Source organism: Streptomyces viridochromogenes, assembly GCF_001270495.1.
GTDB classification, from domain to species: Bacteria; Actinomycetota; Actinomycetes; order Streptomycetales; family Streptomycetaceae; genus Streptomyces; species Streptomyces viridochromogenes_A.
Genome location: NZ_LGUR01000247.1, coordinates 1 through 40,735 on the forward strand (window position 1 = coordinate 1; position 40,735 = coordinate 40,735).

General features: G+C 69.0%; 30 protein-coding genes, 1 tRNA gene, 1 rRNA gene and 1 pseudogene. 15 read left to right on the forward strand and 18 right to left on the reverse strand.

Features of this window, described 5'->3' with window-relative positions; genetic code table 11:
• The first annotated feature begins 500 nt into the window (after window positions 1–500).
• Entirely contained in the window at window positions 501–1,625 is a 1,125-nt protein-coding gene (locus tag ADK36_RS39325; RefSeq protein ID WP_053201030.1) for an amidinotransferase, read from the forward strand.
• A 341-nt stretch (window positions 1,626–1,966) separates the two neighbouring features.
• Here ADK36_RS39325 and ADK36_RS39330 read toward each other — a convergent pair whose 3' ends face one another.
• Window positions 1,967–2,197, reverse strand: coding sequence for a hypothetical protein (locus tag ADK36_RS39330; protein WP_234330047.1), 231 nt, complete (start codon window positions 2,195–2,197; stop codon window positions 1,967–1,969).
• Window positions 2,198–2,446: 249 nt separating this feature from the next.
• On the opposite strand from ADK36_RS39330, the gene ADK36_RS39335 reads away from it, so the two are divergent.
• The 9 genes and pseudogenes from ADK36_RS39335 to ADK36_RS39375 all read left to right on the forward strand — a co-directional run bounded on the left by ADK36_RS39335 (window position 2,447) and on the right by ADK36_RS39375 (window position 8,283).
• Window positions 2,447–3,514, forward strand: a complete 1,068-nt coding sequence (locus ADK36_RS39335; protein ID WP_053201034.1) for a TerC family protein — start codon at window positions 2,447–2,449, stop codon at window positions 3,512–3,514.
• 67 nt (window positions 3,515–3,581) lie between these two features.
• Window positions 3,582–3,782 carry a hypothetical protein gene (locus ADK36_RS39340; protein ID WP_053201036.1) on the forward strand — a complete coding sequence of 67 codons (201 nt, stop codon included), beginning with the start codon at window positions 3,582–3,584 and terminating at the stop codon, window positions 3,780–3,782.
• Window positions 3,783–3,958: 176 nt separating this feature from the next.
• Window positions 3,959–5,020 carry a YihY/virulence factor BrkB family protein gene (locus tag ADK36_RS39345; protein WP_053201038.1) on the forward strand — a complete coding sequence of 354 codons (1,062 nt, stop codon included), beginning with the start codon at window positions 3,959–3,961 and terminating at the stop codon, window positions 5,018–5,020.
• 111 nt (window positions 5,021–5,131) lie between these two features.
• Window positions 5,132–5,671: a phosphatase PAP2 family protein gene (locus ADK36_RS39350; protein WP_107086955.1), complete on the forward strand. Its 540-nt coding sequence runs from the start codon at window positions 5,132–5,134 to the stop codon at window positions 5,669–5,671.
• A 156-nt stretch (window positions 5,672–5,827) separates the two neighbouring features.
• Window positions 5,828–6,247 carry a phage holin family protein gene (locus tag ADK36_RS39355; protein WP_053201042.1) on the forward strand — a complete coding sequence of 140 codons (420 nt, stop codon included), beginning with the start codon at window positions 5,828–5,830 and terminating at the stop codon, window positions 6,245–6,247.
• The gene (locus ADK36_RS39360; RefSeq protein WP_053201043.1) at window positions 6,244–6,714 is read left to right on the forward strand and encodes a DUF3618 domain-containing protein; all 471 of its coding nucleotides are present in this window, start codon (window positions 6,244–6,246) and stop codon (window positions 6,712–6,714) included. The genes ADK36_RS39355 and ADK36_RS39360 overlap by 4 nt, the downstream gene beginning before the upstream one ends.
• A complete protein-coding gene (locus tag ADK36_RS39365; RefSeq protein ID WP_053201045.1) occupies window positions 6,711–6,977 on the forward strand; it encodes a DUF4235 domain-containing protein in 267 nt (88 codons plus the stop codon). Before ADK36_RS39360 ends, ADK36_RS39365 begins: the two co-directional genes overlap by 4 nt.
• Window positions 6,978–7,152: 175 nt before the next feature.
• Window positions 7,153–7,457 (forward strand): annotated as a pseudogene (locus tag ADK36_RS39370) (TerD family protein); the annotation flags it as partial.
• A gap of 463 nt (window positions 7,458–7,920) precedes the next feature.
• The gene (locus ADK36_RS39375; protein WP_053201048.1) at window positions 7,921–8,283 is read left to right on the forward strand and encodes a hypothetical protein; all 363 of its coding nucleotides are present in this window, start codon (window positions 7,921–7,923) and stop codon (window positions 8,281–8,283) included.
• Between the two features lie 929 nt (window positions 8,284–9,212).
• On the opposite strand, the gene ADK36_RS39380 is transcribed toward ADK36_RS39375, so the two are convergent.
• Window positions 9,213–9,701: a hypothetical protein gene (locus ADK36_RS39380; protein WP_053201050.1), complete on the reverse strand. Its 489-nt coding sequence runs from the start codon at window positions 9,699–9,701 to the stop codon at window positions 9,213–9,215.
• 2 nt (window positions 9,702–9,703) lie between these two features.
• Window positions 9,704–10,639 (reverse strand): DUF6192 family protein, encoded by a 936-nt coding sequence (locus ADK36_RS39385; protein WP_053201053.1) that lies wholly within the window; start codon window positions 10,637–10,639, stop codon window positions 9,704–9,706.
• Between the two features lie 1,850 nt (window positions 10,640–12,489).
• On the opposite strand from ADK36_RS39385, the gene ADK36_RS39395 reads away from it, so the two are divergent.
• On the forward strand, window positions 12,490–13,434 hold the full coding sequence (locus ADK36_RS39395; protein WP_053201057.1) for a hypothetical protein: 945 nt from the start codon (window positions 12,490–12,492) through the stop codon (window positions 13,432–13,434).
• A 6-nt stretch (window positions 13,435–13,440) separates the two neighbouring features.
• On the opposite strand, the gene ADK36_RS39400 is transcribed toward ADK36_RS39395, so the two are convergent.
• From ADK36_RS39400 to ADK36_RS39410, 3 genes are read right to left on the reverse strand one after another with little or no spacing between them, the layout of a single operon-like run.
• Window positions 13,441–13,749 carry an AzlD domain-containing protein gene (locus tag ADK36_RS39400; protein WP_048580326.1) on the reverse strand — a complete coding sequence of 103 codons (309 nt, stop codon included), beginning with the start codon at window positions 13,747–13,749 and terminating at the stop codon, window positions 13,441–13,443.
• Window positions 13,746–14,477: an AzlC family ABC transporter permease gene (locus ADK36_RS39405; RefSeq protein WP_048580327.1), complete on the reverse strand. Its 732-nt coding sequence runs from the start codon at window positions 14,475–14,477 to the stop codon at window positions 13,746–13,748. The genes ADK36_RS39400 and ADK36_RS39405 overlap by 4 nt, the downstream gene beginning before the upstream one ends.
• A 10-nt stretch (window positions 14,478–14,487) precedes the next feature.
• A complete protein-coding gene (locus ADK36_RS39410; RefSeq protein ID WP_053201059.1) occupies window positions 14,488–15,339 on the reverse strand; it encodes an AraC family transcriptional regulator in 852 nt (283 codons plus the stop codon).
• Window positions 15,340–15,500: 161 nt separating this feature from the next.
• On the opposite strand from ADK36_RS39410, the gene ADK36_RS39415 reads away from it, so the two are divergent.
• Genes ADK36_RS39415 through ADK36_RS39425 form a run of 3 tightly spaced genes read left to right on the forward strand, consistent with a single transcriptional unit; the run spans window position 15,501 to window position 22,218 of the window.
• Window positions 15,501–20,492 carry an ATP-dependent helicase gene (locus ADK36_RS39415; protein ID WP_053201061.1) on the forward strand — a complete coding sequence of 1,664 codons (4,992 nt, stop codon included), beginning with the start codon at window positions 15,501–15,503 and terminating at the stop codon, window positions 20,490–20,492.
• Between the two features lie 47 nt (window positions 20,493–20,539).
• Entirely contained in the window at window positions 20,540–21,421 is an 882-nt protein-coding gene (locus ADK36_RS39420; protein WP_048580330.1) for an Fpg/Nei family DNA glycosylase, read from the forward strand.
• Between the two features lie 32 nt (window positions 21,422–21,453).
• The gene (locus ADK36_RS39425; protein WP_048580331.1) at window positions 21,454–22,218 is read left to right on the forward strand and encodes an SDR family NAD(P)-dependent oxidoreductase; all 765 of its coding nucleotides are present in this window, start codon (window positions 21,454–21,456) and stop codon (window positions 22,216–22,218) included.
• Here ADK36_RS39425 and ADK36_RS50785 read toward each other — a convergent pair.
• From ADK36_RS50785 to ADK36_RS39465, 9 genes are all read right to left on the reverse strand, one after another.
• Window positions 22,166–22,444: a hypothetical protein gene (locus ADK36_RS50785; RefSeq protein ID WP_078916097.1), complete on the reverse strand. Its 279-nt coding sequence runs from the start codon at window positions 22,442–22,444 to the stop codon at window positions 22,166–22,168. The two genes, ADK36_RS39425 and ADK36_RS50785, sit on opposite strands and share 53 nt — an antisense overlap.
• 314 nt (window positions 22,445–22,758) lie before the next feature.
• Window positions 22,759–23,139, reverse strand: coding sequence for a helix-turn-helix domain-containing protein (locus tag ADK36_RS39430; protein ID WP_030046881.1), 381 nt, complete (start codon window positions 23,137–23,139; stop codon window positions 22,759–22,761).
• Between the two features lie 109 nt (window positions 23,140–23,248).
• Window positions 23,249–23,794, reverse strand: coding sequence for a CinA family protein (locus ADK36_RS39435; RefSeq protein WP_048580332.1), 546 nt, complete (start codon window positions 23,792–23,794; stop codon window positions 23,249–23,251).
• A complete protein-coding gene (gene pgsA, locus ADK36_RS39440; protein WP_053201062.1) occupies window positions 23,791–24,555 on the reverse strand; it encodes a CDP-diacylglycerol--glycerol-3-phosphate 3-phosphatidyltransferase in 765 nt (254 codons plus the stop codon). The genes ADK36_RS39435 and pgsA overlap by 4 nt, the downstream gene beginning before the upstream one ends.
• Window positions 24,552–26,033 carry a 30S ribosomal protein S12 methylthiotransferase RimO gene (rimO, locus tag ADK36_RS39445; protein WP_048580334.1) on the reverse strand — a complete coding sequence of 494 codons (1,482 nt, stop codon included), beginning with the start codon at window positions 26,031–26,033 and terminating at the stop codon, window positions 24,552–24,554. The genes pgsA and rimO overlap by 4 nt, the downstream gene beginning before the upstream one ends.
• 85 nt (window positions 26,034–26,118) lie before the next feature.
• Window positions 26,119–26,949 carry a helix-turn-helix domain-containing protein gene (locus ADK36_RS39450; RefSeq protein WP_030046876.1) on the reverse strand — a complete coding sequence of 277 codons (831 nt, stop codon included), beginning with the start codon at window positions 26,947–26,949 and terminating at the stop codon, window positions 26,119–26,121.
• A 280-nt stretch (window positions 26,950–27,229) separates the two neighbouring features.
• A complete protein-coding gene (locus ADK36_RS39455; protein WP_053201066.1) occupies window positions 27,230–29,974 on the reverse strand; it encodes a DNA translocase FtsK in 2,745 nt (914 codons plus the stop codon).
• Between the two features lie 161 nt (window positions 29,975–30,135).
• Window positions 30,136–30,816 (reverse strand): response regulator, encoded by a 681-nt coding sequence (locus tag ADK36_RS39460; protein WP_048580335.1) that lies wholly within the window; start codon window positions 30,814–30,816, stop codon window positions 30,136–30,138.
• 247 nt (window positions 30,817–31,063) lie between these two features.
• Window positions 31,064–36,535 carry a HAMP domain-containing protein gene (locus ADK36_RS39465; protein WP_107086954.1) on the reverse strand — a complete coding sequence of 1,824 codons (5,472 nt, stop codon included), beginning with the start codon at window positions 36,533–36,535 and terminating at the stop codon, window positions 31,064–31,066.
• Between the two features lie 378 nt (window positions 36,536–36,913).
• On the opposite strand from ADK36_RS39465, the gene ADK36_RS39470 reads away from it, so the two are divergent.
• A complete protein-coding gene (locus ADK36_RS39470; RefSeq protein ID WP_048580337.1) occupies window positions 36,914–39,658 on the forward strand; it encodes a SpoIIE family protein phosphatase in 2,745 nt (914 codons plus the stop codon).
• Window positions 39,659–39,715: 57 nt separating this feature from the next.
• Here ADK36_RS39470 and ADK36_RS39475 read toward each other — a convergent pair.
• The 3 genes from ADK36_RS39475 to rrf all read right to left on the reverse strand — a co-directional run.
• A tRNA-Thr gene (locus ADK36_RS39475) sits at window positions 39,716–39,791 on the reverse strand.
• Window positions 39,792–39,868: 77 nt separating this feature from the next.
• A complete protein-coding gene (locus tag ADK36_RS39480) occupies window positions 39,869–40,531 on the reverse strand; it encodes a DegT/DnrJ/EryC1/StrS family aminotransferase (protein WP_048580338.1) in 663 nt (220 codons plus the stop codon).
• 113 nt (window positions 40,532–40,644) lie between these two features.
• Window positions 40,645–40,735 (reverse strand): 5S ribosomal RNA (gene rrf / locus ADK36_RS39485); the annotation flags it as partial.

The following is a 40,735-nucleotide window of genomic DNA, read 5'->3' on the forward strand; positions in this document are numbered from 1 at the left end:
ACAACGGGCCTGGGCGGGGTTCCCTCCTCGGTCGGACAGCTCCGCCGTACCAGGGTTCCGGGCGCGGTGTCCTGGCTCGCGCAGCGACCGCGCAGCGGCCCGGCCTGGACGCCGTGCCCGGGTTCCTGGTACGCCCCCTGGGGTGTCCGGCCGAGGAGGGAACCCCGCCTTCACCCGCACCACAACGCTCCCGCACCCAACCAACAAGCCCCCACCCCTCCGAGAGAGGACCCGCCGGAGGCACGAGAGTTGTAAGGCCAGCCCGGAGATAAAGACACGGTGGCTTTGATCGGTGCGGGCACGGCCACGGTCAGCCGGTGCAGCAGATCACCGGGGGCTCCGACCCTAGCCGTAGACCAGCGACCACGGCCGCGGGGAATCGTTCGGGGAATTACTTGTTTTGCGATCGGAAGCGGTTGAGTATGGCGGTTGCACAGAGGCCCGGCATTCCGACGGCGGCGGTCGACAGGAAATGCCCCTAGGTGGGATGTGAATTAGGCATGATGTCGGCGCCATCGGCTGCGAGTGTCAACGCTGCGGAGCCTCTCGTTTCGCCGGTCAATTCACACAACGAATGGGACCCGCTGGAGGAGATCATCGTCGGGCGTCTCGATGCCGCGACGATCCCGTGCAAGCATCCGGTCGTGGCGTGCAACTTGCCACCGTGGGCGGCGCGGTTGCAGGGGCTGGCCGCCGGCTTCAGGTATCCGCGCGTGCTGATCGAGCGGGCGCAGCATGAGCTCGATGGGTTCATTGCTCTTCTGCAGTCTCTCGGCATCACGGTCAGGCGCCCGGAGGCGGTCAACCACAGGCGACGCTTCGGCACCCCCGGCTGGTCGTCGCGCGGTTTTTGCAACACCTGTCCGCGGGACAGCCTGCTCGTGATCGGCGACGAGATCATCGAGACCCCGATGGCATGGCCGTGCCGGTATTTCGAGACTCACTCCTATCGCCCGATCCTCAAGGACTACTTCCGGCGCGGCGCGCGCTGGACAGCGGCTCCCAAGCCGCAACTCACCGACGAACTGTTCGAGGCGGACTTCCGCATCCCCGAGCCCGACGAGCCTGTGCGTCACATCCTCACCGAGTTCGAGCCGGTCTTCGACGCGGCGGATTTCGTGCGCGCGGGACGCGACCTCTTCGTGACGCGGAGCAATGTCACCAACCGAATGGGCATCGACTGGTTGCGCCGCCATCTCGGACCCGGCTATCGCATCCACGAGATCGAGAGCCGCTGCCGCACGCCCATGCACATCGACACGACGTTCGTGCCGCTCGCGCCCGGCAAGGTCCTGGTCAATCCCGAATACGTCAACGTCGACCGGCTGCCCGACATCCTCGACTCGTGGGACGTCCTGGTCGCTCCCGAGCCCGACCCGATCGACGATCGCCTGCTCAGGATCACCTCGATGTGCGGCAAATGGCTCAGCATGAATGTGCTCATGATCGACGAGAAACGGGTGATCGCTGAGCGGCACCACACCGGCATGCTGCGCGCGCTTGAGAAATGGGGGTTCGAGCCGATCCCGTGCAACCTGTTGCACTACGCGCCGTTCGGCGGCTCATTCCACTGCGCGACCCTCGACATCCGCCGGCGCGGCACGCTCGAATCGTACTTCCGCTGATCGGCCCACCGATCGTACGCACCAAAGAGCGGGCGAGGTCAACGGTTCAGCAGCGGGAGGCATCGTGCAGGTCCGGGCGTCGCTCCCAGAAGACAGCCGGGCGTCTGAAGTGAGCACGAGCCAGAAGGTCTGCTCGACGACGTAGCAGAGCCTGCCCAGCCTCTTGACGATGGGGGCGCTTGCGGGAGATCACCAACATGATGCGGCGCCTGCGCATTTCGCGGCCGCGAAAGCACCTTCCGTAGGCAGCGCGCAGCTGGCAGGGCCGGAATCTGGCGTGCCACCGTCCCGCCGACACGCCACGACCTCCCAGACCCCCGGCGGGCGGTCGCCCCCCTGACTCAGAACGCCCGTGGGGACATCACCGTCTCCGCTCCGGCGATCACGGCGGTACAGCGGGGCGCGCCGGGCCCGGGCGTGATGCGTACGGTCACCGGCAGTGGAGGATCGGCGGGGAGTTCGCCGGTGAGGATCAGGGGCCGGCTCCCATGGACCTCTGCACGACCGGTTTCCTTGCCGTCGACCAGCAGCTCGACCGCTCCACGGTGGCCGCCATGGATGTTCACAGTCACCGAGTGCCCCCTGGCGTCAAGGTGGAAATGGTGAGTCGGCGCCATCACAAGTCTCCCTGGGGCATCTGCAGCCTCTACCCGAAGCATGCCCCCGCTCGCTCGCCGCCGCCCGTGCTGAGGGGTGCGGCTGGTGGAGCCCAGCCTGCTCCGCAGGCGTCTTCTGCCCCTGATGTCGCCCAGTGCAGTGAAATGCCGCAGACTCGCGTATAGGGCCCGTATAGGTGTGGGCTGCGGAGTGGGTGACCGGTTGTGCTTGAGGTCCCGTTGTGGCTGTGGGGAGCGTTCGCCGCGACTGTGGTGGTGTCGCTGGCCGTGGACCTCCTCGCCCACCGCACCGCGCATGTCATCGGGTTCAAGGAAGCCGCCGCCTGGAGTGCCCTGTGGGTGGGCCTCGCCTTGATCTTCGCCGCCGTGGTCTTCCTCGTTCTCGGCGCGACAGCTGGCACCGAGTACACCACGGCATGGCTGCTGGAGAAGAGTCTGTCGGTGGACAACCTCTTTGTCTTCGCCGTGATCTTCGCCTACTTCAAGGTGCCCCGTGCCTATCAGCACAGGGTCCTGTTCTTCGGCGTGATGGGCGCTCTGGTCTTCCGCGGGATCTTCCTCTCCCTCGGTGTCGCCGTCGTCAGCCGTTTCACCGCGGTGCTGTTCGCCTTCGCCGCCGTTCTCTTCTACAGCACCTACAAGCTCCTCAAGGACGAGGAGGAGAGCTTCGACCCCGGCAAGAGCTTCGCCCTGCGGATGCTCCGCAAGATCATTCCGGTTCGGGACGAGTACGCGGGCATGAAGTTCTTCGTCAAAGAGGCCGGCAAGCGCGTGGCCACCCCACTCCTCGCGGTGGTCGCCGCGATCGAGGCAGCAGACCTGATCTTCGCCGTCGACAGTGTCCCCGCCGTCCTCGCCGTCAGCGACGACGCCTTCATCGTCTACACCAGCAACGCGTTCGCCATCCTCGGCCTGCGCGCCCTGTACTTCATGCTCGCGGGCCTGCTGGACCGCTTCCACTACCTGAACAAGGGCCTCGCGATCATCCTGGCCTTCATCGGCGTCAAGCTCATCCTCCAGGCATCCCACAAGCTGATCAGCCCCAGCATCCCGGAAATCCCCTCACCGATCAGCCTCGCGGTCATCGTCGTCGTACTTGCCGCATCCGTCGTACTCAGCCTGCGGCGACCCGCCCCGCTCCACCTGCCCCCCGCCGCTCAGGAGGAGAAGCCGCCCGCCCCATCAGGCACAGCCACCACGAACCCCGGGCCCACCGGCGCACATGCTGAGCAGGACCAGCAGCCTGATGATCCACCCCGACCGGCGCACTGACCAGCGCCGCACCATGGGCGGCAGTCGGCCCGACCCCTTCTCCGACCACAGAGCCTATTGTTAAAGAATGAGCAAAGCCGAGCATGAAACCGGCCCCCAGGGGACGCCTGTGTGCCCGGTCTGCAAGCAGCCCCTGGAGATGACCATCAAGAGACGGCACAAGACGCTCGGAATCTTCGTGCCCGTCTGGGGCCCGCGCCCCTGCCACAACCCCGAGTGCCCCGAATACCTGGAAAAGCCGGAACTCAACAGCCCCCAGGACCTCTGAAGACACGCACACAACCGTTGCGCAACAGGGCGACCCAGACGTGATCCTGGCTGCCACCGGGGCGGGCGGCGTCATGGCCATGACGTTACTAGCCGCCCTAAATGTAGAAAACGCACTTAGATCCCATTCATGGTGAATGTGGGTGTGATTGGTGTATACCCGGATACTCGTGCGGAATGGTACGGACGTTGAAACGGCATGGAAGGCACCGCGGGCATGTCGCGGCGGACCGGGAGGCTGAGACCGCGCGGGCACCACAGGCCGGGCCGGACGAGCAGGTGGAGCAGCGGGCGCCGGACACTCCGACGGATCTGCCCAAGCGCTCCTGGGGGGCGGTGCTGAAAGGCACGTTGAAGGAGTTCAAGAAGGACGAGCTGACCGACCGGGCCGCGGCATTGACCTACTACAGCATCCTGGCGCTTTTCCCGGCACTGCTGGCGCTGATCTCGCTGCTCGGGGTCGTCGGGCAGTCGGCGACGCAGCAGGTGCTGGACAACATCCAGAGGCTCGCCCCGGGAGCAGCTCAGGACGTTCTGCGCAACGCGGTGCAGCAGATGCAGGGCCAGGCCGGGCTCGGCTCGGTCATGGCGATCGTGGGTCTGGTGCTGGCGGTGTGGTCGGCTTCGGGCTATGTCGCCGCGTTCATCAGGAGTGCGAACGCGGTCTACGACGTCCCCGAGGGCCGTCCGGTGTGGAAGGTGCTGCCGGTCCGCGTCGGTGTGACCGTGGTCCTGATGGTCCTGGCCGTGGTCAGTGCGGTGATCGTCGTGTTCACCGGAGGTCTGGCCAAACAGGTGGGCACCGCACTGGGCGTCGGCGATACGGCGCTGACGGTGTGGTCGATCGCGAAGTGGCCGGTGCTGGTCCTCCTGGTCACGTTCATGATCGCGATTCTGTACTGGGCGACGCCGAACGCGAGGGTGCGCGGCTTTCGCTGGATCACGCCGGGCAGTTTCCTGGCGCTGGTGATCTGGATGATCGCCTCGGCGGGGTTCGCGCTGTACGTGGCGAACTTCGCCTCGTACAACAAGACCTACGGCACGTTCGCCGGCGTGATCATTTTCCTGGTGTGGCTGTGGATCACGAATCTGGCGATCCTGCTCGGCTTGGAGTTCGACGCGGAGCTGGCCCGCCAGCGTGCCGTCGCAGGCGGTCACCCGGCCGGCGAGGAGCCGTACGTCGAGCCGCGCGACACCCGCAAGTGGGACGAAGAGGACCAGCGCCGTCTTGAATCCTGAGGTCTCGGATCACCGCTGTCGTTGCGAAGGCTCAGCGGCGCGCGGAGCCGACGCGATCCCGGTTGCGGTGTGAGAGGGCTTCGGACGGGAAGTCGGCTGGTCATGGGAACGATGGCGGATCTACGCGACGGGGATCGCCAACTGGCCAGGAGAGTGATCGCGCGAGGGCCGTCGTGGGTGCGGCGGGTCGCGCCCGCGGTGGAGGAAGCGGCCGAGCACACCAAGGTCTGGTGGGCTGCGGCCTTGGGGATGGCCGCCTACGGCGGATGGCGCGGGCGGACAGCCGCCGCCGCTGGGGTTGCGGCCATGACAACGGCTGAGTTGTTCTCCAACGGGGTCGCCAAGCAGCTGTACCAGCGTCGCCGCCCGCCGCCGGAATGGGTCCCGCCGGAAGATCTTCAAGACCGCCCGGACAGCTCCTCCTTCCCCTCCGGGCACACAGCCGCCGCCGTCGCCTTCACGGGCGCCGTCGCACCTGTGTGGCCAGCTGCCGGTGTCATTTGCGGGCTGTCGGCGGTGATGGTGGCGGCGCAGCGGCTGCACAGCGGCGCGCACTACCCCTTGGACGTGGCCGCCGGCGGCGCGATCGGGCTGGCAGCGGCCACCTTGATACGGGCCGCACCCCATCTACTGCGGCGACGTCTGCTCTGACAGGCGGTGATGCGTCGTTGCGGGGTACTCGGGGACCCGGTCAAAGCGGGGAAGGAGACATCGCTGCTTGGTCGTCATCGACAGGCGGGGCACTGGCGAGAGCCATGAACGCCACCGCGCATCCCGGCAACGCCGACGAAGGACAGGTGAGCACTCATGACAGCAGACGGCTCCCCCCGCACAAGCGGCGGAGCGCAGGAACCGGTAGGTGAGCTCGTCCAGCGCGCGTCGCAGCAGCTGACGCAGCTGGTCCGCGACGAAATGCGCCTGGCGCAGGCGGAGATGACCGAGAAGGGCAAGAGGTTCGGCAAGGGCGGCGGCCTGTTCGGCGGCGCGGGCCTGATGGGCGTCCTCACCCTGCAGGCACTCGTGGCGACCGTGATCGCCGCGCTGTCCCTGGCGATGGACGTGTGGGTGGCGGCGCTGATCGTCACCGGCGTCCTGGCCGCCGTCACCGCCCTGATGGCCGCTCTCGGCAAGCAGCAGATCAGCCAGGCATCCCCGCCGACGCCCGAGCAGACCATGGACAGCGTCAAGGCCGATGTGGCAGAGATCAAGGAGAAGGCACAGCGATGACCCAGGACAAGCCGCACACCGGCGACGAGGCCACACCCTCTCCGGAGGAACTGCGCGAGCAGGTCGAGGCGACCCGCGAGGAACTCGGCGAGACCGTCGAGGCGCTCGCGGCCAAGACCGATGTGAAGACCCGCGCCCACGAGAAGACGACCGCCGTCAAACAGCAGGTTGCCGAGAAGACCACCCAGGTCAGCGCCCAGGTGCGGGACAAGGCAACGCACGCCGCCCATGTGGTGCAGGACAAAACACCGGAGCCGGTGCGCACCAAGACCGCCGCGGCCACCGGACAGATCCGCGACAAGGCCGTGCACGTCGGAGAACTGGCCCGCGAGAAGGCTCCGGAGCCGGTACGCGAGAAGGCCGACCAGGGCATGCGCATGGCACGGGCCAACCGCACACCGCTGCTCGCCGCTGCAGGCGCGCTCATCGCGCTGCTGCTCGTACGTCGTGCCAGGAGGCGGCGATGAAAGGCTCGAAGATCGCCTACAAGCCGGTCGGTCTGGCCCTCGGAGCGGTCAGCGGCGTGGTGGCTGGCGGGGTCTTCAAGCAGGTCTGGAAGAAGCTCGGGCACGAAGAGGACGCCCCCGACGCCACCGACGAGGAGCGCACCTGGCGCGAGGTCCTGTCGGCAGCGGTCCTCCAGGGCGCGATCTTCGCCGGTGTCAAAGCCGCCGTCGACCGCGGCGGCGCCGCCGCAACCCGCCGCCTGACCGGCACCTGGCCCGGCTGACCGCTCCGGTCGGTGTCCGTCACCTGGACGGACGTCGGCGGGTCGTCGTGAGCGGTGACTGTGTCACCTTCCGTGGATGGCGTTTCGACTGAGCTCGGTCGGGTGGCTCATGCTGAGTGCGGTCGCCCGAGCCGCCCCGTGGCTGATCACGCGGCGTGCAGGGCCTCCGCCGGTCGACGACGAAGCCATCCTCGTCGATCTGGCCCGTGTCCCCGCGCAAGTCGACCAGATCGTCTTCACGGTCAACTCCTTCACCGGCCAGACCTTCGCCGAAGTGCAGAACGCCTTCTGCCGCCTGGTCGACGAGGCCACGGCAGCCGAACTGGCCGCTGCACCCTCACCGGAGGCGGCAAGCACACCGCTCAGATCATGGCCATGGTCCACCGCACCAGCGGGGCATGGCAGATGAAGGGCATCGGCGAACCCGCCACCGGCCGCACCTTCAAGGACCTGCTGCCGTCCATCGCAGCGCACCTGTAGACCAGGGCACGCCGCACGTTCAACAGCCACGATCCGTTCCGCGGAGAACCGAGATCACCGACCCGGCACAGCGATACCGGGACGTCCCCGCCTCTCCCCATGCGCTCGGCCGTACCCGGCCCGCATGGCGGCTACCGGGAGCCTGGCGTACAGCGAGGGCGACAAGGTCCGCGTCGTCTCCCCAGAGTCCGAACTGTCTCAGTCCGTCTCTTCGATCGGCGAATACAACCGTGGCGAAGGAACGGTAGCTGCCTCGAAACAGGTGATCCCCTGGACGCTGAACTATCGCCTCCTCATCGGTTCGAGATGTCCGCGGACCTGTGCCTACGGTGCGCGCGATGAGCAGAGATTTCGAACAAAATTGGGGGCTCGGGTGAGTACGACTCCGGCAGCATCGGTGAGCGCGGCAGAGCTTCGGCGGCGGGTTCGCGCTGTCGAAGCCCTCCAAGCGAAGACCCGGGAGATGGCCGCGGCGAACGTGCTGACCACGCGCGAGGCCGCGGTGAAGGCGGCACGGGCGAAGGACGAGGCCGATGTTGCGGCGCGGGAGGCCGCCGCGGTCGTCCTGCGGTTGTTCGACAACGACGCGGAGCTGGTCGCGGACCTGCTGGGTGTTCCGGCGGAGGAATTGGAACGTGAGGCGAAGCCTGTTACCGCCGCTCGTGCCAAGGAGGTCATCGAGGCGCTGCGCGCCCGCGCCGAACGCCCGTCGCGCTCCCGCCGGGCCCCTAGGTCTGGGGCAGAGGCGTCGCCCCCGTCGCCTCCGGCCTCCGACGTTCCGGTCCGGGTCTCCGCCCCGGACGACGGCCGGGCTGATGCCGCCTGAGAACGACTTCGGGCCCGGACTCTTCCCGCTCTCAGCGGTGAACGGGTGCGGGCCCGCTCCCGTTGACGAACAACTTGCTCTTATCGGCGAACCAACTCCCGTACGCATACCGGCGGTTGAATGGACCAACTGGCTGGCAGACGAGTCCGTTCGAGCGCGCTACTGGGCCAAGGTCTACCGCACCGAATCCGCTGACGACTGCTGGTTCTTCTTCGGCGGGATCTCCAGCACAGGCCATGCCAGTTTCAGGGCGGCCTCGCGGCCGGGCAGGACGCGACGCGGCACAGTACCGGGCCACCTGTACGGGTATCAGCTCGCCCACGGCGTCATCCCTCGCCTCGGGTGGGGGACCGACAGCCCGACCGTCTGCCACACCTGCGACAACCACTCCTGCCAGCAGCCCACGCACCTCCGACTGGGCACAGCGGCGGAGAACCGGGCCGAATGGCTGGCCCGCCGCAGAGATCCGGGCAGCCCCCTCGCCGACCTTCGCGGCCCCGCCGGACGCTCCCGTGCGATCGGCGGCGCCATCCGGGCCGGCCTTATCCTCGGCGAGTCCGTTACTGAGATCGCCCGCCGCATCCGCATTGCAGCGGAAGTTGGCAGACCACTGAGCCTTTGGTGATCGACGGTGGGTTGACGGGCCCGTAGGCGCCTCCGCGCATGGCGTCCAATGCCGCGCTCACCCCGCCGGGCGCAGCGAAGCCGACGTATGGCAGGACCGCATGCCAGCGGCGATCGATTCACTCATTGCCGCGATGAGTGAAGTCGTTGATCATGCGTCGGTTTCCGTGGTAATGCTGAAGACAAGCCGGTACTCACGCGGACTGGTGTGGCTTGCTGACGGCTCTGAACGCGGCGATCCTCGAACTGGCGGGGTGGGTCCACCCTGGATGTGGGCCCACCTCGTCCCCGGTTGAATTGGTCGGTCAAAACTTCCGGCCCCTGGACGATGCCGGTGACCTCTTCGCGGGAGTTGTTGCCTTCGCCTTTGCCGCCGCAGTCTCTGGGGAGAAGCCAGCGGCCTTGAGGATGTCCATCGCATCGAAGATGGACTGCAACTGCTTGGTCAGCAGTGTCACTGTGAGGAGTTCCTGAGCCTCGGGCGGCAGTTCCTTCAGCGAGCACTTGTAGATGCGCACGGCCTGCCGATACAAGGACTGCATGCGCTCGGCCGCGTAGGCGGTGCACTTGTCGGCGTCAAGGGTGACCGTGTAGTGGCTGCGGTACCGGACGAAGCTCTTCTTCTCGGCTTCGCACTTGACGTCTCGGATCCAGCTCTTGCCGCGCTCGAACTGGCTCCTGGTGTTCCGGCCGATGGCCCGCTCAGGGGGGAGGCCGTCCTCGCCGGCCTTGGCCACCCGGCCCCAGATGTCCTCACCGCTGTCGTGCGCCGCCTGGCGGCGCGTGGTCGTCATGATTACTCGCCTTCTTCGCCCTCCATCAGGCGCGCGAGCGCCTTGTCCGGGTCGGTCTTTCCGGTCTTGATGGCGGTCTCGCACCAGTCGAGCAGCATGCGCGCCTTGTGCACGTTGTCGAGGACCGCCTGCTTGGTCTCCTCGGTGTAGTCCTGAGTGTGGACCTCGGGGATGATCCGCTGGAGCGAGACGGAGAACGAGGCGAACGCCCCGATCAGCCGCAGGATCTCCATCGGGGCCTCGGTGTATTGGACGCCGAGAGGAGTGGCTTCCTCCTCGAACTCCTCTTCCACCTCCACGGCGTCGCCGGCTGAGGCCAGCTCGGCTTCGGTTTCCGCGGCCTCTTCGACCTGGCGCCAGTGCTCGTACTGAGCCTCGCGCATCAGGTTTCGGGCACGTTGGTCGGATGCGAGACGGGCCCGGACGTCCGGACGTCCGAGCATCTCGGTGACTGCCTTGGCCGCGTCTTCATCTGTGTGAAGCAGGCGCCGGGTGTGGGCAAGACGCTCTTCCTGGTTGGTCGGCGTCCCGACGGCGCGGTGCGCGACCTTCTGGGCCTCGTTCACCGTCCAGCGGTGCTCCTTGGTGAACGGGTCATAGGGGTCCTTACGGATCAAGATGTACCGGCTCCGGACGTAGGCCAAGGTTGCGTGTACCCCGAAGCTGACATCCCCCCGGCGTTTCGCCTTCGGCCACTGCCGTGCGACGTCGTAGTAGCCGCGCAGGGTCTCCGGATTGGCACCAATCTGATGCGCCAGGACCTTGATCACCTGGTTCACCTCGCCGTGTCCGCGGCTGTGCCCTTCAAGAGCGTCGATGACGAGATCGCCGAGAGCCCACTGGATTCCGGACTTCTGCTTCATCAGCTTCTGCCCGCGGCGGACAATCTTCGTCCACTCGGCCTTGGTATAGCCGGTAGGAACAGTCAGGGTCGTCACGAGGAGCCTCCTCGCTTGTCGAGCATCAGGCCGTGCATACCCATACACGGTGCTACTGCATCTCCACGACCAACTTACGCCGTTTCATGGGATAATGTCTGGTGCTGTAGATCGATGCAGCGCTCGCCCGCACGGCAAGTTCTGCGGCGGGCTCGCAGGGAGTGCGAGATGTCCCACCGGAGCTACCCCTCCGACTACTCCAACGAAGAACGTGCCTCGCTGGTCGCTCGGGGTCGCCTATTGGTAGCGCTGCGCAATCACGCCCAGCGTCAACTCGGCTGGCGCGTACTGGACCTGATCACCTTCCACGGACGCGACAGCCTCCAGCGCTTCGCTGAGGATCTCGGCGTGACGCCCAGTACCCTGATCAAGTACGCGGACTCAGCCGCACAGTCATCACTCCGCCGAGGCGATCTCTCCGGACCGGGAGAGATCGGGCAGCCATGACGAAGCGCAAACTCGTCCCCTCGGTCTGGCACGACCAGTACTTATCGGGGGACTGCGCCTATCTGCTCGGACTCCGCCGAACTGCATCTGACCTGTATAGATGAGTCATGGTTGGTTCTGGTCGTTCCTCGTCCTCGCTCGGTGTCTGGTGTCCTGAGCGTGTCCAGAGCCCCGGCAGCAGGCCCTGGTCGTCCGCCAGAGAGGCGAAGGACCAGGGCCCCGTCTCTGCCGTGATCTAACACTGCGGCTTCCATACCGGGCACTCATGGGTGATCAGTCCCAGACGATTGAGCAGTGCCTGAAGGATGGAGCCGATGCCGAGAAGGTCCCTACCACCATGGGTGGGCGGCGGCGGGCAATTCTCCGGAGTGCAGGGCGGCTCAGGCGGGCAGATGTCCGGCGGGCAGGGCGGGCAGGTCTCCGGGGTCGGGCAGGGCTCGCCGGCGGCGGCAGCGGGCGCGCTGGCCAGGAGGGCACCGGACGCCAGAAGCAGGGCAGCCGCCGAACGAGCGGCGCGGGAGGACAAGGTCATGTGTCACCTCGTTGATCGCGTGCGTCTGTATCGCAACGCTTGCATGGAGTGACGAATAGCGCGCTTGGGGTGAGTCCAACCGAGCCATGAGGCCCCCAGAGGGAAGGCGTAGCGTTGGATATGTCAGGGGCACCTGCGCGGGGCCTGCCGCCTTCGAGCACGCTTCCTCGAAGGCTCTGTTTCACGGCGCCCTTGTTGATTCCGCGGACCTGCACTTCAGTGGTGCCACCAGGACGGCGTTCCGTCCGATACTCAGCAGCCTTCGCAGTAATGCGGTCAGACTCGAATTCCCATGTCCATCGTCCAGTCACGGGGCGTGCCCCCATGGCCAGCGTTTCCGTAGGTCATGGGGGCTCCCGACAAGTGGAGCCTAGGGGAGTCGAACCCCGCGCCTCACTTGACAGAAGACATATAGAGGCCCCGTACGCCCGGCGAGCAGTGTCGCGTCGCACGTGGCCGCCCCGAGAAGCTCGTCGGGTCGTCGCCGCACCCCGTCATCCAGGCAGCTGGAGGTAGGCCGGTGCCAGAAGGTGAAACGCACAGACAGTCACAGAGAGTTATCACCATCAGGCCAAGCCGACAGCACAAAACTCCCCGGCCGCACCCTCACCACAGGGGGTTTCCAGGGAGTTCGAGTACGAATCCAGGGAGTTTTCAGGGAGTTTCAGCGCGGGACGGGCCGGGACGCGGAGGGCTTTCGATTCCGCACAACAGTGCAGGTCATCGCACTAACTCGCGAAGATCTCCGCAAGTCGGCGACTCTTCGGCTGCCAGAAGACCGTCAACCGCATGCGTCCAGTATCCCGCCCCTGAGAGTGGGCCTGCGCCGGGACCGCTTGCCGAGACCGCTTTCCGCCCTACGGTCTGTCGCATGCCCGAAACCGGAGCTTCCCCACTCCCCCCGACGCCCCCGGCACACTCCCCGCTCTTCCGCGCCGAGCAGTTCGTCTGGCTCACCGCGCGCGTGCTCGAACAGCGCCTCTTCGCGTACCACTTCCTGGACGGCGCCGCCGACGCGGTGGAGACCGCGCTGGACGCTTACCGCAACGAGGACGGCGGGTACGGCCACGCTCTGGAACCGGACCTGCGCGGTCCGGTCAGCCGGCCGGGGCACGCCTGTCGCGCACTCCACGTCCTGGACGCCGTCGAACGCTGCGGCGGACAGCGCGTGGACCGCGTGTGCCGCTACCTCACCTCGGTCTCCACCCCGGACGGCGCCCTTCCAGCGATCGACCCCGGCCGGCGCGGCTATCCGGCGGCCCCCTCCATCCCGATCGTGGAAGGCGCTACCAGCTCGCTCCTGGCCACCGGGCCGGTGGTCGGTCTGCTGCACCGCAACGAGGTGTGGCACGCGTGGCTGTTCCGGGCCACGGACTTCTGCTGGCAGGCGGTCGAGTCCCTGGAGAAGTCCCATCCGTACGAGATCGAGGCCGCCGTGGCCTTCCTGGACTCCGCTCCGGACCGCCCGCGCGCGGAGGCAGCAGCCGACCGTCTCGGCCGCCTGGTACGCGAACAGGGCCTTGCGGCGCTGGACCCGGACAACCTCGACGCGTATCCGGTCTCCCCCGGCTACGGCCCCGACGAGCACCACTTCCCGCACGACTACGCGAGGACGCCGCGCTCCCTCGCACGCACGTGGTTCACGGACGAAGAGATGAGCCGCTCCCTCGACCACCTCGTCGGCGAGCAGCAGGAGGACGGCGGCTGGCCGATCCGGGGGCGTCAGTGGGCGCCGGGCACCGCCCTGGAGGCGCGCCCCATGGCGACGATCGAGGCCTTGCGCACGCTCCGCGCGTACGGCCGCCGGATCGGCTGACGAGCCTCACCCACCCAGGGCGCGCACCCCTGCCGTCACCACCACGGCGGCCGCGACGACAACCAGGAACGGGGCCCGCAGGACGAGCGCCACAGCAGCCGCGGCAACCCCTGCCACCCTCGCGTCCAGCACCAGCTCGTGCCCGTTCCCGAACGTCTGCTGAGCCGTGAGGGCGGCGAGGAGGGCAACGGGCAGCAGGGCGGCAAGACGCCGTACGAGAGGCCTCTCCAGGACGCCCGCGGGCACGAGCAGCCCGATGAGTTTGACGCCGTAGCAGCCGAGAGCGGTGACGCCGATCGCGATCCAGGTACTCACCGCTCCCCCTCTCGTACGGCTCCCTCGCGACGCCCCCGCGCCCACAGCACGACCGGCGCCGCGAGGGCGGCCACCAGAACGGGCACACCAGCAGGCAGCACGGGCAACAACCCGAGCCCCAGCACCACGGCAAGGCCGGCGACAGCACGCTCGGTAGCGGACTTCAGCATCGGCGCGAGCAACGCCAGGAAGACAGCGGGCCCGGCCGCATCGAGCCCCCAGGCATTGGTGTCGCCCATGGCCTCCGCCCCGAGGGCGCCGAGCAATGTGGTGAGGTTCCACAACACGTACAGACTGAGCCCGGTCACCGCGAACCCGATCCGCGCGCCGCGCCGCGTGGGCTGCGCCAGCGCGACGGCCGCGGTCTCGTCGATCACCCATTGCGCGGCGAACGGCCGCACCGCGCGCGTGAGGCGCAGCAACTGTGACAGCCGCAGCCCGTAGAAGGCGTTGCGCACCCCCAGGAAGAAAGCACCAGCGGCCGCGGTCAACGGACTGCCGCCCGCCGCGAGCGCCCCCACAAGCGCGAACTGCGACGCTCCCGTGAACACCAGCAAGCTGAGCGCACAGGTCTGCAGAAGCGTGAGCCCGCTGCCCGCCGACGTCACCCCGAAGGCGAACCCGGACAGTCCGACGGCGACGCCGACGCCGAGAGCGTCCCGTACGACAAGGGCATCGGGCTTGCCTCTGTCCACATGGAGGTCTTCGAGAGCTTTCTGTTCTGCCACGCCTGCGACGCTAGGCCGACCCCTGGCGCGCGTCTTGTACGTTCTTGCGCTCGCGCTGGTAGGCCCCCGGAGGAACGCCCACGATCCGCGTGAAGTGCCGATTCAGATGCGGCTGATCGGTGAACCCCACGGCAACGGCTGCCTCCGCCGGCGAAACCCCCGCGTCCAACAGCCGTCGCGCCTCCCGCACCCGCGCATCGGTCAACCAGGTGTGTGGCGGCATTCCATACAGATCCCGAAACGCCCGCAGCAAGGCGAACGGACTGCTGTCGAGACCAAGAGCCAGCGTCTCCAGACTCGGCGGCTCGGCCATCCGCCCTTCCAGCACCTCACGCGCGCGTGCGGCAACCTGAGCCCCCGCCGTCCGCACCTCCCGCTGCGGCAGCGTCCCACCGTTCAACCGCAGCAGCCGGGTCACAGCAACCCGAAGCAGCGTGTCGGCGGCCAACGCGTTGCCCTCATCAGCGGCACGGAGCACTTGATGCACCAGGCCCACGGTGTACGGGTCGTCCACCACCGGCCTGACAAACCCCGGTGTCCCTCGGATCACGGTGGTCTCGGCCGCGATCTCGGCCACCACCGCCGACGACGGGTACACGGCCCCGTACCGCCACCCTTCAGGAACTCCCGCCCGCCCGGTATGCGGCGTATCCGGATTGACCAACGCGAGAGCACCGGCCCCCGCGTACTGATCGGCCCCCCGATGGTGAAAGACCTCCACACCATCCGCGATGGCAGCGATCACAAAGCTCTCATGCGTATGCCGCACAAAGGTCTTGCGTATGTACCGCGCCCGCAGCAGATCAACACCGGGCAACTCGGCATACCGCCAATGCCGCGCCCGCTCGCCTGAACCTGCCATACCCCCATTTTCACTACGCCGGTGACAGCTGCTGGGCGGCGCACCCCCGCCGAAGCCGCACAGGCCGCCGCAGGCAGCCACGCTCACCCCACCCAACCCCTTGAGCCGAAGAAAATCCCCAGCTCAGCGGCATTGTCAGTGCCCGGGTGCAGGATGGACGCATGGTCAGCAACCCGCACCGAGCCCTGGACGGCTTCTCCCCCGCGACCCGCGGCTGGTTCACGGGCGCGTTCTCCGCGCCCACCGCAGCCCAGGCAGGCGCGTGGCAGGCCATCCACGAGGGCTCGGACGTGCTGGTCGTAGCCCCCACCGGCTCCGGCAAGACCCTGGCCGCCTTCCTCGCAGCCCTCGACCAACTCGCCGCCACACCCCCGCCGGCCGACCCCAAGAAGCGCTGCCGAGTCCTCTACGTCTCCCCTCTCAAGGCCCTGGCCGTCGACGTGGAGCGCAACCTCCGCAGCCCTTTGACCGGCATTCGCCAGGAATCCGTACGCCTGGGCCTGCCCGAACCCGAGGTGAAGGTCGGCATCCGCTCGGGCGACACCCCGGCGGCAGAGCGCCGAGCCCTCTCGACCCGCCCTCCGGACATCCTGATCACCACCCCGGAGTCCCTGTTCCTGATGCTGACGTCGGCCACGCGCGACGCCCTGACCGGCATCGAGACGGTGATCCTGGACGAGGTCCACGCGGTGGCGGGCACCAAGCGCGGCGCCCACCTCTCACTCACCCTGGAACGCCTGGACGAGCTCCTGCCGAAGCCGGCCCGCCGCATCGGCCTCTCCGCGACCGTCCGCCCGGTCGACGAGATCGCCCGCTACCTCTCCCCCCGCCGCAAGGTGGAGATCGTCCAGCCGAAGTCGGGCAAGGAGTTCGACCTCTCGGTCGTGGTCCCCGTCGAAGACCTCGGCGAGCTGGGCGGCTCCCCGGTCGCCGAGAGCACCGAAGGCGCGGAACGTCCCTCGATCTGGCCCCACGTCGAAGAGCGCATCACGGACCTGGTCCAGGCCCACCGCTCCACCATCGTCTTCGCCAATTCCCGCCGCCTCGCGGAGCGCCTCTGCAACCGTCTCAACGAGATCGCCTACGAGCGTGCCACCGGCGAGCCCCTGGACGAGCACCACGCCCCGGCCGAGCTCATGGGCGGCTCCGGCGCGGCCCAGGGCGCACCCCCGGTCATCGCCCGCGCCCACCACGGCTCGGTCTCCAAGGAACAGCGCGCCCTGGTCGAGGAGGACCTCAAGGCGGGCCGCCTCCCCGCAGTCGTGGCCACGTCCAGTCTCGAACTGGGCATCGACATGGGCGCCGTCGACCTGGTCGTCCAGGTCGAATCACCCCCGTCCGTCGCCTCCGGCCTCCAGCGCGTCGGCCGCGCCGGCCATCAGGTGGGCGCGGTCTCCACCGGCGTCGTCTTCCCGAAGTACCGCGGCGACCTGGTCCAGGCAGCCGTGGTCACCGAGCGGATGCGCACCGGCTCCATCGAGTCCCTCAAGGTCCCGGCCAACCCGCTGGACGTCCTCGCCCAGCAGGTCGTCGCCATGACGGCGATGGACACCTGGCAGTTCGACGACCTCCTCGCCACCGTCCGCCGAGCCGCCCCCTTCGCCTCGCTCCCCGAATCCGCCTTCACCGCGGTCCTCGACATGCTCGCCGGACGCTACCCGTCCGACGCCTTCGCCGAGCTTCGCCCGCGCGTGGTCTGGGACCGGGTCGCGGGCACGATCACCGGCCGCCCCGGTGCACAGCGCCTGGCCGTCACCTCCGGGGGCACGATCCCCGACCGCGGCCTCTTCGGTGTCTTCCTCGCCGGGGCGGACCCCAAGAAGGGCGGCGGCAGGGTCGGCGAGCTCGACGAGGAGATGGTCTACGAGTCCCGCGTCGGCGACGTCTTCACGCTGGGCACCAGTTCCTGGCGCATCGAGGACATCACACGCGACCGTGTCCTGGTCTCCCCCGCCCCGGGCGTACCGGGCCGCCTCCCCTTCTGGAAGGGCGACCAGCTGGGCCGCCCGCTCGAACTGGGCCGCGCGGTGGGCGCGTTCCTGCGCGAGGTCGGCTCGCTGCCCAAGGACGACGCCCGCCTCCGACTCCTCACGGCCGGCCTGGACGCCTGGGCCGCCGACAACGTGCTGTCGTACCTCGACGAGCAGCGCGAGGCCTGCGGCCATGTCCCGGACGACCGCACGATCGTCGTCGAACGTTTCCGCGACGAACTCGGCGACTGGCGCGTCGTCGTGCACTCCCCCTTCGGCGCCCAGGTCCACGCCCCCTGGGCCCTCGCCCTCGGCGCGAAGCTCTCCGAGCGGTACGGCATGGACGCGCAGGTCATGCACGCCGACGACGGCATCGTGCTGCGCCTGCCCGACGCCGACCTCATGGGCCTGGACCTCCTGGACCAGGAACCGATGAAAGCCGGCACGGAGTACGACGCCGACAAGGCCCCCGTGGGCGCGGCGGACGTCGTCTTCGACAAGGGCGACGTCGACCAGGTCGTCACGGACCAGGTCGGCGGCTCCGCCCTCTTCGCGTCCCGTTTCCGCGAGTGCGCCGCCCGCGCGCTACTGCTGCCGCGCCGCAGCCCCGGCAAGCGCACCCCGCTGTGGCAGCAGCGCCAGCGTGCCGCCCAACTGCTCCAGGTGGCCAGCGAGTTCGGCTCGTTCCCGATCGTGCTGGAGGCGGTCCGCGAGTGCCTCCAGGACGTCTTCGACGTCCCCGGACTCGTCGAGCTGATGGGCGACCTCGAGTCCCGCAAGGTACGCCTCGTCGAGGTGACCACCCCCGAGCCGTCCCCCTTCGCCCGCTCCCTCCTCTTCGGGTACGTCGCCCAGTTCCTGTACGAGGGAGACTCCCCGCTCGCCGAGCGCCGCGCCGCCGCCCTGTCGCTGGACTCGCGGCTGCTGGCCGAGTTGCTCGGCCAGGCGGAGCTGCGTGAGCTGCTCGACGCCGAGGTGCTGACCGAGCTGGAGCGAGAACTCCAGTGGCTGACCGAGGACCGCCGCGTCAAGGACGCCGAAAGCGTCGCGGACGTCCTGCGCCTCCTCGGCCCGCTCACCGACGCCGAACTGGCCGAACGGGGCGCAGAACCGCACTGGGCCCAGGAGCTGGCCGGCGCCCGCCGCGCCATCAAGGTCCGCATCGCCGGCACCGACCACTGGGCGGCGATCGAGGACGCGGGCCGCCTCCGCGACGCCCTCGGCACAGCCCTGCCGGTCGGCGTCCCCGAGGCCTTCACCGAGCCGGTCAAGGACCCGCTCGGCGACCTCCTCGCCCGCTACGCCCGCACCCACGGCCCGTTCACCTCGGCCACAGCGGCGGCCCGCTTCGGCCTGGGCGCGGCGATCACTGACGGTGCCCTCCAGCGGCTGGCGGCGAGCGGCCGCGTCGTCCAGGGCGAGTTCCATCCGGCGGGCATCGGCCAGGAGTGGTGCGACGCCACAGTCCTGCGCCGCCTCCGCCGCCGCTCCCTCGCCGCCCTGCGTCATGAACTGGAGCCGGTGCCGCCCGCCGCGCTCGCGCAGTTCCTGCCGCAGTGGCAGCACATCGGCAAGGGTCATGGACTGCGCGGTATCGACGGACTGGTCCGCGCCATCGAACAGTTGCAGGGCGCGTCCGTGCCCGCGTCCGCCCTGGAAAAGCTCGTCCTGCCGTCCCGCGTGGCGAACTACACCCCCGCGATGCTCGACGAACTCACCGCCGCCGGCGAGGTCGTCTGGGCCGGAGCGGGCTCGCTCCCCGGCAAGGACGGCTGGGTCTCCCTCTACATGGCGGACGCGGCCCCCCTGCTCCTGCCACAGCCCCACCCCCTGGAGCTGACGGCACTGCACCAGTCCGTCCTGGACGCCCTCTCCGGCGGCTACGGCCTGTTCTTCCGCCAGATCGCCGACCAGGTCCGCGCCACCACCCACCCGGACGCCACCGACCCCCAACTCGCCGACGCCCTCTGGGACCTGGCCTGGTCGGGCCGCCTGACCAACGACACGCTCGCCCCCATGCGCTCCCTGCTGGGCTCCGGCCGCACCGCGGGCTCCACCGCCCACCGCGCCAAGCGCACGGTCCCGCGCGGACGCTACGGCTCCCTCACGGCCGCCGCCCGCCCGGCCTCCCGCACCGGCCCGCCGACCGTCGCCGGCCGCTGGTCCCTGCTCCCCGCCCACGAGTCGGACCCCACCGTGCGGGCTCACGCCCTGGCCCGCACCCTCCTCGACCGACACGGCGTGGTGACCCGGGGAGCGGTCGCCGCGGAGGGTGTAGAGGGCGGCTTCTCGGCGACGTACCGCATCCTGTCCGCCTTCGAGGAGAGCGGCCAGGCGCGGCGCGGTTACGTGGTCGAGGGTCTCGGCGCCGCGCAGTTCGCCATGGACGGCGCGGTGGACCGCCTGCGCGCGGTGGCCAACGCCCGCGAACGGGGCGACAGCATGCCCGGCCCAGGCGCCCGCGACACCGACGGCTTCGGCGCACCTGACGCCTACGGCACCCTCGACGGCTTCGGCAGCACCGTCGACTTCGGCTCCTCCGAAGGCTTCAGCACCCCCGCCGCCGGTGAGAACGGCAATCCCGCATACGACAACCCCGACGGCACCCCCGGCTACGACATCCCCGATCTCGACCACGACTTCCTGGACACCCATCTCGGACCGGGCGACTACGGCTCGCCCCGCGACCTCTCCCCTCGGGGCGGCCCCCGCACCCCACAAGGCCCCGCGTGGCACAAGGGCGTCACCCCATACGGCTCCGGCGGCCACGGCCGCACCCGCCCCGCCGCCGACACCCGAGCCGTCGTCCTCGCCGCCGCCGACCCTGCGAACGCGTACGGCGCCGCCCTGGCCTGGCCCGAGCCCCCCACCGGCGCCGGACACAAGCCGGGCCGCAAGGCGGGCTCCCTCGTGGTGCTCGTCGACGGCGAGCTGACCCTCTACATGGAGCGCGGCGGCAAGACCCTGCTGGCCTGGCCCTCCGCCCCGGACACCGAGCCCACCGACGACCCCCGCCTGCACACGGCAGCGGAGGCCCTCGCCGCGGCCGCCCGCGCGGGATCCCTCGGCACAGTCACGGTGGAGCGCGTGAACGGCGCCTCGGCGCTGACGTCTCCCATAGGCACCCTCCTGGAGGGAGCCGGCTTCATCGCGACGCCACGTGGCCTGCGCCTACGCGCCTGACCCGAGCCGCAGCTACACCCGCGCCCACTGCGTGCCACCCTTGACACATGCCCGAAGGAGACACGGTCTGGCAAACCGCGAAACGGCTGCACACCGCCCTCGCGGGCAGGGTGCTGACCCTCAGCGACTTCCGGGTGCCGAAGTACGCCACCGTCGACCTCACCGGCCGTACCGTCCTGGATGTCACCCCGCGGGGCAAGCACCTCCTCACACGCGTCGAAGGCGGCCTGACGGTCCACACGCACCTGGGGATGGAAGGCTCCTGGAAGGTGTACGCCGACGAGCAGCGCTGGACGGGCGGCCCCGCCCACCAGATCCGCCTGATCCTCGCCGCCGCCGACGCCCGTCCCGCCCGCACGGCCGTCGGCTACCGCCTCCCCGTCCTCGACCTGCTGCGCACCACTGAGGAAGACCGCGCCGTCGGCCACCTCGGCCCCGACCTGCTGGGCCCGGACTGGTCCCCCGACCGCGCCCTCGCCAACCTCCTGGCGGACCCCGCCCGCCCCCTCGGGGAGGCCCTGCTGGACCAGCGCAACCTCGCCGGCATCGGCAATGTCTACAAGAGCGAGCTCTGTTTCCTGCTCCGGGTCACCCCCTGGCTCCCCGTCGGCGCGCTCCCCGCCGAGCACACCGCCCAACTGCCCGTACTCGCCAAGAAGCTCCTGGAAGCCAACCGCGACCGTCCGATCCGCAGTACGACGGGCCGCCGCGGCCAGGACCTCTTCGTGTACGGCCGCGCAAACCGCCCCTGCCTGCGCTGCACCGCCCCGATCCGCGCGGCGGACCAGGGCGACGGCTCCCGCGAGCGCCCCACCTACTGGTGCCCGAACTGCCAGGCGGGCCCGGCCCCGAGCGCCGCCGCCGCGCGCACGGCACCCCGCAGCGCCTGGGCCTCCCGACCCGGCACTCCACGCCGCACAACTAATTGACGCCCCGTCAGAAACCCTCGTACCGTCCCCTCATGGCCGCAAAGGCGTACGACCTCACCGGACGCACCGCATTCGTCACCGGCGCCGCCAGCGGCATCGGCCGCGCCTCGGCCCACCTGCTCGCCGAGGCCGGCGCCGCCGTGCACTGCGCCGACCGGGACGCACAGGGCCTGCACGACACGGCGACCCTGATCAAGGCGAGCGGCGGCACCGCCCGCACCCACCACCTCGACGTCACCGACCGCGAACAGCTCCGCCAGGCCGTCGCCTCCTGCGAGCGACTCGACGTGATGGCCGCCGTCGCCGGGATCATGCACAGCAGTCCGGTCCTGGAGACCCGCGACGAGGACCTCGACCGAGTACTCAACGTCAACTTCAAGGGAGTGCTGTACGCCTGTCAGGAGGCAGCCCGCGCGATGCTCACCCAGGGCATCAGGGGCAGCATCATCACCATGGCTTCGGGCGCCGTGGACACCGGCGGCCCCGGTCTGCTCTGCTACGGCGCGGCCAAGGCGGCCGTCGTGCAGCTGACGAAGACGCTGGCGACGGAGATGGGCCCGCACGGCATACGCGTCAACGCGGTCGCGCCGGGCTGGATACGCACCCCCATGACCGACCGCCACGACACCGCGGCACAGACACAGACCGAGGCGTTCATGGCCCGGATGTCACCGCTGGGCCGGGTCGGCGAACCGGAGGACATCGCCCACGCGGTGCTTCACCTGGCGTCCGACGCCTCGTCCTTCACCACGGGCCAGATCCTGCGTCCGAACGGCGGTGTGGCGATGCCGTGGTGACTCGCCCCGACTGCCAGGCCTGAGCCCAGCGTCGCGAGTCGACGGCTCCCGCGGCCCGCGCCTTCGGCACACAGTGCACCGGCAACAGGCTCAACCCCCACCCTCCCGCGGCGACGGCCGCCTCCAGCGCCCCAGCGCCGGGCGCCAGCACGAGCCGTAGCACGGCCCACCACCACAGCGCCCCCAGCGCGAGGGCCACCCCCCAGCGCGCTATCGGCCGTGCCATCCGCTCACCTCCAGCCCGAGGCTAGGCCGCCCGTTCACCCGCCGGGAGGGCACACCAGCGGCACACGGATGCAGCGCGCGCCAACGTCGTCACAGCGCGTCAGACGCCGTCACCCCCTCCACCATGACCGTCGGGCCACGCACCGGCAAACGGACGAAGCAGGCCATGGGGACGGAAGCCGTGGAGACGGACCCGAAAGGCCCCGAACAGCACGAAACCCCGACCGCACTCCCCCAGGTCTCCCTGGAGAAGCCCCAGCCGGGGCCTCACACAACTCCTGGCGCATGGTCAGCCCACACGCACCGTGGTCACCGTCAGGCGGCGACCACGTCCACCGCCTCGGAAGGCGCCTTGATGGTCACCCGTTCCGGTGGCACACCGGTCACCGACACGGAACCCAGCATCGGACGGACCGACGCCGGTACGGGCTCGCTGGGGGTGGCAGCAGCGGACTGGGCCAGCTCCGCGAGGGCGAGCTCGTCGCTCACTTCCCGCATGAGCTCGGACATCCGTACGTCCAGCGCGTCGCAGATCGCGGCGAGCAGCTCGGAGGAAGCCTCCTTCTGCCCCCGCTCCACCTCGGAGAGATAGCCGAGTGAGACTCGGGCGGACGAGGAGACTTCGCGCAGAGTACGGCCCTGGCGCTGGCGCTGCCGACGCAGCACGTCACCCAGTAGGCGACGGAGCAGAATCATCGGTGGCTCCCTCCTCGGACCGCGTAGCCGCATCCTTCACGCCCCACCGTACCGCCTTGCGCCGCGGCCGTGCGGGGAGCGATGTCGTGTTCACTCAGGGCTGCAAACATCAAAACCCCCCGTTCCGTTCCGTATCCTGTGCCCGCTCATTCCCACTGTGTTCGCTCGCAAGCTCCGTCAGAAGCAGTGCGAGTACGCTCCGTACACTCTCCATACGAATTTCCGCGCGGTCGCCGTTCAACCGCAGGGCCTCTACTTTTCCGCCACCGGCAGAACCGGAACCGGGACCGGCGGGTCCGTCCACGGCCACGAAGACGGTCCCCACGGGCTGTCCATCCTGCTCCTCGGGCCCCGCGACGCCGGTCGTGGCGATGCCCCAGTCGGCTCCCAGCGCCTTCCGTACGCCGGCCGCCATCTGGCCCGCTACCTGCGGATTCACCGCTCCGTGCTGGGCCAGCAAGGTGGCGTCCACGCCGAGCAGCTCATGCTTCAGCTCGGTGGCGTAGGCGGTCACCGAACCCCGGAAGGCCTTGGAGGCCCCGGGGGCGGCTGTGATTTCCGCCGCAACCAGTCCACCGGTCAGTGACTCGGCGACAGCGACCGTCTCGCCCTTCACTGCGAGTAGTCGTACCACCTCGGCGGCCGGGGAACTCACGCTTCCGTCTCCTCCAACGCGGCCTCACGCTCGGCGATTCCCTGCCTGCGCAGCACAATGGCCTGTCTCACATAGTCGAGCCCGGTCGCCACGGTCAGGACGACCGCCGCGGCCATCACCCACCACCGCAGAGTGGCCAGCCACCCCGTCAGCGCCAGGATGTACATCCCGACGGCCACGCCCTGCGTGAGGGTCTTGAGCTTGCCGCCCCGGCTCGCCGGAATCACGCCGTACCGGATGACGATGAAACGCAGCAGCGTGACGCCGAGTTCCCGGCCGAGGATGACACCCGTCACCCACCACGGCAGATCACCGAGGGCCGACAGACAGATCAGCGCCGCCCCCATGATCGCCTTGTCGGCGATGGGGTCGGCGATCTTCCCGAAGTCGGTGACGAGGTCGTACGTCCGTGCCAGGTGGCCGTCGAACAGGTCGGTGATCATGGCGATGGCGAAGGCCGCCCAGGCCAGGGAGCGCCAGGCCGGGTCGTAACCGCCGTCGGCCAGCATCAGCGCGACGAACGCGGGCACCAGGACCAGGCGGAGCATGGTCAGGAGGTTGGCGATGTTCCAGACGCTGGCCTGGTTGACGGCCGCGGCCGCGATCTTCCCGCCGCGCGCGGACTTGGCACCGCCCGCGACACCCGGTTCGGCGCCGCCCGCCTTCGATCCGGCGGCCTTGGACGAACCCACGGCGCTCGCCTTGCCCGCCGCACCCGCCGGGGAGGAGCCACCCGCGGCGGACGCCGGAACTCCGGTCATCTGCCCGCCTCCTCACTACACGCGAGCATGCCCTGAAGCGGCTCGGCCACCAGGTCGACACCTTCCGTGCCGACCACCTTTGCCTCGACCATACGACCGATGCTCAGCCCTTCGCCGCTTGTGAGCAGCACCTGGCCGTCCGTCTCCGGCGCCTGGTGCGCCCCACGGCCGTACGCGCCCTCCGTCGAGTCCTCGGCGTCCACCGCCTCGACGAGCACGTGCACGGTCTCCCCGAGGCGCTCCTCGGCCCGCTGCGAGACGAGTTCCTCGGCCAGCCGGGAGACACGGGCCAGCCGTTCGGCGACGACGTCCTCGTCGAGCTTGTTGTCGTACGTCGCGGCCTCCGTACCGTCCTCGTCTGAGTACCCGAAGACGCCGATGGCATCCAGGCGCGCGCCGTTCAGGAACCGCTCCAGCTCGGCCAGGTCGGCCTCGGTCTCGCCGGGGAAGCCCACGATGAAGTTGGACCGCACACCGGCCTCGGGGGCCTTGCTGCGGATCGTGTCGAGCAGTTCCAGGAAGCGGTCGGTGTCGCCGAAGCGGCGCATGGCGCGCAGCACGTCGGGCGCGGAGTGCTGGAAGGACAGGTCGAAGTAGGGGGCGATCTTCGGCGTGGAGGTCAGCACGTCGATGAGGCCGGGCCGCATCTCGGCCGGCTGCAGATAGCTGACGCGGACCCGCTCGAGGCCGTCGACCTCGGCGAGCTCGGGCAGCAGGGACTCCAGCAGGCGGATGTCGCCCAGGTCCTTGCCGTACGACGTGTTGTTCTCGGAGACCAGCATGATCTCCTTGACGCCCTGCTCGGCGAGCCACCGCGTCTCGTTCAGCACGTCGCTCGGGCGGCGCGAGATGAAGGAGCCGCGGAAGGACGGGATGGCGCAGAAGGAGCAGCGCCGGTCGCAGCCGGAGGCGAGCTTCACCGAGGCGACCGGGGCGCCGTCCAGGCGGCGACGCAGGGGCGCGCGGGGGCCGGAAGCCGGAGCGAGCCCTTCCGGAAGATCCACGGGCGCGTGCCCGGGCAGCGCGACACCGGCCGCCGACTCCTGGCGCTCGGCCGGGCTGATCGGCAGCAGCTTGCGCCGGTCGCGCGGGGTGTGGGCGGCGTGGATGCCGCCGTTCAGGATGGTCTGGAGTCGGTCCGAGATGTTCGCGTAGTCGTCGAAGCCGAGCACGCCGTCGGCCTCGGGGAGGGCCTCGGCGAGTTCCTTGCCGTACCGCTCGGCCATGCAGCCCACCGCCACGACGGCCTGGGTTCTTCCATGCCCCTTGAGGTCGTTGGCCTCCAGGAGGGCGTCGACGGAGTCCTTCTTGGCGGCGTCGACGAAGCCACATGTGTTGACGACGGCGACGTCCGCGTCCCCGGCGTCCTCCACGAGATCCCAGCCGTCCGCCTCCAAACGGCCTGCGAGCTCCTCCGAGTCCACCTCGTTACGGGCGCAGCCGAGAGTGACAAGTGCGACGGTACGGCGTTCAGGCATGGGCTCAAGACTACTTCGTCTCACTGACAGCCCACGTCGACGGGGTCAGGGCCGACCCCGCCCGTGCTCGACCCTTCAGCCGGGCTTATCCGGCCTGCGGGTCGCCCTTCGTGTACGTGAGGCGCTCCACCGCGCCCGGCTGCCAGTCGTCCTCGATCTTCTTGCCGTTGACGTACAGGTCGATCGCACCCGCGTCACCGAGGACGAGGTTGATCTTCTCGCTGTCCTGGAAGGTCTTGGAGTCGCCCTGCTTGAGCAGGTCGTCGAAGAGCAGCCGACCGTTGTGGTCCTTGACCCCGACCCAGCTCCTGCCGTCGACGGCGGTCACCTGGACGGTCACCTTGTCCTGCGGGACGGCGGCGATGGCGCTGTCCGACGGCTTCGGGTCCTTGGGCTTGTCGGTCTTCGGGGTGGGCGTGGTCTTGTCAGCTGTCGGCGTCGAGCCACCTTCGGCGACCGACGACTTCCCACCCTCGTCCTCGCCCTTGAACGCGGTGAACCCGACGAACCCGACCACGGCGACGATCGCGGCGACCATGGCCGCGGTCCAGTTGGGCCCGCGCCGCTCGGGGCGGATGCGCTCCGCCTCGAACAGGGGGGCCGCCGGGGTCGGCGCCGGTCGTCCGCCGTGCGAGTCGTCGTACTGGGCGAGCAGCGGGGCGGGATCGAGGTGGACGGCTTTGGCCAGGGTCCGAATGTGGCCACGGGCGTACACGTCGCCGCCGCAGGCGGCGAAGTTGTCGTCCTCGATGGCATGCACGATGGCGATGCGGACCCGGGTGGCGTTACTGACGTCGTCGACGGTCAGCCCTGCGTCGATGCGCGCCTGCTGGAGGGCACGGCCGATCGAGGGGCGGGCTTCCTCGGACACGTCTTCGAACGGACGCTCGTCTTCAGGGGAGTTGCCGATGGACACGGGGGCGCCTTTCGAGCGTTTAAGCCACCTGTGCTGGAGGTTCAGTCTAGGGGGGGTACGAAAGGGTGGGGCAACCGGGCGGTAGGACTTTGTACGCCATCGGAATGGCCGGACACGCCGATGACGGACTACGAGATTCTCGCGCTTCCCTCAACTTGACGTACGCCGAAGGGGAACGGTTGCTCAATGATCCCTTACGGGTGAGTCACGATCGGACATCGACTCATCACCCACCCGTCCGCGAGGCGACCACTGCGTCCGTTTCCACCCCGGACTCCCTTTAAGCCTCCCCGCGGATCACGGCGAGCACGCCGTCCAGCTCGTCAGGTTTCACAAGAACGTCACGAGCCTTGGAGCCCTCGCTCGGTCCGACGATGCCCCGCGACTCCATGAGGTCCATCAGCCGCCCTGCCTTCGCGAACCCGACCCGCAGCTTGCGCTGGAGCATGGACGTCGACCCGAACTGCGTGGAGACGACCAGCTCGGCCGCCTGGCACAGCAGATCGAGATCGTCGCCGATCTCCTCGTCGATCTCCTTCTTCTGCTTGGTGCCCACGGTGACGTCGTCCCGGAAGACGGGCGCCATCTGGTCCTTGCAGTGCTGGACGACCGCCGCGACCTCGTCCTCGGTCACGAACGCGCCCTGCATGCGCGTGGGCTTGTTGGCACCCATCGGCAAGAACAGACCGTCGCCCTTGCCGATCAGCTTCTCGGCGCCGGGCTGGTCGAGGATGACGCGCGAGTCCGCGAGCGACGACGTGGCGAAGGCGAGCCGTGAGGGCACGTTCGCCTTGATGAGCCCGGTGACGACGTCGACCGACGGCCGCTGCGTGGCGAGCACCAGGTGGATACCGGCCGCGCGCGCGAGCTGCGTGATGCGCACGATCGCGTCCTCGACGTCACGCGGGGCGACCATCATCAGGTCGGCGAGCTCGTCGACGATCACCAGCAGGTACGGGTACGGCTGGAGCTCGCGCTCACTGCCCTCCGGCGCCTTCACCTTGCCGTTGCGCACGGCTTCGTTGAAGTCGTCGATGTGCCGGTATCCGTACGCCGCCAGGTCGTCGTACCGAAGATCCATCTCCCGTACGACCCACTGGAGCGCCTCCGCGGCCCGCTTCGGGTTGGTGATGATCGGCGTGATCAGGTGCGGGATGCCCTCGTAGGCGGTGAGCTCGACGCGCTTGGGGTCGACCAGCACCATGCGGACGTCCTCCGGGGTCGCCCGCATCATGACCGAAGTGATCAAGCAGTTAATGCACGACGACTTACCGGAACCGGTCGCACCGGCAACCAGCACATGCGGCATCTTCGCGATGTTGGCCATCACGTAGCCGCCCTCGACGTCCTTGCCGAGCGCGACCAGCATCGGGTGGTCGTCCTCGGCGGCCGCCGCGAGGCGCAACACGTCACCGAGGTTGACCATCTCGCGGTCGGTGTTGGGGATCTCGATGCCGACCGCGGACTTGCCGGGGATCGGGCTGATGATCCGGACGTCCGGGCTGGCGACCGCGTAGGCGATGTTCTTCGTCAGCGCGGTGATCCGCTCGACCTTAACGGCGGGCCCGAGCTCGACCTCGTAGCGCGTGACCGTCGGCCCGCGTGTGAAGCCGGTGACGCGGGCGTCGACCTTGAACTCGGTGAAGACGGTGGTGAGCGACTCCACGATGGCGTCGTTGGCGGCACTGCGCGACTTGCCGGGACCGCCGCGCTCCAGGAGGTCGAGCGACGGGAGCGCGTAGGTGATGTCACCGGACAGCTGAAGCTGTTCGGCGCGCGGAGGCAGGTCGCGGATCTGGTCGGGCGCGGCCTTGGTGAGGTCCGGGACCTCGGACTTGGTCAGGTCCGCCGGCTCGGACTTGGGGAGCTTCTCCTGCTTGGGCCGCGCGGCCGGGACCGGCGTCGGCACCGGGGTGGTCTCCGCGCGGTCGCCCACGCTCACGCCCTGGGTGAGGTCGGCGACGATCGGCGAGGGCGGCATTCCGTGCAGGACGGCTCCGTCGAGCGCGGCTGCGGCGGCCGCCGCGACGTCCACAGCGTCCATGGGACGGTTCATCTCGGGCTGCGGCACCGCGGAGCGCCTCGGGCGGCCGCGACGCCGCGAGAGGGCCTCCTGCTCGGCGCTGTCGGGGTCGTACGCCTCCGGGGCCGGACGCCGCTTACGTCCGCGTGCCGAGGGCAGCGCCTCGCGCCACTGATCGTCGTAGCGCTGGTCGTCCTCGGTGAAGTCGTCCTCGTCCTCATCCGGGTCGGGCAGGATGCCGAGCTTGATGCCCAGCAGCCGCAGCCGCTGCGGAATGGCGTTGACCGGGGTGGCCGTGACGACCAGCAGACCGAAGATCGTCAGCAGCACGAGCAGCGGTACGGCGAGGACCTCGCCCATGGTGTACGTCAGCGGAGTCGCCGCGCCCCAGCCGATGAGGCCGCCCGCGTCCCTTATGGCCTGCATGCCGTCGCTGCGGGCGGGCGAGCCGACGGCGACGTGGACCTGGCCGAGCACGCCGATGACGAGCGCGGACAGGCCGATGACGATTCGGCCGTTGGCCTCGGGCTTCTCGGGGTGCCGTATGAACCGTACGCCGATGACGGCGAGCAGTATCGGCACGAGCAGGTCGAGCCGGCCGAAGGCGCCGGTGACGATGATCTCCACGAGGTCGCCGACGGGACCGCGCAGATTGGACCAGGTCCCGGCGGCGACGATCAGTGCGAGCCCGAGGAGCAGGAGCGCGATGCCGTCCTTGCGATGGGCCGGGTCGAGATTCTTCGCGCCCTGCCCTATGCCGCGGAACACGGCACCGACCGCGTGCGCCAGCCCGAGCCAGACGGCACGCACGAGCCGGTAGATGCCCCCGGTGGGGTTGGGCGCCGGCTTGGGCGCGGGCGCGGCTTTCTTCGCCGCGGCCTTCTTGGCCGGCGCCTTCTTCGCGGGGGCTTTCTTGGCAGCGGCCTTCTTCGCCGGGGCCTTCGCGGAAGCGGCCGCCTTCTTCGCGGGCGGCTTCTTGGCTGCGGAGGGACGTGAGGCCATGGGTGTGAGGTTACCGGTGGAGAAGACAGTGGACACGTGTGCCCACTGCTTCACCCGTTCGTGTCGCCCTTACGGAGGCGGTGAACTGACGCCGGTTCACGGACCGGTCACACGCTGGACGGCTCCGCGACGGTCGCGCGTCAACGTGCGCGACCGCGTCGTCAGTTCTGCGAGGGAACCGACGACGTGCTTCCGGTGCCCGGCTCCAGCGCGTCCAGCGCCCGCCGCAGTCCCGTGAGTTTGCGTTCGAGATGAGCCGCGGTGGCCACCGCGGCGGCATCCGCCGACTCGTCGTCGAGCTGCTTGGACAGCGCCTCGGCCTGCTCCTCGACCGCGGCGAGCCGCGCCGACAGCTCGGCCAGCAGTCCCGTCGGCTCCTTCGAGTCGGCACCCGCGGCCTTGCCGCCGCCCTCCAACTGGAGTCGCAGCAGCGCCGCCTGCTCACGCAGCTGGCAGTTCTTCATGTACAGCTCGACGAAAACCGAGACCTTCGCCCGCAGCACCCACGGGTCGAACGGCTTGGAGATGTAGTCCACCGCGCCCGCCGCGTAACCACGGAAGGTGTGATGCGGGCCGTGGTTGATCGCGGTGAGGAAGATGATCGGGATGTCCCGGGTCCGTTCCCGCCGCTTGATGTGCGCCGCGGTTTCGAAACCGTCCATTCCCGGCATCTGGACGTCCAGCAGAATGACCGCGAAGTCGTCCGTCAGCAGTGCTTTGAGCGCTTCCTCCCCGGACGATGCCCGCACCAGGGTCTGATCGAGCGCAGAGAGGATCGCCTCCAGCGCCAGCAGATTCTCCGGCCGGTCATCGACCAGGAGGATCTTGGCCTTCTGCACCATGGCCCGCCCTCCTCGCCCCGGCAGTGCACCGGGCTCCGCCCCAGGGGACGACTCCCTTACGCCGCCCGCCCTCGTGCCGGTCATGGTAGCCGCACCCCGCCTGTCGCCACACCCTGTCACCGCGATGTCACTGTGCACGTAGCAGAAACGCAGCAGGAGACCAGAAGGTTCCCCGAATCCCGCACTTCTACACGGCTTCGAGCACACTGAGTCAGCAACTCCGCGTGAACACTGTCAGCTCCGGTCACTACTCCCTCATCCACTGATCCATCACCGCCAGCAGATGATCGGGATCGACCGGCTTCGTCACGTAGTCCGAAGCACCCGACTCGATCGCCTTCTCCCGGTCGCCCTTCATCGCCTTCGCGGTCAGCGCGATGATCGGGAGCCCGGCGAACTGCGGCATCCTGCGGATCGCCGAGGTCGTCGCGTACCCGTCCATCTCGGGCATCATGATGTCCATCAGGACGACCGCCACGTCGTCGTGCTGCTCCAGGACCTCGATGCCCTCACGGCCGTTCTCCGCGTACAGCACGGACAGGCCGTGCTGTTCCAGAACGCTGGTCAACGCGAAGACGTTGCGGATGTCGTCGTCGACGATCAGCACCTTCTCGCCGCCGAACCGGATGCCCCGCCGTGACTGCGGCGCCGTGCTCTGCTCCGTCGCCGACCACTGCTCCTGCTGCACCGGTCGCTGCTCGAGCTCGCTCGCGGCCCTGCGGCGGCGCCTGAAGAGCGCCGCGGCGCCGTTCTGCGTCTCCCGGTACGACCGCACCTCGGCCGGCGTCTCGACCTCCACGTCGGCCAGCTCCGCCAGCTCGGCCGCCGAGGCCACCAGGGCGCCCGCGTCGAGGGGTGGCAGCTGCTGCTGGTAGCCGTGCGGAGGCAGTTCGCTCGGGTGCAGCGGCAAATACAGCGTGAACGTCGAACCTCGTCCCGGTTCGCTCTGCGCGTGGATCTCCCCGCCGAGCAGTTGGGCGATCTCCCGCGAGATCGACAGCCCGAGCCCTGTACCGCCGTACTTGCGGCTGGTCGTGCCGTCCGCCTGCTTGAACGCCTCGAAGATCACCCGCATCTTGCTGGCCGCGATCCCGATGCCCGTGTCGGTCACGGAGAACGCGATCAGCGGCGCATCCGCCTCCGTCAGCGAACCGGCTTCCAGCAGCTGCTCCCGGATCTTCTGCGGCACGTCCACCCCGGCGGGCCGGATGACCAGCTCCACCGACCCGGAGTCGGTGAACTTCACCGCGTTGGACAGCAGGTTGCGCAGCACCTGCAACAGCCGCTGCTCGTCGGTGTGCAGGGTGGCCGGCAGCTCCGGCGAGACCCGTACGGACAGGTCCAGGCCCTTCTCCGCGGTCAGTGGCCGGAAGGTGGCCTCCACGTAGTCGACGAGCTGGACGAGCGCGATACGCGTCGGGGAGACGTCCATCTTGCCCGCCTCGACCTTCGACAGGTCGAGGATGTCGTTGATCAGCTGGAGCAGGTCGGAGCCGGCGCCGTGGATGGTCTCGGCGAACTCGACCTGCTTCGGCGAGAGGTTGCCCTCGGCGTTGTCGGCGAGCAGCTTGGCCAGGATCAGCAGCGAGTTGAGCGGCGTACGCAGCTCGTGCGACATGTTGGCGAGGAACTCGCTCTTGTAGCGCATCGACACGGCCAGCTGCTCGGCGCGCTCCTCCAGGACCTGCCGCGCCTCCTCGATCTCGGTGTTCTTCACCTCGATGTCGCGGTTCTGCTGGGCCAGCAGCTCGGCCTTCTCCTCCAGTTCGGCGTTGGACGCCTGGAGGGCCTTCTGCCGGTTCTCCAACTCCGCCGACCGCTCCCTGAGTTGCTCGGTCAGCTCCTGCGACTGCTTCAGCAGCACCTCGGTCTTGGTGTTGACCGAGATGGTGTTGACGCTGGTCGCGATCATCTCGGCGATCTGGTTGAGGAAATCCTTCTGGATCTGCGTGAACGGCGTGAAGGAGGCCAGCTCGATCACGCCGAGCACCTTGCCCTCGAACAGCACCGGCAGGACGATCACCTGCGCGGGCGGGGCCTCCCCGAGCCCGGAGGAGATCTTCAGATAGCCGCTGGGCGCGTTCTCCACGAGGATCGTGCGCTTTTCCTCGGCAGCCGTCCCGATGAGCGCCTCACCGGGCCGGAAGGACGTCGGCATGGAACCCATCGAGTAGCCGTACGACCCGAGCATCCGCAGCTCGTACTGGTCCTCCGCCTCGGCGCTCATGTCCTTGCCGTCGAGGAGCGGCATCGCGACGAAGAACGCGCCGTGCTGCGCGGTCACCACCGGCGTCAGCTCGCTCATGATCAGCGAGGCCACGTCCTCCAGGTCGCGGCGGCCCTGCATCAGCGCGGAGATCCGGGCGAGGTTGCCCTTGAGCCAGTCCTGCTCCTTGTTGGCGATCGTGGTGTCGCGCAGGTTGGCGATCATCTTGTTGATGTAGTCCTGGAGCTCCTGGATCTCTCCGGACGCGTCGACGTCGATCTTCAGGTTCAGGTCGCCTCGGGTCACCGCGGTCGCCACGCGCGCGATGGCCCGCACCTGCCGAGTGAGGTTTCCTGCCATTTCGTTCACGGACTCGGTGAGGTCGCGCCAGGTGCCGTCGACGTCACGCACGCGTGCCTGGCCGCCGAGCTGCCCTTCCGTACCCACCTCGCGGGCGACCCGGGTTACTTCCTCGGCGAAGGACGACAGCTGGTCGACCATCGTGTTGATCGTCGTCTTGAGTTCGAGGATCTCGCCGCGAGCGTCGATGTCGATCTTCTTGGTCAGGTCACCCTTGGCGATGGCGGTCGTGACCATGGCGATGTTGCGCACCTGACCGGTCAGGTTGGACGCCATCTGGTTCACGGACTCGGTGAGGTCCTTCCACGTACCGGCCACACCCGGCACATGCGCCTGACCACCGAGGATTCCGTCCGTACCCACCTCACGGGCCACCTTGGTGACCTGGTCGGCGAACGAACTCAGCGTCTTCACCATGGTGTTGAAGGTGTCGGCGAGCTGCGCGACCTCACCGCGCGCCTCGATCGTCACCGTCCGGGTCAGATCGCCGTTGGCGACCGCGTTCGCGACCTGGGAGATGTTCCGCACCTGCATGGTCAGGTTCTTGGCCATCAGGTTGACGTTGCCGCTGAGGTCCTTCCAGATGCCCGTGATACCGGGCACGTGCGCCTGGCCGCCCAGGATGCCCTCGGTGCCCACCTCGCGGGCCACCCGGGTCACCTGCTCGGCGAAACTGGACAGCTGGTCAACCATCGTGTTGACCGTCGTGACGAGCTCGAGAATCTCGCCCTTCGCGTCAACAGTGATCTTCTTGGACAGGTCGCCCTTGGCGACCGCGGTCGTGACCTCGGCGATGTTGCGCACCTGGATGGTCAGGTTGTTCGCCATGAAGTTCACGGACTGGGTGAGGTCCTTCCAGGTGCCGGAGACACCCTGCACCTCGGCCTGACCGCCGAGCTGGCCCTCCGTACCCACCTCACGGGCGACCCTGGTGACCTCCTCCGCGAACGACGACAGCTGGTCCACCATCGTGTTCAGCGTGTTCTTGAGTTCCAGGATCTCGCCGCGCGCGTCCACGGTGATCTTCTGCGACAGGTCACCTCGGGCCACCGCGGTGGCGACCTGCGCGATGTTGCGCACCTGGGCCGTAAGGTTTCCTGCCATTCCGTTCACGGAGTCGGTCAGGTCCCGCCACACGCCGGCGACCCCGGGCACCTGCGCCTGACCGCCGAGGCGGCCCTCGGTGCCCACCTCACGGGCGACCCGGGTGACCTGGTCGGCGAAGCCGGAGAGCTGGTCGACCATCGTGTTGATGGTGTTCTTCAGCTCCAGGATCTCGCCGCGCGCGTCGACGTCGATCTTCTGCGACAGGTCACCCCGCGCCACGGCGGTGGTCACCTGCGCGATGTTGCGCACCTGGGCGGTGAGGTTTCCTGCCATTCCGTTGACGGAGTCGGTGAGCTCCTTCCACGTACCGGCCACACCCGGTACGACCGCCTGACCGCCCAGCCGGCCCTCGGTGCCCACGTCCCGGGCCATCCGCGTGACCTGGTCGGCGAAGGACGACAGCTGGTCCACCATCGTGTTCACGGTGTTCTTCAGCTGGAGCATCTCGCCGGAGACATCCACCGTGACCTTCTGCGACAGATCACCGTTGGCCACGGCCGTCGTCACCTGGGCGATGTTCCTCACCTGTCCGGTGAGGTTGCGGAACGCCGTGTTGACCGAGTCCGTAAGGTCCTTCCACGTCCCCGCCGCACCCGGCACCTGGGCCTGCCCGCCCAGCTCACCCTCGACACCCACCTCACGCGCGACACGCGTGACCTCGGAGCCGAACGACGACAGCTGGTCCACCATCGTGTTCACGGTGTTCTTCAGCTCCAGCATCTCGCCGGAGACATCCACGGTGACCTTCTGCGACAGATCACCATTGGCCACGGCCGTCGTCACGGCGGCGATGTCCCTCACCTGTCCGGTGAGATTCCGGAACGCCGTGTTGACCGAGTCCGTAAGGTCCTTCCAGGTGCCCGCCGCACCCGGCACGTTCGCCTGACCGCCCAGCCGCCCCTCGGCGCCGACCTCGTTGGCCACGCGCGTGACCTCGTCCGCGAAGATCCGCAGCGTCTCGGTCATCTGGTTGATCGTGTCCGCGAGCTGGGCGACCTCGCCGCGAGCCGACACGGTGACCTTCTGCGACAGGTCACCGTTGGCGACCGCCGTCGTCACCTGTGCGATTCCTCGCACCTGCGCGGTCAGGTTGCCGGCCATGAGGTTCACCGAATCGGTGAGGTCCTTCCACGTGCCGGCCACCCCCGGCACCTGCGCCTGCCCGCCCAGCTCGCCCTCGGTGCCCACCTCACGCGCGACTCGCGTCACCTCGGACGAGAACGACGACAGCTGGTCCACCATCGTGTTGACGGTGTTCTTCAGCTCCAGCATCTCGCCGGCCACGTGAACCGTGACCTTCCGGGACAGATCACCCTTGGCGACAGCCGTGGTCACCAGCGCGATGTCCCGCACCTGGGCCGTCAGCCGGTACGCCATCGTGTTGACCGAGTCCGTGAGGTCCTTCCACGAACCCGACATGCCACGCACGCGTGCCTGCCCGCCGAGCTTGCCCTCTGTGCCCACCTCGCTGGCCACCCGCGTGACCTCGTCGGTGAACGTCGACAGCTGATCGACAAGGTTGTTTACAGTCCGCCCGACCTTGAGGAACTCGCCCCGCAGCGGATGCCCCGTCCCGTCCGGCGCCTGCGTACGCAGCTCCATACGTGGCGACAGATCACCCTCGGCCACTGCGGACAGCACCCGCCCGACCTCGGAGACGGGCCGCACGAGGTCGTCGACCAGGGCGTTGGAGTTGTCGACCGCGGCCGCCCAGGAGCCCTCACAGGCACCCGTCTCCAGCCGTTCCGTGAGCTTGCCCTCGCGCCCGACCATCCGCCGCACCCGCGCCAACTCACCCGTGAGATGGAGATTGCGGTCGGCCACCTCGTTGAAAACGGCGGCGATCTCCGACATCACGCCGTCCCCGGACACCGTGAGCCGCTTCCGGAAGTTCCCGTCCCGCATCGACACCAGGGCCGCCAGCAGCCGGTTCAGGGCAGCCGTGTCCACCGAGGTGGTCCCGCCTCGCGTCTTGCGTTCGTTCCTCAGGGACTGTCCGCCTTTCGCGCGCGTCTTAGTGCCCCGCGTCGCTGCGCCAGACTCCACTGTGTCCCTCCCGCAGGGGTCGACCGTTACTGCTGTACTCGGGTTCTACTGTTCGGCGTACCCGTTACCGCTGGGCATTCCTGCCGGATATACCAGGCCACACCACGGGCTGCTGCCCGCGATGCGCGAATGACACTCAGCCTGACCGGACCTTCACAAGAAGCTTGCCCAGTGTTTCACCCCGGCTGAACCCGGCCATAACAGTTCGGCAGCTTCGCACATCGTCCGCACACCCTCCGGACGGAAACACTGCAGACCGGCATCCGCATGGACGGCGAAGGTAAGTAACCTTGCATGCGGCTGTCCAGCCGCGCCGGTCCCGTCCGGCCTGGGCGGTGACAGGAGGAGCACGAGCGGGCATCGGAGGGGCAGCCGGACATGACCACCGGACTGATCCCGGGGGCACAACCCCCGGACCGGCCGACGGGCACGCAGATGCCGCAGCAGCGGCGCGAGCCGGTCGGCCTCGGAGCCCTGCACGTCGACAACCGGCCGAGGAGTTCTGTGATCACCGCGCGCGCGGCAGCCAGCTTCGATCCCGTCGGGCGATCGGTCGCGAGCGCCCGCTCCTTTGTCCGCGACACCCTCCAGGGGTGGGGTTTCGCCGACATCGTCGATGACGCCGTAGTACTCACCAGCGAGCTGGTGACCAACGCCGTCGTACATGCGGGCACTTCCGCGGACGTTCTGTGCCTGCGCAGTGATGAAGGTGTACGAATCGAGGTGGCCGACCGGTATCCGGAGCGCGAGATCCCGCTCCAGGGCTCGCCCGTCAACATGGGCAGCCCCGACCGCGAGGGCGGCCGCGGCCTCCAGCTGTGCGCGGCCCTGGCCGGACGCTGGGGCGTCGAGTACACGCCCACTCACAAACAGGTCTGGTTCCAGCTGGACCTCCCCGAACGCCCCGTGGGCACGCGCGCCGCAGGCCCGTCCCTGCCCTCGGACCTCCTCCCGCTCGCCGACGGCCGCGTCCGCGTGGCAGTGGTCCAGATCGACCGTACGGGTGCCATCTCGTCCTGGAACGAGGACGCCGAGGATCTCTTCGGCTATGTGGCCGAGCAGGTCACCGGGAAGCCCCTCACCGACCTCGCGGCCTGGCCGCACACACCCGGCACCAGCACCGGCATCGCCGAGGCCCTCCAGCTCTCACGCTGGGAAGGCAGCTACGGCATAAGGGGCGCCAACGGCCGCGTCACACCGGTGTACGCCTCCCACCTCCGCGTCCGTGACACGGGTGGCGAGCCCTCCACGGTCTGCCTCCTGGTCCGGGACCACGAACGCGCCGTCCTGCAGACCCCGTTGCGCATCCCGGCCTCCGACGCCTCCACCGAGGCGCAGAGCAGCGACCCCTTCGAGGTGTTCATCGGCTCCCCGGCCCCGGACGACCTCGACGGCCTCCTCCAGCGCACGGTAGAACGCGCCCGCGACATGCTCGACGGCGACTCCGCGTTCCTGCTCCTGGCGACCGACGACGAGACGGAGTTGGAGGTCCGTGCCTCCACCGGCCTGCCCTCCGCCCGCCAGCGCTTCGCGCGCGTGCCGGTCGAGGCGGGCCCCGGCCGCTACGGCTCGGCCCGCATGCCGGCGGTCCACGAGGACCTCACGATGGTCCCCGGCGCCGTCCCCCTGCTGAGGGGCACCGGCATGCGCTCGGTCGTCACGGTCCCCCTGAAGGTCGAGGGCCGCCTCACCGGCTCCCTCGGCGTCGCCGCCGAGGCCCCCAACAGGTACTCCAACGAGGAGGCGTTGCGCCTCCAGTTCGCCGCCGACCGCATCGCGCTCGCGGTGGAGTCGGCCCGCCTGGGCGAACTGGAGCGTCTGCGCCGAGGCTCGTTGAGCTTCCTCGTGGAGGCATCAGACCTGCTCGCCGGCACCCTGGACCGCGACCAGACCCTGGCCCTCATGGCCCAGATGACGGTCCCGACCCTGGCCACCTGGTGCGCGGTCTACACGATCGCCGACCAGGCCTCCGAGCCGTACCTGTCGTACGTCCTGCACGAGGACGAGGAACTCATCGACGGCATTAAGTCCCTGCTGTCGAAGATCGCCCCTCCCGACCCGGTCCCCACCCCGGGCGCCCGCGTCTGGTCGGCTCCCGCCGAGTCCGCCCACCAGGCCGCCCTGCGCACCTCCATGCGCAGCCTGGGCCTGGGCGAGCCGATCGGCCGCATCAGCGCGGGCATCGGCCCCACCCTGGCCACGGCGTCCGCTGTGGGCGGCGAGACGGTCGTTCTGCCGCTGGTGGCCCGCAACCGCGTCATCGGCATGCTGACCCTCGGCAAGCCGACGGACGAACACTTCCGCCAGGAAATCCTGGAGTTGGCGGAGGACCTCTCCCGAAGGGCCGCCCTGGCCCTCGACAACGCCCGCCTCTACTCCGAGCGCACTGCCATCAGCCAGTCCCTCCAGCGCAGCCTCCTGCCGCCCGAGCTGCCCGAGATCGACGGCGTCGAGGTCGAGGTCATCTACCGCGCCGCCGGCGAGGGCAACGAGGTGGGCGGCGACTTCTACGACCTCTTCCCGATCAGCGACGGCGCCTACGGCTTCGCCATCGGCGACGTCTGCGGCACGGGCCCGAACGCAGCAGCGGTCACCGGCCTCGCCCGGCACGCCCTACGGCTCCTCGCCCGCGAGGGCCTCAGCGGCCCGGCGGTCCTGGAGCGCCTGAACTCCGCGATCCTCGACGAGGGCGCCCGCAGCCGCTTCCTGACGCTCCTCTACGGCGAGTTGAGGCCGCAGGAGGACGGCAGCGCCGAGCTGAAGGTGGTCTGCGCCGGCCACCCGCTCCCGCTCCGCCTGCGCCAGGACGGCACGGTCGAGCCGGCCGCCGAACCCCAGCCGCTCCTCGGCGTCATGGACGACCTGGAGCTCTACGAGCAGACGGTCACCCTCGACCCGGGCGACGTTCTCCTGTGCGTAACCGACGGCGTCACCGAACGCCGCGAAGGCAGCCGCATGTTGGGCGACGACGGCCTCACCGACGTCCTCACCACCTGCACCGGCCTGACGGCGGGCGCGGTGGCGGCACGCATCATGCGCGCGGTCGAACGCTTCGCCTCGGACGCCCCGTCCGACGACATGGCGATCCTGGCGATGCGCGTCCCGGGCATCCACAAGGACTGAGGAAGACGGAGACAAGGGCATGAGAAGGCCCCGCCCGAATGGGCGGGGCCTTCTGTCTGGAGCCCCCAAACGGAATCGAACCGTTGACCTTCTCCTTACCATGGAGACGCTCTACCGACTGAGCTATAGGGGCCTGTCACCTTTTGCGAAGTTTCCCTCGCGGCAACGGAATAGATCATACCCCGAACACACCCGTGCTCCCAAACTCGCTCAGAAGGCGGGCTGGAGCAGTCCTCCGAGGGCATTGCAGGCCGACACAATCCGCTGCATGTCCCGCTTGGTCAGAGCGGCGTCGACAGGCAGGGCCAACGTTTCATCAGCGGCCCGCTCGGTCTCCGGCAGGGACACACACCGCCGGTACTCGGGCAGCCTGTGCACAGGCGTCTTCACCGGCACCCGACACTCAACTCCCCTGGCCCGCACGGCCCGAGCGAACGCATCGCGATCCGGCCGCCCATTCCCCGGCACCCGCACGACATATTGCTGGTAGGTGTGCCCGTCCCCACCATCGGGCGTCCGCACACCCTTCAACTTCGCATCCAGGTACGAAGCCCGCTGCCGACGCTGAGCGATCTCGTCGTACGGAACCTCGGATTCACCCTGCTCCAACACCAACAGCCCGTGTCGCTGACCGATCTCGTGCAACCGCGCGATATCGGCCGACCGACCGAATCGATGTACGGCGACGACGCCCGCCGTACGTGGGGTCACGACCGCCTCCACAGCGGTGGCATCCAGGCAGTACGTCAGCGGATCTATGTCGGCGAACACCGGCAGCGCGCCGGCCAGTACCACGGCTTCGGCGACTTCGACGTTCCCGAAGGCCGGTACGACAACCTCGTCACCGAGTCCGACGCCGGCGGCCCTGAGCATTGCAGCAGTACCCATACGGGGGATGTTGGTTGCGCAACGTGAACTTCAGGTGACGCACAACAAAAAAGGGTTGGTCCCGGAACCGAAGTTCCGGGACCAACCCTATAAAAGGAGTTCGGCGGCGTCCTACTCTCCCACAGGGTCCCCCCTGCAGTACCATCGGCGCTGTAAGGCTTAGCTTCCGGGTTCGGAATGTAACCGGGC

Bases quoted from the DNA above. Each gene is read 5' to 3' on its own strand.
- ADK36_RS39430 (WP_030046881.1), bottom strand. From the start codon at position 23,139: ATGATTCTGCTCCGTCGCCTACTGGGTGACGTGCTGCGTCGGCAGCGC.
- ADK36_RS39380 (WP_053201050.1), bottom strand. From the start codon at position 9,701: ATGACGACCACGCGCCGCCAGGCGGCGCACGACAGCGGTGAGGACATC.
- ADK36_RS39410 (WP_053201059.1), bottom strand. From the start codon at position 15,339: ATGGCAGGTTCAGGCGAGCGGGCGCGGCATTGGCGGTATGCCGAGTTG.
- ADK36_RS39325 (WP_053201030.1), top strand. From the start codon at position 501: ATGATGTCGGCGCCATCGGCTGCGAGTGTCAACGCTGCGGAGCCTCTC.
- ADK36_RS50785 (WP_078916097.1), bottom strand. From the start codon at position 22,444: ATGGCACGGCCGATAGCGCGCTGGGGGGTGGCCCTCGCGCTGGGGGCG.
- ADK36_RS39425 (WP_048580331.1), top strand. From the start codon at position 21,454: ATGGCCGCAAAGGCGTACGACCTCACCGGACGCACCGCATTCGTCACC.
- rimO (WP_048580334.1), bottom strand. From the start codon at position 26,033: ATGCCTGAACGCCGTACCGTCGCACTTGTCACTCTCGGCTGCGCCCGT.
- ADK36_RS39365 (WP_053201045.1), top strand. From the start codon at position 6,711: ATGAAAGGCTCGAAGATCGCCTACAAGCCGGTCGGTCTGGCCCTCGGA.
- ADK36_RS39415 (WP_053201061.1), top strand. From the start codon at position 15,501: ATGGTCAGCAACCCGCACCGAGCCCTGGACGGCTTCTCCCCCGCGACC.
- ADK36_RS39395 (WP_053201057.1), top strand. From the start codon at position 12,490: ATGCCCGAAACCGGAGCTTCCCCACTCCCCCCGACGCCCCCGGCACAC.
- ADK36_RS39420 (WP_048580330.1), top strand. From the start codon at position 20,540: ATGCCCGAAGGAGACACGGTCTGGCAAACCGCGAAACGGCTGCACACC.
- ADK36_RS39375 (WP_053201048.1), top strand. From the start codon at position 7,921: ATGGCCGCGGCGAACGTGCTGACCACGCGCGAGGCCGCGGTGAAGGCG.
- ADK36_RS39350 (WP_107086955.1), top strand. From the start codon at position 5,132: ATGGCGGATCTACGCGACGGGGATCGCCAACTGGCCAGGAGAGTGATC.
- ADK36_RS39480 (WP_048580338.1), bottom strand. From the start codon at position 40,531: ATGCTCAGGGCCGCCGGCGTCGGACTCGGTGACGAGGTTGTCGTACCG.
- ADK36_RS39455 (WP_053201066.1), bottom strand. From the start codon at position 29,974: ATGGCCTCACGTCCCTCCGCAGCCAAGAAGCCGCCCGCGAAGAAGGCG.
- ADK36_RS39460 (WP_048580335.1), bottom strand. From the start codon at position 30,816: ATGGTGCAGAAGGCCAAGATCCTCCTGGTCGATGACCGGCCGGAGAAT.
- ADK36_RS39345 (WP_053201038.1), top strand. From the start codon at position 3,959: ATGGTACGGACGTTGAAACGGCATGGAAGGCACCGCGGGCATGTCGCG.
- ADK36_RS39360 (WP_053201043.1), top strand. From the start codon at position 6,244: ATGACCCAGGACAAGCCGCACACCGGCGACGAGGCCACACCCTCTCCG.
- ADK36_RS39470 (WP_048580337.1), top strand. From the start codon at position 36,914: ATGACCACCGGACTGATCCCGGGGGCACAACCCCCGGACCGGCCGACG.
- ADK36_RS39340 (WP_053201036.1), top strand. From the start codon at position 3,582: ATGAGCAAAGCCGAGCATGAAACCGGCCCCCAGGGGACGCCTGTGTGC.
- ADK36_RS39355 (WP_053201042.1), top strand. From the start codon at position 5,828: ATGACAGCAGACGGCTCCCCCCGCACAAGCGGCGGAGCGCAGGAACCG.
- pgsA (WP_053201062.1), bottom strand. From the start codon at position 24,555: ATGACCGGAGTTCCGGCGTCCGCCGCGGGTGGCTCCTCCCCGGCGGGT.